The sequence below is a fragment of the Halobellus rarus genome, from assembly GCF_024494595.1.
In the GTDB taxonomy this organism is placed as follows: domain Archaea; phylum Halobacteriota; class Halobacteria; order Halobacteriales; family Haloferacaceae; genus Haloquadratum; species Haloquadratum rarum.
Window position 1 is genome coordinate 113,599 of record NZ_JANHDI010000007.1, and the last position, 57,671, is coordinate 171,269.

Below are 57,671 nucleotides of genomic sequence, written 5' to 3' on the forward strand. Positions count from 1 at the left end.
CAGAGGCCGACGACTCCGAGGGATCGAGCGAACCGGTCGAGACGCTCAAGGGCATCGGCCCCGCGTACGCCGAGCGCCTCGGTTCGATCGGCATCGAGACCGTCTCCGACCTCGCGGCGGCCGATCCCGCGGAGGTCGCCGAGGGGATCGACGTCTCCGAGAAGCGAGTCTCCGGGTGGATCGACCGTGCGCAGGACGACGCCTGAAGACGCGTCGCGGAGAGCGGGGGCCGGTCCGAATGGCTGAGTTGCTGTATCACGTCGACGGCGACCTCGTCCCCGCCGATTCGGCGGCCGTGAGCGTCCGCGATCGGGGATTTATGTACGGCGACGCGGTCTTCGAGACCCTGCGGGCCTACGGCGGCGACGTCTTCCGCTGGGACGCCCACGCCGACCGACTCGCCGGCTCCGCGGCGGCGATTTCGCTCGATCACGGCCTTTCCGACGACGACCTGAAGCGACGGGTCGACGAGACGCTGGCCGCGAACGATCTCGACGACGCGTACGTGAAGCTCTCGGTGACCCGCGGCGTCCAGCCGGGGAAGCTGACGCCGGACCCCGACGTCGACCCGACGGTCGTCGTCCAGGTGAAGCCGCTGCCGCGCGGCGGCGTCGGGAGCGATCCCCTCTGGGACGGGCCCGCCGCGCTCCAGACGGCGAAGACGAGACGCGTCCCCGACGCGGCGCTCCCCTCGCGGGCGAAGACGCACAACTACCTGAACGGGATCCTCGCCCGGGTCGAACTCCGCGTCTCCGACGCCGACGAGGCGGTGATGCTCGACGGCGACGGCCACCTCGCGGAGGGCGCGACGAGCAATCTCTTCTTCGTCGAGAACGAGGGGCTCTGCACGCCGAGCCTCGACGGCCCCGTCCTCCCCGGGATCACCCGCGCGGAGGTGCTCGACATCGCCGCCGAGGAGGGGATTCCGGTCCGGGAGGGCGCGTTCACGACCGACGACCTCCGTGAGGCGACGGAGGCGTTCGTGACGAACACCACCTGGGAGATTAGACCGGTAGGGACGGTCGACGGTATCGACGTCGGCGGCGGTCCGGTGACGACCCTATTTCAGCGCCTCTACGACGAACGCGTCGAGGCGGCGCGCTACGGCGGTGACGGGCCGAACGAGACGTGACCACGCCATCACGCGAAACCGTCACGCTTGAACCGCCCGACCGCAAACGCGCGATATGGACGAGGACCGCCGCATCGTCGCGGCCGAGGAGGTCACCGCCGGGGAGACGGTCGTCTTCACCGCGAAGGTCGGCTTCGAGAAGACCGAGGGGCTTCTCACCCGCCTCGAAGACGGCACCGTCGTCGCGTTCACGAACTACTGCCCGCACTGGCGGGACGTCCGCCTCGACAAGGGGTCGAGCGCGCTCGTCAGGAACGGCGAGATCGTCTGTCAGAAACACGGCGCGACGTTCGAGAAATCCAGCGGCCACTGCGACTTCGGGCCCTGCGAGGGCGCGGTCCTCGACACCTTCGAGGTGACCGTCGACGACGGCGCGGTGTACCTCACCGACGACGAGTTCGACGCCGCCGAACCGGGCCTCTCCGAGGAGCGGGACCTCTCTTCTGGCGGTCGAATCGACTTCTAAGAATCGTGTATCGCGACCGACGCGCAGCCGTTCGAGGCGTCTGCTTCGATTCCGAGTAGAGCGACTGAGTGGGAAAGTATCAAGCGAGCATCAGAAGGTAGATTTGAACTACGAGAATCTCGCTGGCGCTCGATTCTCTCGTTCAAATCCACTGACGCTATGACACCGAACTCGATGGACGCGCTGAGACAAGACTCAGCGCTCGGAGGTCGAGTTCGGGAAAATCATAGCGGGAGGTAGATTTGAACTACCGATCTCCGGGTTATGAGCCCGGCGGAATCTCCTGGCTATCCCATCCCGCTATCGAAACGAAGCCGTGGGTTACGGTTAAGGGTTGTGTTTCGCCCGCAGTGTGGCAATTTCACCCGCGGGAGATTCCCGCCAGCGGCCCCGCTCAGGACCGCGTCACGCGCCACGTGATCAGACTCTCGGCGACGTAGTTCAGGAACATCGACGCGCCGATCGCGATCGGGATCGGGATCAGTTGCCAGAGGTCGAACCCGAACAGGGGAACTGAGAGGTCGAGTTGTCGGAGCGCGCGAACGATCAGGAACTGGACGGCGAGGCCGCCGCTGCGGACGAGGTTCGAGCGCAGGAACCGCTTCAGCGTCGGGAGCGTCCCGGGAGCGCCGAGTTCGGAGAACGTCCAACGCTCGTTGATCGCGAACATCACGACGATGGCGACCTCCGCGCCGACGAGTTTCGCGTACTCCCCGAGGACGCCGAGGCCGACGATGAGCGCCGTCGTCGTGGTGATGTCGAAAACCGCGCCGATCGCCCCGACGGAGACGAACTTCCCGAACCGGACGCCCGAGACGAGCGCGTCGACCGTCTCGCGGACCATTCAGTCCGCCTCGGGGGGCTCGGCCGCGTCCGCCGCCGCGAGGCGGTCGACGAGCGACGGTTCGTTCGCCTTCCGGGCGGCGAGCAGTTCGTGGACGCGGTCCTCGCGGAGCAACCGAGCGCGGTGTCGAGACGTCACCAGCGCGCGGGCGAGGCGCAGCGTCGTCCCGACGGTCGAGACGGTCGACTCGGGGCGGTCCTCCCAGCGGACGGGGATCTCTCCGATCCGGTAGTCGAGCGCGCCCGCGACCGAGAGGAGTTCGATGTCCCAGGCGAACCCCGGCTCGTAGAGGTGGCCTCGGATCCGTCGCCACGCGTCGGCGGTGAGCGCCTTCGCGCCGCACTGGTAATCGTGGAGTTGGACGTCCAGAAACCGCCGCGCGAGCCAGGCGAACCCGTCGCCGAGGCGGCGACGGGCGAAGGTCTGGTGGGAGGCGATGTCGGCCTCGGGGTGACGGCGCGATCCGGTCGCGAGGTCGTACTCGCCCGAGGCGACGGCGTCGACGACGGCGGCGAAGGAGTCTGCCGGCGTGCTGCCGTCGGCGTCGGCGAAGGCCAGCACGTCGACGTCGGCGGCGAGTGCCTCGAACCCGGCGGTGATCGCCGCGCCCTTTCCGCGCCGGCCGTCGACGGCCGAGAACTCGACGCAGTCGGGGAGGCTGCCGAGTCGCTCGCGGAGGTCCGGTCTGGGCGCGTCGACCTCGACGCGGACGACGGCGGGGTCGAGGCGCTCACAGAGGGCGTGGAGGTAGCCGCCGAGACGCTCGGGGTCGGGCCGGTAGGCGGGGACGACGATCCCGACGGAACGAGTCATCACGCGGGGATACCCGCTTCTGGGTGAAAAGCGAACCGCTACGGGTCGGACGCGGGCGACACTGGGCGGGAGCACGGAGTCGCGGCCGCCGCATCACAAAACGTATGTCTCGGCGCCTCGGTCGGTGAGACACGGAGTATGGAGTACGCCCTCGTCGCCCGCTGGCTGGTCCTCTATCTCGCGCTCTTCGCGCTCGGCCTCCCGCTCGTCGCTCGGCTCCTCCCCCGGAGCGCGGGCCGCGGCGCGGGACTCGCCGTGCCCGCGGCGCTCGTCGTCCTCAGCGTCCCCGCCTACTGGGTCGGACAGGTGACCTGGGGGCCGATCGCTCTCGCCGCCGGCGTCGTGTCGCTCCTGCTCGCCAGCGCGCTCGCCGGCCTCGACCTCACCGCGCTCCGACGCCGGGAGATCCGTCTCGACGTCGAGATCGACCGCGACGCCGCCACCGACGCCGCGGCGGTCTTCCTCCTGGGGTTCGCGTTCGTCGTCGCCGTGCGCGCGTTCGACCCGGCCGTCTACCCCGTCGGCGGCGAGAAGTTCCTCGACTTCGGCCTGTTGAAGACGCTCGAACGGTCCGCGGTCCTGCCGCCGGAGGACTTCTGGTTCGCGAACGAGGCCGTGAAGTACTACTACGGCGGGCACCTGACGGCGACGCTGCTCGCGTGGTTGACCGCCACGCCGCCGGCGTTCGCCTACAACCTCGCGCTCGCGGGGTTCTACGCCGCGCTCGTCACTGCGGCCTTCGAACTCGCCGGCGCGATCGGGGCGGACCGAGTCCGGTCGGTCGCCACTGCGGGCGGCCGCCTCTCGGATCCGCGGTCGCGGCGACGGATCGCCGGCGCGTTCGCCGTCTTCTTCGTCGGGCTCGCGAGCAACCTCGTCACTGCGGGGCGGTTCGCGCTGCGCGCGCTCCCGGAACCCCTCCGGCGCGGCGCGGCCGAACTCGTCGCCGCGCGGACCGACTACACCGTCGAGCGGATCCTCGCGGGGGCGGACTCGTTCAGCTACTGGAGCGCCTCGCGGGTCGTCCCGGGGACGATCAACGAGTTCCCGCTGTTCGCGTGGCTCAACGGCGACCTCCACGCGCATATGATGGGCACGCCGACGCTGCTTCTGGCCGCGGCGGTCGGATACGCCTACTACCGCACGCCGGAGTCCGACCTTCGGCGGCGACGCGCGCTGCTGTTCGCCGTCCTTCCGATCGTCGCGGCCTGGCAGGCCGTCCAGAGCACGTGGAGTTTTCCGAGCGTGCTCGCGCTCGGGTGGCTGGCCGCGCTGTTCGCGCCCGCCGATCCGCGGACGCTGCTGCCCGGACGGGGGGCGGTGCGTCGACTCCGGGCGGCCGTCGGGGGTCCGGCCGAAACGAACGGCGGCACGGGCGCGTCCGAAACGACCTCGGCCGCGACGCGCGAAATCGGACGAATCACGGCCGCTCTGCTCGTCGCCGCCCTCGCGGCCGTCGTCGCGGTCGTCCTCGCGTCGCCGTTCCTCCTCGGCGCGGCGACCGGCGGCGGCGAGCGCTCGATCGAACTGCTCGGCCCGGAGATGCGGAGCGGACTCGGCGCGCTGCTTCTCGTCCACGGCGCGTTCGTCGTCGGCCTCGGGACGTGGCTCCGCTCCGAACTCCGCGTCGAGCGGCCGTGGACGCTCCTCGCCGCGCTCGCCGCGGTGGTCGTCGTCGGGACGCAGATCGGCTTCGCCGCGCTCGCGGTGTCGGTTCCGCTGCTCGTCGTCGCCTGGGTGGGACTCCGAACCTCGGAGTCGATCGGGTACGGTGCCGTCCTCGTCGTCGCCGGCGCGGGCCTGGCAACCATCGTCGAACTGGTGTACGTGAACGAGCAGGCCGGTCCCGGGCGGATGAACACGGTGTTCAAGACGTACTCGCAGGTGTGGGTGTTCTGGGGGACGGCGATGGGTGTCGCGCTGTCGGGGCTCCTCTCACGAGCCCTGTCCGGGTCGGCGGCCGCAGACGACCGCGCCGGCGACGACGGATCGAGCGAGAGCGGTGCTGTTCGTCGTCTCGCGGGCCTCCCCTGGCGTCGCGTCGCGACTGTCGCGCTCGTGATCGCGCTGGTGGCGTCGACGAGCGTCTACGGCGTCCTCGCGGTCGGAGCCCACTTCGAGCGCGCCGCCGCGGGCGGGACGACGCTCGACGCGACGCGGTTCGTCGAGACCGACCACCCCGAGTACGCGGCGGCGATCGACTGGGTCGACGACCGCGACGGGCGGCCGACGATGCTCGAAGCGCCCGGCACGTCGCGTTACGACGGCGGGAACGACGGTCGCCCGAACGTGATGTACAGTTGGTATGCCAACCCCGCGTCGAGTCTCACGGGCGTTCCGACCGTCGCGGGCTGGCAGCACGAGGTCGGCTACCGGGGGCAGGCGGCCTACCTCGACCGCGTCCGCGACGTCGACGCGATGTACACCGGCAACGAGTCCACGCGCGCGGATCTGCTCCGGCAGTACGAGGTCGAGTACATCTGGGTCGGGCCGGGCGAGCGCGCACGCTACGGGTCGATCTCGTTCGGAAGCGAGGCGATCGACGTCGCACATCGCTCGGGCGACGTGACGATCTACGCGGTCGATCTGGCGGCGCTCGACGGCGAGGCCTCGAACGCGTGAGAGGCGGGTGTCTGCGCGGAAACTCTTACGCGCCGCGCTTCTCGACGACCGTCACGGCCTCGGCGTCGACGGCGACGACGTCCAGGAAGTGCGGGACGAACTCCCGCTTCTCGAACGCCTCGCGCTCGTCTTCGGTGCCGACGGTACACCACAACTGCGGGCGGTCCGCACCGTGGTAGTCGCTCTGGCGGTCGATAGAGAAGCAGACGACCTCCTCGCCGTCGACTTCGATGGTCGCGCCGCGACCGATGTCGGGGTCTCCGCGGATGATGACCTTCTTCATACGTCGTCGTTGGCTCAGTCGGGGCTTAATCGCTTCGGAGACGCGTCGGTGGCCCGCGCGCTGACTCCCGTTCGTCGTACTGCCCCGCCGACGTCGCTCCGAACCAAACGGGTTTTAACTGGCGATGTCGAATTGGGCCCAAGGTCGATATCTATGGAAATGCCACGCCGATTCAACACGTACTGCCCGAACTGCGACGGGCACCACGAGCACGAGGTCGAGAAGGTCCGAACGGGCCGCTCCACGGGAATGAAGTGGAACGCGCGACAGACCCGTCGCGGCAAGGCGGTCATCGGGAACGCCGGCAAGTTCTCGAAGGTGCCCGGTGGCGACAAGCCCACGAAGAAGACGCACCTGAAGTACATCTGCTCGGACTGCGGCAAAGCACACATGCGAGAGGGATGGCGCGCCGGGCGTCTCACGTTCCAGGAGTAACGATGGCAGGAAACTTCTACCGCGTTCAGTGTGAGGACTGTGACAACGAACAGGTCGTCTTCGGCAAGGCCTCGACGACCGTCAACTGCGCCGTCTGCGGGACGACGCTCGCGACGCCGACCGGCGGCGACGCGGAGATCCACGGCGAGGTCGTCGAGACGGTCGAGCGACGCTCGACCGAGGCGTAAGTCTCCCTTCGGAGGTTCCAATACATGAAGTACAGCGGTTGGCCCGAGACGGGTGAGCTCGTCGTCGGCGAAGTCGACGAGATCACGGACTTCGGGGTCTTCGTCGACCTCGACGAGTACGAGAACAAGCGCGGCCTCTGTCACATCAGCGAGGTCGCGAGCGGCTGGATCAAGAACGTCCGCGACCACGTCAACGTGGGACAGACCGTCGTCGCGAAGGTGCTCGACGTCGACGAGGGCTCTCAGCAGATCGATCTCTCGATCAAGGACGTCAACGAACACCAGCGAAAGGACAAGATCCAGGAGTGGAAGAACGAGCGGAAGGCCGACAACTGGATGGAAGTGGCCTTCGGCGAGGACCTCGCCGACGAGCGCTACAGAGAAGTCGCGAACGCGCTGCTCGCCGAGTTCGAGTCGCTCTACGACGGCTTCGAGGCGGCCGCCATCCACGGCACGAGCGCGCTCGAAGACGTCGACCTCGACGACGAGGCGGTCGAGGCCATCGTCCAGACGGCCAGAGAGAACGTCTCCGTCCCGTACGTGAACGTCACGGGCTACGTCGACCTCCGGTGTCCGACCGGCGACGGCGTCGACCGGATCAAGGAGGCCCTCCAGGCCGCGGAGGGCGACGACGACTCGGTCCCCGAAGGGATCGAACTCGAAGTCACCTACGTCGGCGCGCCGGAGTACCGAATCCAGGTCCGCGCGCCCGATTACAAGACCGCGGAGGACGCGCTCGAAGCGGCCGCCGGTCGCGCCAGCGACTCTATCGCGACCGACGGCGGCACCGGCGAGTACCACCGCGAGCGGCACGAAGACGACGAGTGACGACCGGCGTTTCCCCGGAACCCACCTTCGATTCACCGTGAAATCCGACATCCGAGTCTGTGCGGCCTGGCGCGATGTCCACGAGCGGCCGGTGTACTCGCTGTCTCAGACCTGCCCGGAGTGCGGCGGCGAGACGGAGAACTCCGCGCCGGCCCCGTTCGACCCCGAAGACACCTACGGCGAGTACCGACGCGCTCTTAAACGCCGGGTCCGCGAGTGAGGGTATGGACGACATCGAGATCGAGACGGTCGCAGAGCCGGCGCTCCGCGATCCGGCGCTCGTCGAGGGGCTCCCCGGCGTCGGTCACGTCGGGAAGTTGGCCGCGGAGCACCTCCTCGAGGAGTTCGACTCCGAACTCGTCGCCCGCGTGTACGCCGACGAGTTCCCGCCGCAGGTGGGCATCGACGACGACGGCGTCGCCTCGCTGGCGTGTGCGGAGTTCCACGCCGTCGACGCCGGCGAGCGAGACCTCCTCGTGCTGACGGGCGACCACCAGGCGCAGTCGCACTCGGGGCACTACCACATCACCGACAGCTTCCTCGACGTCGCCGAGTCGTTCGACGTCGGCGAGGTGTACGCGCTCGGCGGCGTTCCGACGGGCGAACTCGTCGACGAGCCGGACGTGCTCGGCGCGGTCGCGGACGCCGACGAGATCGAGGCGCTCGAAGACGCCGGCGTCGAGTTCCGCGAGGGCGAACCCGCCGGCGGCATCGTCGGCGTCAGCGGCCTCCTCTTGGGACTCGGCGGCCGCCGCGGCCTCCCGGCCGCCTGTCTGATGGGCGAGACCAGCGGCTACCTCGTCGATCCCTCCAGCGCGCAGGCGGTGCTGGAGGTCTTAGAGGAGGTCGTCGGCTTCGAAGTCGGCTACGACTCCCTCGAAGAGCGCGCCGAGGAGATGAAGGAGGTCGCAGAGAAGATCCAGGAGATGCAGAGCCAACAGCAGGGGATGCCGACCGACGACGACCTGCGATACATCGGCTGAGACGGGTCGACACGGCCGGTCACGTTTTCACGCTTCGACGATTCCGTCCGCTTCTTCCGGCGGGACAGCGAGCCGTCCATCGAGCGACGTCACCGCGCGGCCGCCGACGCGGACCTCGGCACCGACGCGGACGCGAATCTCGCTGGGCCGATCGACGAAGTGCCCCTGCTCGAAGACCATCTCCTCGGGGAAGTCGTCGAACGCGCCGATCTCGCGCAGGTACGCGCCGCACGCGCCGCTCGCGGTCCCCGTCGCCGGATCCTCCGCGATACCGACCGAGGGCGCGAACGTCCGGGCGTGCAGCGTCGAATCGGCGTCGAGCGCGTCGAACGTGAACGCGTAGACCCCCGCGGCGTCGTACTCGTCGGCGAGCGCCTCGACCGCTCCGAGATCCGGATCGGCCGCGCCGAGATTCTGCAGGAAGTTCACCGGGACGATCAGGAACGGCAGGCCCGTGGAGGCGACCGCGGCCGGCGCGTCGGCGCCGACGTCCCGGAGGGCCGCGGAGTCGATACCAAGCGCGTCGCCCAGACGGTCGTAATCGACGTCGACGCGCTCAACTCGCGGATAGTCCTGCGTCATCCAGACGGTCCCGGCGCTCTCGACCTCGATGTCGAGCTCACCGACGTTGGTCTCGACGCTGTGCTCGCCGGGGTCGATCGCGCCGTCCTCCTGCAGGTGCGCGTGCGCGGCGACGGTCGCGTGGCCACAGAGGTCGACCTCCTGGGTGGGCGAGAAGAACCTGAGCTGTCGGTCGGCGGAGTCGGAGGGGCGCACGAACGCCGTCTCGCTGGCACCGAGTTCGCGTGCGATCGCCCGCATCTGTTCGTCGGCGAGGCCGCCCGCGTCGGGGACGACGCCCGCGACGTTGCCGGCGAGCGGTTCGGCCGCGAAGGCGTCGACGAGCAGCGCGCGTCGGGTGTCCATACACGGGCGGACGCGGGCGTTCGTGAAAAGTCTCCCCTCCTCGGTGCTTCCCAGGAAGCGGGTACGCACCCGCCCCGCTGGCCGCGCTACGGACCGCGGCCGGTTGGTGAGCCCGCCGGCGATCCCGTGCTCACGCCGATTGCCGACTGCCGACGTCGGCCGTTCCGCGCGGCGGGGACCGATCGGGGATCAGGAGGCGGACCCGCGTTCCGGTCTCAGACTGCTCGAACGACACCGACCCGCCGATTCGCCGGAGGCTCCATTCGACGATCCAGAGGCCGATTCCGCTCCCGTGGTCGAGTCTGCTCTCCGATCCGGACGCGAGGACGCCGATCTCGGTGTCGGGTATTCCCGGTCCCTCGTCTCGGACGTCGATCCTGAGCGTCTCGCCGCCGTCCTCGAACCCGATGTCGATCCAGACCGTCGGATTCGACACCCCGCTGTGTTCGATCGCGTTCTCGATCACGTTCTCCAGTGCGAGCCGAAGGTGGTCGGCGTCGGTGATCACCCGGACGTCGGCGTCGACGTCGACGTCGACCGTCGCCCCGGCGTACCGTTCGGTGAGATCGGTCGCGACCGAGTCGAGGACGCGTTCGACCCTGACGGGGCGGTAGTGCGGGTCGGACTGTTGCAACTGATCGAACGCCCGGGCCTTCTCTCCGATCTCGGTCAGGTCCGCGCCGTTGCGTTCGATCCGGTCGGCGAACTCCCGGATCTGCTCGTCGTCCGTCTCCGCCTCGATAGTCGTGGCGTATCCCATCACCGCGGTCAGCTTGTTCCGGAGGTTGTGACGCAAGACGCGCGTGAGCACTTCCAGGCGTTGTTCCCGCTCGCGTTCGTCGGTGACGTCCAGGAACAGGACGGTGTGGCCGACGGTGGCGCCGGCCGCGTCTCGGAGCGGCGAGGAGTGCACGGCGAACTCGCGCCGTGATTCTCCACCCGCGACGGTCAGATAGCTCGTTTCTTCGCCTCGAAGCTTTGTGGCGTCGAACGCGAACACCTCGGAGACGTGCGTTCCCGCCGCTTCCGGGGTGACGTCTTCGAAGACGACTTCGGCCTCCGTATTGAAATCGACCAGCCGTTCGGAGTCATCGATGACGACGACGGGATGCGGCAACGCGTCGATCGCCTGCTCGTCCGCGACGCGTCGGGTCGCCGGACTCGTCTCGAACATCCGCTTGCCCACGAACGCGTACGCGTCCAGCGCGGCGTGCGGCAGCGATAGCACCGTTCCCCACTGGATCACCGACGCGCTCCCGAGCCCGGCGAGCCAGACGACGATGCCGACCGCCGGTGGGAGCGTGCTGACGGCGACCGCGGCCGCTTCGCTCCGGTACAGCGGCCCGTAACTGAGGATCGTCTCGGCCAGGAGGAAGACGCCAACACCGGCGTAGAGCAGACCGGTCACGAGGACCGCGTAGCCGCCGAACTCGAAGGAGTATTCGAGCACCACGGACCCGTACGCTCGGGTGAGTCGAGCGTTCTCCCAGAAGAGCGTGTGCCAGGGGTTCGTGAGCAGGAGGGCGGTCCCGACGAGCGGAACGCCCCCGAGGAGCGCGTAGAACCGCGACTGCCGGATCGCCCCGTGACCGGTGTACTCCAGCGCGAAGCCGAGGAAGAGATACCCCACCCAGGAGATGGCGAGGACGCTCGCGACTTCGAGTGCGAAGCGTACCTGCGGGTCGACGACGAACAGCGCGACGCCGTACGCGAGACACCACGCCGCCTGCGCAGACAGCGCGGCGATGAACCATCTCGCGCCCGGTTCCTCTCGGTACTGCCAGAGGACGGAAACGAGCGCACACAGCGCGCCTCCGGCGGCGAGCGCGCCGATCGGGACCCAGGAAACCGCCCCGAACAACTGCGCGGTCACTCCCGGCCCTCCCTCCGCGGGGGCCGACTCCGGTCGTCGGTGCTCCGCTCGGCGGGCGGCCGGAAAGCGTGCGGTTCTGGATCGAGACCGTCGATCGAACGGTTCGATTCCCCGGTGGTTACGCGGTGGCTCTCTCGCTCGCCTGCCCCTCCCGTCGTCTGTCGTCTCACCTGAATGTCCCGGTTCGGTGTGATCTATCGTGTTGTTCGGCCGTCTGTGCGATCGTCAGCGGACCCGACGTCCGTCCCCGGACGAGGGCGGTGCCAGCACGGGCCCCGACGCTGTGTGATCCGCGACCTCTCGTGTCCGTCGATCGGAGGGGAGAATAAATACACTGTCGGCCGATCCCGCTCGTCGATTCGTGACCGTCCGCGCCGACGTCCGAGACAGATAGATTAAGGAGCCGGCCGACGGTTCTCCGAACGGTGACCGAAATCTATGGGCGACCTGCCCGATCAGTTCAACTGCACGATCACTAACTGGGAGTACATCTACGGGCTCTGTCGGGACGTCAGCGATCAGGTGAAAGCCGCCGAGTTCGAACCGGACGTCGTCGTGGCGCTCGCCCGGGGCGGCTGGTTCGCGGGTCGGTGCATCTGCGACTTCCTCGGACTCGACGATCTCACGAGTCTGAAGATGGAGCACTACGTCGGCACCGCTCAGAAGGCCGGCGAACCGGAGGTCCGCTACCCGATGCCGGAGGGCAGCGTCGAGGGGAAAGACGTCCTCATCATCGACGACATCGCCGATACCGGCGGCTCGATCGAGCGCGCCTACGAGTACGTGACCGACCGCGACGCCGGCGAGGTGGAGACGGCGACGCTGCAACTGCTGCAGACCAGCGAGTTCGAACCGGATTTCGTCGGCGAACGGCTGGAGGAGTGGACCTGGATCGTCTACCCGTGGAACTTCATCGAGGACATGATCGATCTCGTCTCCGGCGTGATGGAGAAGGCCGACGAGGAGACCTTCGAGGTCGAGGACGTTCGTCATTACCTCTCTGAGTTCCACTCGGTCGACCGGATCGAGATGGAGATCGCCCAGCCCGATCGGATGGCCGAGGTGATGAGCGAGATGGAGCGACGAGGGTATATCGAATCGGCCGACGGCGAGGCGTGGCGGCTGATCGACAACGAGGGTATCGGCGCGTAGCGCCGACGGGCCGAACCGACTGCGACGCGTACGTCCGAATCGGGGTCGACATCCGCCGCGTCGCACGCGCCCGAGACTGACCGCTCCGTCCGGTGATCGAAGCGTTTGAGTAGCGACTTCGTGTCTCACTCGACGTGGTCTCTCTGGTCTCCGTCTTCGCGACCGCGATCCTCCCGATCGTCGCCGTCGGCGGCGTCGGCTACCTGCTCGGGCGGTTCCGCGACGTCGAGACCGACGCGCTCAACACGGTCGTCGTCTACGTGCTCGCGCCCGCGCTGGTGTTTCACAGCCTCGCGACGACGACGCTGGCGCAGTCGACGCTCGTCCGGATCACGGTCGCGATCCTGCTCTTTCACGTCCTCACGGTCCTCGTCGCGGAGGCGGCCGGACGGCTGTTCGGCGTCTCCGAGACGGCGCTCTCGGCCATCGTGCTCGTCGCGGCGTTTCCCAACACGGGCAACTACGGCGTGCCGGTCTCGAACTTCGCGTTCGGCGACACCGGCCGCGCGACCGCGGTCGTCTACCTCTCCGTGCAGGCGGTCCTCATCTGGACTGTCGGCGTGTACATCGCCTCCAGGGGAAGCACCGAGAACCGCCTGGAGGGCGTGCGTCGGGTGTTCAGCGTCCCGCTGGTCTACGCCGTCGCCGTCGCGCTCCTCGCCCGCGCGCTCGGTCTGATCCCGCCCGTCGACTCGACGGCGATGTCGACGGTGCAGCTCGTCGGCGACTCGGCGATTCCGGTGATGCTGCTGCTCCTCGGGATTCAGCTGGCCAGAACGAACGTCGGGACGACCCTGTCGGCGGTCGCAGGCGTCGTCGGCCTGAAGATGGTAGTCGTGCCGTTCATCGGGATCGGCGTCGCGCTCCTAGCCGGCTTCTCCGACCCCGCGGTCGCGCGGACCTTCGTCTTAGAGGGCGCGATGCCCTCCGCGGTGACGCCGCTCATCCTCGTCGGCGAGTTCTCGGAGGGAGAGGTCGCCGGCGTCCCCGTCACCGAGTTCGTCTCGACGGCGATCTTCGCGACGACGGTGGTATCGGTCGTCACGCTGACGGTGCTGATCGCGATCCTGCAGAGCGGCGTCGTGGTGTGATACCGTCGGCCGCAAGTCGGTGAACGCCCGCTGCTCCGCTCATTGGCCTTGCGCCCTTCGCGATGGTGGCGAACAGCCGGCACCCGCTCGGGTCGACCGCCAGTCCCGCGCCCGACTGGCGGCCGATTCCGCTCCCCGCGCCGACGTGCCGGACAACCGCGACCCGACGCGGGGCTGCTCTCAGCGCACGGCCCCGTTGGCCCCGGCTTCGTATATAAATCTCCCCGGACTCCCCTGCACGCCCGAGACCCACGGATTTTAGCGCCCGCACCCGAACTGTCGGTTATGACTATCGGATTCATCGGCGGGAGCGGAATCTACGACGCCCTGCCGCTGGAGGACACGCGAAACGTCGACGTCGAGACGCCGTTCGGGAAGCCCTCCGCGCCGCTCACGGTCGGCGAGTTCGGCGACACGGGTCGGGAGGTCGTCTTCGTCCCGCGGCACGGCCCCGATCACGCGCGCTCGCCGACCACGCTGCCGTACCGCGCGAACGTCTTCGCGCTCAAACAGATGGGCGTCACGCACGTCCTCGCCTCGAACGCCGTCGGAAGCCTCCGAGAGGATCTGCCGCCCCAAACGCTCGTGATCCCCGATCAGATCTACGACCGCACGAAGCACCGCGACCTGACGTTCTTCGACGAGGACGTCGTCGTCCACCAGCCGTTCGCCGACCCCTACTGCGCGGAACTCAACGAGGTCCTCGCCGACGCGGCGGAGTCGGCCACCGACGCCGACGTCGTCCGCGGCGGCACCTACGTCTGCATCGAGGGGCCGCAGTACTCCACCCGCGCCGAGAGCGAGTTCTACCGCGAGCAGGGCTGGGACGTCATCGGGATGACGACGATTCCGGAGGCCAAACTCGCCCGCGAGGCGGAGATGGCCTACGCGACGGTCACCGGCGTCACCGACTACGACGTCTGGAAGGCGGACAGCGAGGTGACGCTCGACGAGGTGCTCGCGAACGCCGCGGAGAACGAGACGGCGATCAAAGAGACCGTCGAGGCGGCGATCCGCGCGCTCCCCGAGGATCACGAGTGCGCCTGCCACACCTCGCTCGCGGGGACGATCAACACGCCCGACGAGGCGATCCCGGACTCGACGAAGACGGATCTGGAGCCGCTGATCGGCGAGTACGTGGAGTAGCGGTCCGCGGCGGTTTCAGTCGTCGTCGGCGGCGGGTATCACCGCTTCCTCGGCGTCGACAGCGTCGTCCTCGGCCTCCGCCTCCGCCTCAGCTCCGTCGTCCTCGAACGTCGCGTCGGGAGCGCGGATCCAGAGGTCGCCGAAGAGATCGTCCTGCTGGAGTCGCACCTCGCTCCGGTGAGAGAGAAACAGGAGTGCGAGGTACGACGTCACCGGCGTCTCGGCTGCGTCAGCCACTTCAGCGAACAGCACCTCGTCGCGGCCGTTGTCGTAGTGGACCCCGACCGCGTCGCGGACGGCCGAGATCGAGGTCTCGATGTCTTCGGAATGCGCCGTGCCGGTGACGTCCGCCGCGGTCGGTTCGTCCGCCTCGCGGAACTCGTCGGCGGAGCGGTAATCGAGCGTCTGCGTCCCGCGACTGTGTCCGTGCGGCGAGTCGGAGGTGTCGTACTCGCGGCGGCGCTTCCACCACGACTGCCGCTCGGCCTCCCGGAGTTCCCGGACGAGCTCGTCGAGCGTCTCCGGCGACCCGCGGGCGTCCTTACGTTCGAGTCGGCGGTCCATCTCGGCTTCGAGCGTGTCGATCGGATCGAAGCCGGGGCCGGCGTCTCCCCCGTCGGCCCCGCCCTCGGCGATCGGCCCGCCGCCTTCGAGGGCGGCCTCCCACGGTTCGAGTTCCTCCTCTTCCTCCTCGTCGGGTTCGAGCAGCGCGTCGCTCTTCATCCGCAGGAGGACGGCCGCGTAGAACAGCGCCCGCCCCGACGTCCGGAGGTCCGTCTCGTCGAGCGCGTCGAGGAAGGCGTCCGTCGCCTCGACGAGGTCGACGTCCCAGGGGTCGATCTCCCCCTCCTCGGCCAACTGGACGAGGAGTTCGACGGGCTCGACCTCGCCCTCGTCGACGTCCGTTCCGTCGGCCGTCGGGGGACCGCCGCCGGATCCGCCGGGATCGCTGGATCCACCCGGTCCGCCGGAACCGCCGGATTCGTCGCTCCCACCGACCGCGACGCCGTCGGGGAACACCTCGCTCCGCGGCGGCGATCCGGCGGAGTCAGTCATCCGCGGGCACCTCCGGCTCCTCGCTCTCGTCGTCGCTCAACTGGATCCCGGTGACGGCGCTGACGTTGTCGCCCTGCATCGTCACGCCGATGGCGCGCTCGGAGCGCTCCAGGAGCGCGGAGCGGTGCGAGACGACGACGAACTGGGCGTCTCCCGAGAGGTCGTCGACCATCTCGCCGACGCGCTCGGCGTTGGCGGCGTCGAGGAACGCGTCGATCTCGTCGAGCGCGTAGAACGGCGCGGGGTTGTGCCGCTGGATGGCGAAGATGAACGCCAAAGCTGTAAGAGACTTCTCCCCGCCGGACATCGCGTTCAGCCGCTGGATCGGCTTGTCGCCGGGCTGGGCCTTCATCGTCAGCCCGTCTTCGAACGGGTCCTCGGGGTTTTCGAGGTGGAGTTCGCCCGTTCCGTCCGAGAGGCGCTCGAAGATGTCGGTGAAGTTCTCGTTGATCGCGTCGAAGGCGTCCATGAACGTCTCCTTCTTCTGGGACTCGAAGCGGTCGATCCGCTCCTCGATGGCGTCGCGCTCGGAAACGAGGACGTCGCGGCGCTCCCGGAGGTCCTCCAGGTCCGCGTTCACCTCGTCGTACTCGTCGATCGCGAGCATGTTCACCGGTTCGAGCGCCTCCATCTCCTCGGTGAGCCGATCGATTTCGGCCTCGACCTCGTCGTGATCGGGGATCTCCTCGGGGTCGTACTCGCCGACCGCGGATTCGAGTTCGTCGATCTCCCAAGAGAGCCGCTCGACGCTGTCGCGCAGCGACTCCAGTTTCGACTCGATCTTGTCCACTTCGTCGCGCTTCTCGTCGCGCTCGCTCTTTGCCTCCCGCAGCGTCGCCTGCAGGTCCGACCGCTCGGCTTTGAGCTCTTTGAGCTCCGCTTCGAGTTCCTCGACGGCCTCGCGCTTGGCTTCGAGTTCCTCCTCGCGGTCTTCGATCTCTGCCTCTTTCTCCCTGATGACGTCGCGGGCGTCGGCCTTCTTCTCCTGGGCGGTCTCGACGCTCTCCTCGAGGTCCTCGATCGTCTCCTCGGCGTACTGCCGCTGCAGTTGAAGCTCGTTGAGCCGACCGTCGAGGTCGTCCATCTGCTCTTCCTTCTCGTCGATCTCCGCCTCGATCTCCTCGGCTTCGGCCGTTAGCTCGGGGATCTTCGAGTCCGCGAGTTCGGCCTCCAGCTCGTCGATTTCCGCTTGAACCGCCGAAATCTCGGCGTCGACCTCGTCGATCTCGGCGTCGATCTCCCGCATCTCCTCGTCGACCTCCGCTCGCTCCTCGCGGAGCCGTTCGATATCGGCTTCGAGGTCGTCGATCTCGCTCTCAGCGTCCTCGACGTCCGCCTCCGCGTCCTCGACGTCGGATTCCAGCGAGCGAACGCGGTCGCGGGCGTCGGAGGCGCGGCTCCGGGCGTCCTCGATGTCCTCGTCTTTCTCTCTGATCTCCGCCTGGAGGTTCCGCCGGCGGTCTTCGAGGTCGGAAATCTCCTCGGCGAGCCGCTCGAGCCGACCGCCGCCGGACTTCGAGAAGGAGTACCGGGAGCCGCCGCCCGAGCCGCCGGTCATCGCGCCGGAGCGCTCGACCAGGTCGCCGTCGAGCGTCACCATCCGGTAGTCGCCCATCAGGTCGCGGGCGGTCTCCATGTCCTCGACGACCAGCGTCGACCCCAGCACGTACGAGAAGACGGACTCGTACTCGGCGTCGTAGTCGACGAGAGCGCGCGCGAAGTCGACGACGCCGGGGTGGTCCGGCAGTCGCGGGAGGCCGCGGTCCTCCATCTCCGTGATCGGGAGGAACGTCGCCCGACCCGCGTTCCGGGACTTCAGGTAGTCGATGCAGTCCGAGCCGACACCGTCGTCGTCGACGACGACGTGGGCGAGCCGGCCGCCGGCGGCGGTCTCGCAGGCGCTGGCGTACTCGCCGTCGACCGCGCCGAGCTCGCCGACGGTGCCGTGGACGCCGGAGAGTCCGGCGTTCTGGATCGTCGTGACCGCCCGCGGCCAGGAGTTGTCGCCGTCGTCGCCCGCGCGGGCTTCGAGGGTGGCGTACTCGGACTGCTTCGACTGGATCTCCTCGACGACCTCGTCGAGTTCCTCCTTCAGTTCGGCCTTCTCCGCCCGCAACTCCTCGACGATCCCCTCGATCTTCGACTCGTTCTTCTCGGCCTTGTCGAGCTCCGAGTGGAGGTCCGAGACCTCGGCCTTCAGGTCGGGAATCGTCTCTCGCAGCTCATCGATCTCCGCTTCGGCTTCGGAGATCTCGCTCGCCCGCCGGCGCGTCTCGTCGAGCAGCCGGTCCTTCTCGCGCTGGCGCTCGTTCTTCTCGGTTTTCAGCTCTTCGAGGCGCTCCTTCCGCTCGCTCAGGTCGGCCTTCAGCTCGTCGTACTCGGTGTCGACGTCGTCGATCTCTGCCTGCACCTCGGCGAGGTCGGTCTCCAGCGAGCCGATATCGGACTTCACGGAGGCCTTCTCGACCTTGACCGAGCGGATCTCCTCGTCGAGATCGTCGATCTCCTCCTGCTTTCGATCCAACTGGACGAACGCGTTCCGCCGCTCGCTCTCGGCGTCCTCGATCCGCTCTTCGGCGGCCTCGATCGCGTTCTCCACTCTGTCGATCTCGCCTTTCACCTCCTCGATCTCGGATTTGATCCGAAGTTGCTCGTCCTCGCCCTTCCGCTCGATCTCCTTCGTCAGCTCGTCGAGCTCGTCTTCGAGCCGGGTGACGCGACCCTCGCGGCGGTCCAGTTCCTCTCTGCGCTCGGCGAGCGTCGATTCCCGCTTTTCGACCCGGTTTTCCGTCGCTTCGAGGTCCTCCCGCTTGTCTTCGAGTTCCGCGGCCTTCTGGTAGCTCTCGTACTCCTCGCGCTCCTCGCGGAGCGACTGGTACTCCAGGGCGGTCTCGCGCTCGTCTTCGAGTTGCGCCAATCGATTCTCCTTCTCCTCGATCCGGAGGTCGGCCTCCTCGATGCGCGCCTCGACCGCGTCGAGTTCCTCGAAGGCGTCCTCCTTCTTCGCGTCGAACTCGGCGACGCCCGCGATCTCGTCGATGATGCCCCGCCGCTGGTAGGCGGTCATGTTGATGATCTCGGTGACGTCGCCCTGCATCACGACGTTGTAGCCCTCGGGGGTGATGCCCGCCTGTGCGAGGAGGTCCTGGATGTCCGAGAGGTTGCAAGCGCGACCGTTGAGGTAGTAGTAGGAGTAGTAGTTGTCCTCGGTCTCCTTGACCCGGCGCTTGACGCGGATCTCGTCGACGTCGCCGACGTTGTCGCTGCCGGCGGCGTTGACGACCTGCGCGCGGTCGAGCGTCCCGTCGCCGTTGTCCAGGACGACCGTGACGGTCGCCTCTTTGGGACCGCTCGTTCCGCTCTCGCCGTCGTCGCTCCCGTCGGCGTGACCGGGGTTGTAGATCAGATCCGTGAGTTTCTCGGCGCGGATGCCGCGCGTTCGGGCCAGCCCGAGCGCGAACAGCACGCCGTCGATGATGTTCGACTTCCCGGAGCCGTTCGGCCCCGTGACGACCGTGAAGTCCTCGTAGAACGGAATGCGCGTCGTCCGCCCGAAACTTTTGAAACCGTCGAGGACGAGCTCTTTGATGTGCATGGGTTGCTCGTGGCGGGCGGAGCGCCCGATTACGCGACGATGATGTCGTCGTCTTCGGTCGCCGCCTCGTCGTCTCCCTCACTCTCGTCCGCCTTAGTCTCGTCGCCCTGCGAGTCGACCTCGCTGGGGAGCTGTTCGTCCGCGTCGGCGTCGATGAAGTCCGCGTCGTCCGCGCCCTGTGCGGACGTCTCGCGCCGCGACTCCGCCTGTGCCGGCGACTCGCTGAGGGGATCGTTCGGGTCGACTTCGGACGCCGCCTCCGGTTCGGTCGCCTCTGACCCTTCCGCTGCTTCGGGCTCGTCTGCCGTCTTCGACCCGGCCTCCGACGGGGATTCGGACGTCGGTTCCGGCGTGTCGTACCCGACCGGACGGCTTCCGGCCGCGAGGTCGACCTCGACTTCCTCTTCGAGGAGGCGGACCCGCTCTTTCGTCTCCACGAGCTCTTCTGTCAGGCCGTTGACGGCGGCCTGTAGCTCCGCGACCTTCGACTCGAGTTCCTCCACGCGGTTGCTCATAGGGTAGATACCGCGTCTCCGGTCACATAAACGTACGTCAGACACCTACCCACAAAGTGATAGTTGAGAAAAACGTCTGCGATGCGACGGGGGCCCAACAGTCGGGCACGTCGCGTCGACGGGCGTGGGGAAGGCGTCTCGACGTCCTCACCGAAGATGCCGGTCGAGGAACCCCTCGGTCCAACGCAGCGTGAACGCCCGCTGGGTCTCGTGGACGTCGCGGCCGGCGTCCGCGGCGACGACGCACTCGGCGGGCACGTCGTGTTCCTCCAGTAGGTCGTAGAACAGTTCGGAGGCCATCGCCGGGACGACGGCGTCCTCCTCGCCGTGGAGAAGTAAGGTCGGCGGTCGGGAACCCGTACCGCCCTCTGCTTCCCCATCGAGGTATGTCGACGGCGACGCCCGAGTCCAGGCGCCGGGAGCCGACTCCCGATCCCCGCCGAGGAACGCGACGAGGTCCGCCGTCTCGGGCTGGTGTTCGAACACGTACGTTCCCGCCACGCCGACCACGGCCGAGAGCGCGTCGTTCGCGGCGGCGACGCCCCGGCCGACTGTCTCGGGGTCGGGCGAAAAGTACTCACTGTCGGCCGTCAGCGCCGCCAGGACAGCTAACTGTGCGCCGGCGCCGTGACCGAACGCACCGATTCGAGAGGGGTCGACGCCGATCTCGGCGCTCGCCGCTCGGATCCACCGGACCGCGGCCTTCAGATCGCGCACCGCCGCCGGGAACGGGGCGACGTCGCTGCCGCGATAGTCGGGAATAACGCAGACGAACCCCCGTTCCGCGAGGTCGAGCGCGTAGCGCGCCATCGAATCCCGCTCGACGCCCCGCCACCCGTTACCGGGTACGAGGGCGACGGCGGCGCGACGAGGGCCGCTTCCGGCCTCCCTGTCGACGCTCGTCGCCGGGCGATAGAGGTCGAGACGGAGGGGGCCACTCGCGGGCGTCGCGAACTGCACCCCCCGGCGGACGTCGATCCCGGCGGCGTCGGCGAGCGCGTTGCTCATCGGACGTTGAGTCGACGAGGGCGATGGAATAGGTTACGATGCCACTCGCGGAGCGAGGACGAACAGCCCAGCCGAGAGAACGCTGATCAGCGCCATCCCGAGGAAGACGGGGACGTATGTCCCGAACGCGTCGAACCAGAGGTTCGCGACGTACGGCCCGAGAGCGCCCGCGAAGGCACTCGAAATAGAGACGACGCCGAACAGCCCGTTCAGATTCCGCGCTCCGAAGAGCTCTGCCATCATCGGCGTCGTCAGTGCACCGAGCCCCGCGTAGCCGAACCCGAACAGCGCGGACGCGGCGAGCACGACTCCCGCGTCGTGGATCAGCGCGATCGGCAGCGTCAGCACCCCGATAGCGACCGCGTTGCCCGCCAGAACGAGTGTCGTCTCCAGCCGGTCGGCGAGATAGCCGGTGACGAACTTCCCGAGTGTGTTCGTCGCGCCGATGACGCTGATGGCGAACACGCCGACCTGGGGGCTGATCCCCACCGACCGGGCAAACTCGACGAAGTTGACCGTCAGCGACAGGGGGACGAGATACACGCCGAGCATCGCCACGAAGAACGCGACGAAGGCCCAGGAGGCGACCGTCGATCGGATCCCGCGCAACTGCTCTCGGGTCGAGGGAGACGTGTAGCCCGCGTTGGACGTTCGGAACTCCGCAGACCTGTCGATATCCAACCGCTCGGGCCGTCCCGCGATCACGGCCGTCGCGGCGAGGAGTGCGACGCCCACCAGCGCCGCGAGCGCGGTGTACGCCAGCTCCCAGCCCAGCGACGCGATCAAGACGCGGGCGAACGGCGGCATCGCCATCATCCCGATGCCCGAACCGGCGGTCGCGATGCCCGTCGCGAGACCGCGTCGGCGCTCGAACCAGAGCACAGGCGTCACGTACGAAATGACCAGTACGATACCGAATCCGGCTCCAACGGCGAGCCCGTAGCACACGAGTACGCCCAGGTAACTGGAGAAGACGCTCGTTCCGAACAGTCCGCCGACGATCAGCACGGACGCCAACGCGAACAGGCGTCGGACGTCGTATCGGTCGAGCGTGAACCCGAACACCGCTGCGCCGACGTACATCGTCACCGACTGGAGGGAGAAAATCAGCGAGGTGTTGGCGTGGGACATCCCGAACGCGTCGACCAGATGACCGAAGAAGACGCTGAAGGTGTACAGGAGTCCGTAGATCAGCAGTCCGCCCAGAAAGCACGAAGCGACGACAAACCACCCGTAGTAGAGGTCCAGTCCGACCAATCGCCGCCGGACGTCGAGAGATTGCTCGAGTCGCGTCGGTCGGGGTCGCGGTTTCGAGTCCACAGTTCCTACGCGAGCGAAAACTCAACTACGTAAAAAATCCCCGGTCCGCGCATCGACCGGGACCAACCGCCCGGGAACGCCGATCGCGTCGCCCGGGTCGTCGTCCCGTTAGCCTTTAGCCGCGCTACGTCGAACCACGCGGTAATGACCGCGCAAGCGCTCTCCCAGCGCGATCTCGCCACCGTCATCGGGCTGGAGGTCCACGTCCAACTCGAGACGGACACGAAGATCTTCTGTGGGTGTTCGACCGAACCGGCCGACGACGAGGAGCCGAACAGCCGGACCTGTCCGGTCTGTCTCGGCCTGCCGGGAGCACTCCCCGTCCTGAACGAGGGGGCCGTCGAGGCGGCCGTGAAAGTGGGGAAAGCGCTCGACGCCGACGTCGCAGAGCACACCCGGTTCCACCGGAAGAACTACTACTACCCCGACCTGCCGAAGAACTTCCAGATCACGCAGTACGACGCGCCGATCTGTGCCGACGGCTCGCTGGAGCTCTCCGTCGAGGGCGAACGCCGCGAGATCGACATCGAGCGCGCGCACCTCGAGGAGGACCCCGGGAGCCTCCAGCACGCCGGCGGCGGCATCGACACCGCCGACTACACGCTCGTCGACTACAACCGAGCCGGCACGCCGCTGATGGAGATCGTCACCGAACCGGACTTCAGAAGCCCCCAGGAGACCCGCGCGTTCCTCGCGAAACTCGAGGAGGTGCTGGAGTACCTCGGCGTCTTCGATTCCACCCGCGACGGCTCGCTCCGCGTCGACGCCAACATCTCGCTCGTCCCGGCCGACGAGGTCGGCGAGGACGGCTCGATCGGTCTCGACGCGCTCGAAGCGGCCAACCGGACGGAAGTGAAGAACATCTCCAGTCACAAGGGCGCAGAGCAGGCGCTGGCGTACGAGGTGACGCGGCAGAAGAACGCCGTCCAGCGGGGTCGCGCGGTCGAACAGGAGACGCGCCACTGGGACGAGTCGCGGGGGATCACCGTCTCGATGCGCTCGAAGGAGGAGGAGAAGGACTATCGCTACTTCCGCGAGGCGGATCTGCCGCCGCTGGAGGTCGCCGACTGGAAGGAGCGCATCGCCATTCCGGAACTCCCCGATGCCCGACGGGAGCGCTTCCGCGAGGAGTACGGCCTCGACGCCGAGTCGGCGTCGAAGCTCACCTCGACGAAGGAGGTCGCGGACTTCTTCGAGGACGTCGCCGAGGCGTTCGACCCCGATCTGGCGGCGACCTGGGTCGCGGACAACCTGCTCGGCGAACTCAACTACCGCGATATGGCCGTCACGGACGTCGACGACCGCCTCGACGAGTTCACGCGCCTGATCGAACTCGTCGCGGAAGGCGAAATCACCACGAAGAACGCCGAGGAGGTCGTTCTCAGGCAGATGCTCGACGAGGGCGACGATCCCGACTCGATCATCGAGGCGGCGGGCCTCGGCACGGCCGACGACGACGAGGTCGCCGTCGCCGTCGAGGAGGCCATCGGGGAGAATCCCGACGCCGTCGAGGACTACCACGCCGGCGAGGGCGGCGCGATCAACTTCCTGGTCGGACAGGTGATGCAGAAGACCGGGGGCAGCGCCGACCCCGGCGACGTGAACGGGATGCTCCGCGAGCGACTCGACGAGTAGGCGGCGACCGCGAGCGGCGCTGCGGCGGCACCGGCGCTTCCAACCCCCTTCTGTCGGTTACCATAATTTTGGAATTACTGCACAATACTAATAGGGAGGAGATCGGATATTCAGACACAGCTATGAGCGAATCACAGATCGAAGCGGACGAGACCGTCGATGCCCGCGGCGCGGCCTGCCCCGGACCGCTGATGGACCTCATCGGTAAGATCCGCGACGTCGACGCCGGCACCGTGGTGCTGCTTCTGAGCGACAACGAGCAGTCGCGCACGGACGTCCCGGAGTGGGCCGAGGAGGCCGGCAACGAACTGCTGGCGGTCGAAGAGCGCGAGGACCACTACGAGTTCTACGTGGAGAAATCATGACCGAGGACATCGTCATCGTCGGCGGCGGCACGGGCGGGACGGTGCTCGCGAACGACCTGGCCGACAGGCTCGAACCGGAACTGGACGCCGGGGACGTCCGGATCACGCTCGTCAACGACGACCCGGACCACGTCTACAAGCCCGTCTGGCTGTACGTCCCGTTCGGCCAGCGCGAGCCCGAGGACGGCCGGCGTCGGCTCCAGAGCCTCGTCGACGACGCCGTCGACGTGCGGATCGACCGCGTCACCGACATCGACACCGACGCCCAGCAACTCCGGTACCACGAGGCCGACGAACCGATCGACTACGACTACCTCGTGCTCGCGACGGGGTCGACGCTCGCGCCCGAAGAGATACCGGGACTTGCGGAGGCGGGGCACGACTACTACAGCGAGGAGGGATCGGAGGCCCTCCGCGAGGAACTCCTCTCGTTCACCGAGGGCGACCTCGTGTTGAGCGTCGTCGGGACGCCGCACATGTGCCCGGCGGCCCCGCTCGAATTCGTCTTTATGGCCGACGACTGGTTCCGCGAGCGCGGCCTCCGCGAGGACGTGGACATCACCTACACCTACCCGATTCAGCGCGTCCACGGCAACCCCCACATCGCCGAGTGGGCCCGGCCGATTATGGAGGAGCGCGACATCGAGATCGAGACGTTCTTCAACGCCGAATCGGTCGATCCCGCCTCGGAGACGATCACGTCGATGGAGGGGACCGACCTCGACTACGACCTCCTCGTGACGATCCCGCCGCACCGCGGCATCGACCTGATCGCGGAGGCCGGCCTCGGCGACAAGGGATGGGTCGAGGTCGACAAACACACCCTGGAGGCCGAGGCCGCCGAGAACGTCTACGCGCTCGGCGACACGGCGGACACCGGCGTCCCGAACGCCGGCAGCGTCGCCCACTACCAGGCCGGCGTCGTCGGACAGCGCCTCGCGAGCGAGATCCGCGGCCGCCCCGCGACGGCGACGTACGACGGGAAGACGCTCTGCTTCATCGAGACCGGGATGGACGCGGCATCGTTCGTCGAGTTCGACTACGAGAACCCGCCGTCGCCGGCGCCGCCGTCCCAGAAGCTCCACTGGTCGAAACTGGCGTACAACGAGTCCTACTGGCTCACCGCACGGGGGTTGCTCTGACGATGTCCGAGGAAGAGCACGCCGACGAGTCGCCGGCGGGAGACGAGACCGGGCACGACCGGTCCGACGGGGCTGACGATGGAGACCCCCCGGCCGACGGCGGCGACGCCCCAGTCGACGGCGGCGACGGCCCGACCGAACTCGCCGGCGACGACCTCGAAGCGGCCATCGCCGAGAACCCCGAGGCCGTCGCGTCGTTCGTCCGCCGCCTCGACGCGGTCAACGAACTCCTCGACGTTCTCGCGCTCGGCGAGAGCGCGCTGGACGACGAGATGGTCCGCTCGCTCGCCGGGACGGGGTCGACGCTCGTGGAGTCCGCAGACGGACTCGCCACCGAGGAGACCGTCGAACTGGCCGCGGCGGTCGGCGACAACGGCGAGGAACTCCAGGGAGCGCTCGAATCCCTGCTCGTCCTCCAGCGGACGGGGACGCTCAAAGAACTGGTCGAGGTCGCCGACGTCCTCTCGCTGCTCACGAGCGCGCTGGACGACGAGATGGTCCGCTCGCTCGCGGGCACGGGATCGGCGCTCGGCGAGGTCGCCCAGACCGCCGGCGACGACGACGTCCGCGACGGGCTCGAAACGCTGCTCTCGGGCGTCGGCGAGGCGGCGAACGAGGAGCCCGAGCGCGTCGGCGCGGTCGGACTGCTCAAGCGGTCGCGGGATCCCGACGTCCAGTACGGGCTCGGGTTCCTGCTCGCGCTGGCGGGCGCGATCGGACAGTCCAGCGCGGACGATCGCTCCTGACCGCCGTCATCCGTAGACCGCCGCTTCGAGATCGAATTTCGTCTCACATTCGCCGCAGTATTTCTCGATGTCGCCCGCTATCACGTCCAAGTCGTTCGAGTAGCAGTAGATGTCCGTGTTCCCGCAGTTCGGACACTCTTCGAGTTCTGGCACCACCATTCGGACCGACACAGACGGTGGTCCGCTATTAGTAATTACGCTCGTCCCGATTGAACGCGTCCCCATCGTAGCATACGAGTTCCGCGCGCACGGGCGCGCTGTCCATCGATTTGTCGGGATCCAGCGCGAAAGGTTTAGGCCCGCCCCCGGCGTATCGCCGCCCAATGAGCCAGGGCCCCGAACTCATCATCACCGAGAAGGACAACGCCGCTCGGCGGATCGCCGACATCCTGAGCGGCGGGTCCGCCGAGGCCGACCGAAAGAACGGCGTGAACGTCTACAAGTGGGGCGGCAAGCGCTGCATCGGCCTCTCCGGGCACGTCGTCGGCGTCGACTTCCCGCCGGAGTACAACGACTGGCGCGACGTCGAACCGGTCGAACTCATCGACGCGCCGATCGACAAGCACCCGACGCAGGAGAACATCGTCTCGGCGCTCCGCCTGCTCGCCCGCCGCGCCGGTCGGGTCGTGATCGCGACCGACTACGACCGCGAGGGCGAACTCATCGGCAAGGAGGCGTACGAACTCGTCCGCGAGGTCAACGAGGACGTCCCGGTCGACCGCGTGCGGTTCTCCTCGATCACCGAAAACGAGGTGACCGAGGCGTTCGCGAACCCCGACGAACTCGACTTCAATCTCGCCGCGGCCGGGGAGACCAGACAGATCATCGACCTCGTGTGGGGCGCGGCGCTGACGCGGTACCTCTCGCTTTCGGCCCGACAGCTCGGCGACGATTTCATCTCCGTGGGACGGGTCCAGGGACCGACGCTGAAACTGATCGTCGACCGCGAGCGCGAGATCGAGGCGTTCGACCCCGAGGACTACTGGGAGCTGTTCGCGGACCTCGAAAAAGCCGCTTCCGAGGACGCGGACGCCGCCTCCTTCGAGGCGCAGTACTTCTACCTCGACGAGGACGGCAACGAGGCCGAGCGCGTCTGGGACGAGGACGACGCCGAACGCGCCTACGAGACGCTCGAATCGTCGTCGACGGCAGATGTCGAATCCGTCCGCCGGCGGACCCGGACGGACGACCCGCCCGCGCCGTTCAACACGACGCAGTTCATCCGCGCCGCGGGATCGCTCGGCTACTCCGCCCAGCGGGCGATGAGCATCGCCGAGGACCTCTACACCGCCGGGTACGTCACCTACCCGCGGACGGACAACACCGTTTACCCCGACGATCTGGAGCCCCGTGACCTGCTGGACGCCTTTTCGGGCACGCGGACGTTCGGCGACGACGCCGACTCGCTGCTCGACCAGGAGGACATCGAGCCGACCGCGGGCGACGAGGAGACGACCGATCACCCGCCGATCCACCCGACGGGGGAACTCCCGAGCCACTCGGACCTCTCCGAGGACGAGTGGGAGGTGTACGAACTCGTCGTCCGGCGGTTCTTCGCGACCGTCGCCGAATCGGCCACCTGGGAACACCTCCGCGTGGTCGCGAGCGTCGCCGGCGACGACGAGGACCTTTCCCTGAAGGCGAACGGCAAACGGCTCGTCGAACCGGGATACCACGCGGTGTACCCCTACTCCAACGCCAGTGAGTCGTTCGTCCCCGACGTCACCGAGGGCGAGGAACTGGCCGTCACCGACACCAGCCTGGACGCCAAGCAGACCCAGCCCCCGCGACGTTACGGACAGTCGCGGCTCATCGAGACGATGGAGTCGATGGGTATCGGCACGAAGGCCACCCGCCACGACGTCATCCAGAAGCTCTACGACCGCGGGTACATCGAGAGCGACCCGCCGCGACCGACCCGCCTCGCCCGCGCGGTCGTCGAGGCCTCCGAGGAGTTCGCCGAGCGCATCGTGAGCGAGGAGATGACGGCGCAGTTAGAACAGGACATGCAGGCGATCACTCGCGGAGACGCCACCCTGGAGGAGGTGACAGACGAGTCCCGGGAGATCCTCGAGGAGGTCTTCGAGGGGCTGATGGAATCGGGAGAAGACGTGGGTGAACACCTCCAGAAGTCGCTGAAGGCCGACAAGACCGTGGGCGAGTGCCCCGAGTGCGGGGGCGATCTCGTGATCAGGAAGAGCCGTCGCGGCTCGTACTTCATCGGCTGTGACGCCTATCCGGACTGCACGTACACGCTGCCGCTGCCGTCGACCGGCAAGCCGCTCCTCTTAGAGGAGACCTGCGAGGAGCACGGCCTCGCGCACGTCAAGATGCTCGCGGGCCGGAAGACGTTCGTCCACGGTTGCCCGCTCTGCAAGGCCGAGGAGGCCGACGAGCAGGAGGACCTCGTGATCGGGCCGTGTCCCGACTGTCACGAGGAACACGGCGGGGAACTCGCCATCAAGCGCCTCCGGTCCGGCTCGCGGCTCGTCGGCTGTACCCGCTACCCCGACTGCGAGTACTCGCTGCCGCTGCCGCGCCGCGGCGACATCGAGGTGACAGAGGAGACCTGCGAGGAACACGACCTCCCGGAGCTGCGGATCGTCTACGACGACGAGGATCGCGAGCCGTGGGACCTGGGCTGCCCGATCTGCAACTACCGCGAGTACCAGGCCGAGCAGAGCGAGAGCGGCTCTGATTTAGAGAGCGTCAGCGGCATCGGCGAGAAGACCGCGGAGAAACTGAAGGACGCCGGCGTCGAGAACGTCGAGTCACTGAAGGAGGCCGAGCCCGACGCCGTCGCCGATCAGGTCGACGGCGTCGGTCCCGACACCGTCCGCGAGTGGCAGGCGAAGGCCGACTGACGTCGACCCCGTCTTCGGGCTCAGTTACAGGTGACCGAACGCTCGAAAGTCACGGCCACGCCGTCGCCGGACGCTTCGATCCTGATCGAGGCTCCGCAGGGGGCGGACGAAAACGTGTGTGTCGCGCGCTCGCCGGGAGCCAGCGGCGCGAGATCGGCCGACGCGGTGCCGACGGTGATCTCGACCGTCGCGAGTTCTGTCCCCGCCGGGAACTGATTGACCACCGTCACGTCCACGGACGCCGTCTCGTCTCCGTCGTCCCCCTGCGTCTCGTTCGCCGTCGCGTTTCCGTTATTCTCCGGGGTCTCGTTCGCCGTCGCGTTTCCGTCGTCCCCCTGCGTCTCGTTCACGGTCTCGTTTCCGCCGTCGCGCCGTGTCACGCTCACGTTCACCGTCGCGTTTCCGTCGCTCTGCACCGTCTTCTCGAAGCCGACGTACGCGTCGCGGTCGTCGGCGACTCCGATGTCGACGCCTCGTTCGGCCGCCGTCGCACTGAACGCGCCGCTGCTCGTCACGAGCGCTGTCGCGGTGAGGAGGGCGACGACGAGCAATACGTGTCGTCGCCGAATCATCACTCCTCGACCTCCGGCGGCCGGTTTCTCGCGCCGAGTCGCATCCGGCAGTAGTTGTCGTAGACGTGCCCCGCCGAAGACACCGACAGCGCCGTCACGACGAAGACGCCGTAGTGCAGCGGCGACACCAGCGAAAAGGGGTACAGGCCGGCCCAGATCCCGAGCAGGCAGACGACGCTCACCGCGGAGAGCCCGAGGTAGTAGACGCCCCACGGGATGTCCCGGCCGGTGAGCGAGTCGACGTAGAAGTTGGCGTCCGAGGCCGCCTCCGTGAGTTCGATGACGCCGCGCTGGGAGTCGTACTCGACGAACCCGTACTCGTCCATCTTCGGCAGGTGGAACTGCCGGAGGGCGTTCCGCACCCGCTTTCGCTCCCGGTGGGTGAGCGCGTCGATCTCCTTTCCGTTCTCCCAACTCGCGACCCAGTCGCTGAGTTCTGAGACCGCGACGGGCTCCCCGTTCCGTCGCTTGAGGTAGTGAATCGCGTAGCGACGACGCTGATTGCTGAGCACCTCTAGGACGTCGTCTCTGGTGAAGTTCGGTTCCCGTTTCGACGACAGCTCGGCGTCGCTGTCGACTGTGTTACTGATCTCCGTCTGTGCCTCAGCCATACACCGTCACCCCCACACACATTCCGTCAGTAGAGTCAATTGTATATCACTTTAGTATGGAGACTAGAAACCACGGCAAAGGGACTCTACCACCGGTCGATAGATCAGTAACTCATCTGACTTATTATTCGAATGTTTCCGCGGCCATCGTCGAAAAGCGGCCTCTCCCCCGGATTAATTGTGTAGTAAATACTGTATTCTGCATTTCACTAACCCGCGCGTTCGGTACACGAGCGTTAAGCCGACGAAAAGTGACTCGGATCTTCGATAAAGGTCCTTTTCTCGTATCCCATAGAGCCTATTCCGACTCTACAGACACTCTCTCCCGGTTTCGCTGGCGGTATATTCCAAAGAGGGTCCCGCCTTTCTAGTGGAATACGCGCCGCGGACGGCGACGACGGATCGGTGCCGGAAGTCGTCGACGCCCGTGAACGGGCGCGTGACAACGAGGTAGCAAACCAATGCAACGACGCAAACTCTTGGTCGGAATGGGATCGCTCGTCGCCGGTGGGGCGGCTGCAATGGGTACTGGTGCGTTTGCGAGTGTTGAGGCAACCCGATCTGTTAATGTTAGTGTGGTTGGCGACGAGAGCGCGTATCTGGGCTTAGAGGATACGTCACCGTACGCGAAATTAAGTGGTAAGCAACTAGTGTTGGACTTCGGTGAGAACAACGATGGCGGTGATGGTATTAATGCAGATTCCGTGACGACGTTCGACGGTGTGTTCCGAATGGAAAATAATGGCCCCAATGACTTGGATATAACTATCGACAAATCAGGGTTAGACAACCCGGACAGGTGGCATTTTGTTCCCAAAGAAGTCTACGAGGAGTACAGCGGGAGCTACCCCGAGGACAGCTTCTATCCTAGTTGGGATGACTTCGGAGGATATGACACTACCAACGCAAGTGGAGGGGGTCTTGATTCGGGAGACTCCACACTAGTTGGTGTGGCCATTGATGCACGAGACAGGACTAATTTGCCGGGTGGGGAAATCAGGTTTGCCGTCACTGACGAGGATGGCCCCTACGGGAGCCAATCTTAAACTAGAAAATTAATTAGATATCCTGAGACACGTCCCGATTCGACGTGACGGAACTACTGATCTACCGGCGGAAGTTCTCACACCACCGCCGCTCTTTACCCATTTTCGTTTGAGAACCTGGCCACCCCCCAACGTGGAGAGGGACGAGATTAACGTGAACCGGGATTGACTGGGAAGGCCAGACAGGTGGTCTCGGGACTGATCTCATAACAAAACTGCATACAATCGGATGCTACGCGTCCTCGTGTACTGACTGTCGCAATCGTGAACTACTCCATCGATTTAGATGGCAATCTCCGTCTCGTGCGCCGCCGTGGCCAGCGCCTCCCTCACCCGCTCGACACCCGACAGTTCCGCGGACTCCGCAATATTCTCCATCAGCACCGTCTCCGAGGGGAAGAGGTGATCTCCGAGGATCAGGCCGTGCTCGCGCGCGGTCGACCCCGTCATCGTCAGATAGACGCCGAGGCCGACGTCGGCGATGGCGGCCTCCTCCTCGCGGTCGTCGTCGGGGTAGGCGAAGGTGACGCCCTCCAGCGGCCGCGTGCCGAGGACGGCCTCGACGAGGCGCTCGTACCGCGGCGAGATGCACAGTTCGCCCTCGTAGCCGGCAACGAACTCCCGATCGAGGTCCGTGCCGGGCGGCAGGATCTCCGGTCGGGCCATCAGCGTGTGATACACCGTATCGCCGAGGCCGGAGACGACGCGGACGTCGGTGTTCATCGGATCGATCCGCGCGTTGACGTCCGCGAGGGATCCGACGCCCTCCGGTTCGAGTTCGACGACCTCCTCTAAGACGAGGTCCGCGCTGTCGAAGCCAAGAGCGAACTCGTGGGTGCGGAGCGCGCGGAAGGGCTCCTCGCGGCCGACGAACTGCACCGGCACGCCGTCGATGTCGACCGTGAGGCTGTCGAAGACGATCCGGCGGGGCATCCCCTGTCGGTCGTCGCGCAGCAGGGTGTACTCCGGTTCGTAGTCGTCGTCGAGGTCCGAATAGGTCGCGAGCCGCTGGTAGACGTCCGCCGCGGGGTCGATCTTCCCCTTCGTGATCGCCTTCTCGTGGCGGAGCGTCGAGATGACCTCGTCGGCGACGGCTGCGATATCGTCGGCTTCGTCCGCTTCGTCGGCGTGCGGCCGGGAGCCTGCCGGATGCGAATCGGCGACGTCGGCGACGCGTTCGAGAACGGCTTCGAGCGGTCGGCCCTTGCGCGGGACGGCGACGCGAATCGCCTCCGTCTCAGTCATTGTCGAATCCACGCGGCGGCAGGCTAAACCGGTTCCGCTTCGGTACCGACTCCGGTTCCGAGCGGCCCGGGGGTGGTCGATCGATTCTCGCTGCCGGACCGGGGCGGTTTCACCTGCAACGACGGGTTCCTACTCGCCCGGACCGAACGCGCTGTTGAGGCGGTCGCGGAACTGCTGGAGTTCCTCGATCTCGCGCTCGATCGAACCGATCCGATCGAGTTCGCTCGACAGCGCCGACACCTCCGCGCGGAGGTCGTCGAGTTCGGCTTCGAGCGACTCGCGGGTCTCGACGACGTCGCCGTCGATCGCCGCGATGTCCTCGCGGACGTCGCCCATCTCCTCGTCGAGTCGGGAGACGTGCGCGCCCGTCTCGTCGATGTCGGAGGCGACGTTCTCGACCTCCCCGGCCACGTCGTCGACGTCGGCCGCGACGTCGTCCACGTCGGCGGAGACGTCCCGGACCGCGGAGTCGACACCGTCGACGCGGTCGGTCGTCCGATCGAGCCGCTCTTCGATCCCGTCGGCCCGGTCGTGAAGTTCGTCGACGCCGGCCGCGGCGTCCTCGGCGTCCTCGGCGACGTCCGCCAGCTGCCCGGCGACCTCGCCGAGGCGCTCGTCGAGGGCGTCGACGTCCGCGTCGACCCCCTCGACCGACCCGCGGATCGCCGCGCGCTCGTCGTCGGCCGCGGCGACCGACGCCCGCAGGTCGTCGAGTTCCTCGTTGATCTCGGTCAGTTCGGCGTCGAGCCGTTCGACGAGTTCCGCGCCGGTCCCCTCCTCGTCGATGAACTCCGCGATGGCATCGGCGTAGGCATTGAGATCCTCCATCTGCGCCTGTACGCGCCGGATCCGGACGTCCGCGCTCCGGGGGAGCCCCGCGTCGAGTTCCCCACGGAGGGTTTCGAGGTCGGATTCGGAGACCTCACCGGCGCGAATCTCCGACGCGAGCGTCGCCGCGAGTCCGCCCTCGGCGGGGGTTGTCGTCCCGTGGGCGGTTTCGGTCTCCTCCTCAGCGGGCTCGGCTTCCCCTTGGACGGCCTCGGTCACCTCCTCAGCGGCCTGATCGGCAGATGCTCCGGGCGCGTCGACGTGCTCTTCGACCGCTCCGTCGTCGACGGCTTCCCCTTCCTCCGCTGCGTCCTCCTCGGCCGCTTCGGCCTCCACTGCGTCTGTCTCCGGCTCCGTGTCGTCGTCGCTCACCTCCCCAGCGGAAGGGCCCTCTTCGACGCCGCCTTCGGTTGTGGGGTCGTCTTCGGGACTCACGGCCGTGATTCTGTCGTCGTCGCGCTTCCGCGCCGCGGGTGGCAGGTCCGTGCCGACTGCTCGCGGACCGGAATCGGCGCTGGCGACGGATGCTTCCGGGTCGTCGGCGACGGGCGTCGGTTCGTCTGCGGATTCGTCTTCGTCAGTCGGCGGCTCGTCCTCGACGGGTACCGTCCCGTCGGCCGGCGGCTCGTCTTCGACGTGCCCTCCCTCGCTCCCCGGCGATTCGCTCTCTACGACGCCCGGTCCGTCGTCCGAAACCGGTGGTTCCGGTTCCGGTTCCGGTTCCGGTTCGACCTCGGACTCGACCGCGAGGCGGCCGTTCCCCTGGAGCGCGTCTCGGACGAGTTGGCTTCGGTCCGTGCCCAGGATGTCTTCGACGTCCCGAGGCGGCTCCTCGCTCTGTCTCTCTTCGGGCGCGGGCGGTCGTTCGAGGATCGGTTCGCCGAGGAACCCTTCCACGTCGGACGCCTGTTCGAGCCGGATCCCGTACACCGTCGTCGTCTCCTCGCCGGGGTCGAGCGTCCGCTCGTACTCGACGCGGTGGTCCTTGTACGCCGTCCAGTTGTCGCTCTCGTAGTCCGGGTGGAACCCGACGCCCTCCATCGGGAAGTCCTCGGGGATCTGATCCACGAGGCGGATGTGCACCGGGTCGTCGCTCTCGGCGGAGAGCCGGAACTTGATCGCGGGGACGGGAAACTCGTCCTCGGCGAACGACTTCTCGACGCTCACCTCGTCGTCTGATACGGATGTCGTCCGGTCGGCGTCGGATTCGTGGCTCATAGACCACCTTACCGAAACTGTTCACATAAATCACCCGGGCAAAATACCGCTCCTGATAGCGATGTCGACGCGTCGGTTCGGATCTCCGGCGGCGAAAGGTTGAATCGGTTGACAAACGAACCGCCGTGACGATGCCCCGAGACGACGAGCGACCCAACAATCCGCTCTCTCCGTACTATCCGTCGGAGGTCCCCGACGTCCCGGGGAACGGTCGAACCTGGTTCGCCGTCTTCCTCGCCGCGATGCTCCTCCTCGGAGCGGTATACGGGTTCGTCGCGACGGTACTCTGAGGCGGACCGTTCTACCCCCGTCGCGACCCGGTCTCACCGGGAGCGAAAGTCACAGTCAGAACACATTTTTTCAGGTTATTCCCGGAATAATTTCTCTGATAATCGGGGAGAAGTCTTTTTCCGTGAGGCCACCGACCCGACAACGATGGCAACCGACGACGACGCGTCGGACGCCGACCCCGACCGGGGCGGCGACGACGCGTTGGAGGGCGAGGGGGAGGGATCCTCGTCGACTCCCGAGGGGGACACCGTCGATCGGGCCACCGGAGATTCGGGCGAGACGTCGGACGACGGGGCTGGGGGGCTCCGCCCGACCGACGACGCGGATCGACCGGCGGCGGGATCGACCGAACTGTCCGTAGTCGAGGACGGAGCCGACGCTCCGGGGAGTCCCGACGGAGCGACTCCAGACGGCACCGACGAGGCCGATTCGCCGAGTCCCGACGGGACCGCTTCGACGGATGCCGACGAGGCCGGGAGCGCAGCGGCCGACGGGCCGCGCGCCGCCGTCGGCGAGTACACCTGGGCCGACTTCTTGGACGAATACGGCGACGACGGCGACGTCGAGACGCTCTACGGCGGTCTGGATCCCCGTGAATACGACGCGGACGAGGAGAACGAACGCTGGGACGACGGCGTCGAGATCCCGACGCCCACTCGCGACGACTGGGACGCGGTGAGTATCGACCCCGAGGAGTACCTCGGCTTTCACCCGGTCGACGTCGACGACGAAGTGCAGGATGCCGCCGCGGAGGCCGTCCGGATCTCGGCGGCGTTCGAGGCGTTCTGCGACCCCGAGACCACGCCTGTCGTCAAGGACGTCTGGCTCTGGGAGCACTACAAGCGGGAGTACTACTACGAGGAGGACGGGTCGCGACCGCGCGGCGAGGAGGGTGAGATCGACCGCTTCGACCCCACGGAGGCGCTGGGATTCGACCCCGACGTCGTCGAGAACGCGTTGGCACGCGGCGGTCAGCGGGCCGGGGAACTCGACGAGATCGTCGACGAGCGAACGGTCGACGTCGACCCCGAGTTCGACGAGGACGCCTTCTTCAGCGACGAGCGCGGGGCGACGACGGTCGTCAACCGCTACGACCTCGAGAAGGCGGTCCCGATGGAGAAGAAGACCCACTTCCGGGAGGTCGAGCGCTACTGGGTCAACGAACCCCACTCGTTCGTGATAATCTTCCACTCCACGAAGGAGAACGAGAAGAAGTACTACGTGATCGAACCGCACCAGAATCGGATCGAAGCGGATCTCGCGGAGTTCCTGACCGGGAAGCTCCGGACGGCGATCAAGTACGACGACGAGACCATCGTCGGCGACGCCCCGGACACGCGCCGACGGGTGATCGAGGGGCAGTCGCTGGAGCTGCTCGAACGGTACAACCTCTATCGAGCGCCGGAGCATCCGCGAGAAGCCGGGCTCTCGATCCTCGCCACGCAGAACGGCCACGCCGACGAGGAGGGGGGCCTCCTCTCGCAGTTCGATCTGGATCTGGACTTCGATTTCGGTGGCGACAGCGACGACGGAGACGCCGCAGGCGCATCCCGCGATCCCACGTCCGCGTCCTCGAAGCGCTCGCTGGCCTCTCTGGCCCGCTCGCTGGGGCTGAAAGAGGGTTCGCTCGGCGGCCGCCTCGACGGGCTCTTCGAACCGCCGACGGTCACGGAGGCGGACCCCTCCCTCGACGGCATCGCCGCGCGACCGGAGTCGGCGGTGCTGGCGGAGGACCCGACGGAACTGAACGACTACCAGGTGGAGAAACTGCTGTACGTCCTCCGCCGGGACTTCATCGGCTACGAGCGGATCGACGGGATCAAACACGACGTCAACGTCGAGGACATCTCCTGCGACGGCTACAACTCGCCGGTGTTCGTCTACCACTCCGACTACGAGCAGATCATCTCCAACGTCTACCACGGCGAGGAGGAACTCGACGACTTCGTCGTCAAACTCGCCCAGCGGTCGGGGAAGGGCATCTCCAAGCGTCGGCCGCAGGTCGACGCCACCCTCCCGGACGGGTCGCGGGCGCAGTTGACGCTCGGTCGGGAGGTCTCCGATCACGGGACGAACTACACGATCCGACAGTTCAAGGACGTTCCGTTTACCCCGATCGACCTCGTGAACTGGAAGACCTTCTCCCTCGAAGAGATGGCCTTTCTCTGGCTCTGCATCGAGAACGACAAGAGCCTCATCTTCGCCGGCGGGACCGCCTCGGGGAAGACGACCTCGCTGAACGCGGTGTCGCTCTTCATCCCCTCGAACTCGAAGATCGTCTCGATCGAGGACACCCGCGAGGTCGAACTCCCCCAGCGCAACTGGGTCGCCTCGGTCACCCGGCCGTCGTTCAGCGACGACGACCGCGGCGACGTCGACGAGTTCGACCTGCTGGAGGCCGCGCTGCGGCAACGGCCGGACTACATCGTGATGGGCGAGATCCGCGGCGAGGAGGGGCGGACGCTCTTTCAGGTGATGTCGACGGGACACACCACGTACACGACCTTCCACGCCGACAGCGTCGGCGAGGTGCTCAAGCGGTTCACAACCGACCCGATAAACGTCTCGAAGACGATGTTCACCGCCTTGGATCTCGTCTCGGTGCAGACCTCAACGCGGGTGCAGGGCGACAAGGTCCGGCGGAACAAGTCGTTGACAGAGATCAACCACTACGACGCCGAGAACGACGAGATCAACGTCCAGGACGTCTACCAGTGGCAGGCCGAGGGCGACGAGTTCCTCAAGATGGGCTCGTCGAACACGCTCGAAGACGTCCGGTTCGACCGCGGGTGGTCCAGAGAGCAACTCGACGAGGAGCTGTTCAAGCGGCGCGTCGTGCTCGCGTACCTGATCGACCGCGGGCTCAACACGTACTCGCAGGTCGCGGCGACGCTACAGGCGTTCATCAACGACCAGGAGACGATCCTCGCGCTGATGGCCCGAGACGACCTCGAACGCAGCCTCGAGGACCTCCGGGAGATGGAGTCCGTCCAGATCAACGTCGACCCCGAGAAGGAGGAGATGGTCCCGCGTCCCAGCGCCGGCGAGGAAGTCAGAGACCTCTGCGCGGAGATCCTCGGCCGCGCCGAGGAGGAACTGTGGCCCGACTACCGCGACCTCGACGACGTCGACGTCGCGGACGCGCTGATCGACGTCGATACCGCCCCCGACGTCACCGCCGCCGGCGGCGATCACCCCGAACTCGACGCCCTCGAGGAGCGGGCGGGGGACCCGGAACTCGAAGCGGAGTCGGAGACGCCGGCGCTCGGCGACGATGCCGATATGCCTGCGTTCGACGACGACACCGACACGCCGGCGCTCGGCGACGGATCGGAGCCCGCGGACGCGGCTCCCGACGGCGATACCGACGTCTCTCTCGGCGACCCTACGGATTCCGGTGACGGGGGTGACCTCGGAATCGAGGACTTACTGGAGGGTCCGGCTGACGACGGTGAACCGATCGCAGACGAGAGCGAACCCCCCGGCGACGACACCGCCGTCGAGAACGGCGGGGAACCGGACAGTTCCGACAGCGAGGGGCACGCCGGGGACGGAGCGGACGTGTTCGACGGCGATGCGGGCGCTTCGGTCGAGGGCCGTGCCGGTGATTCCCCCGCCGACGGCACGGGAGACCGCTCTGGCGGTGACGGGGACGATCCGTCGGAAGAGGCCGTCGACGACGCGGATGGTTCGACCGGCACGGACACCGAGGTGGCCGGCGAGGAGATCGAAACGCACGGCGAAGACACGGAACTGTCCGACAGCGAAGACACGGAAGCGCCCGACGGCGACGAGCGATCGGGCGACTCGGATGCCGGTGCGGACACCGACACCGGAACAGACGCCGAAGCAACCGACGAGGCCTGGGACTTCGGGGCCGTCGAGGAGAGCGACACCGAGGACGGTGACGATGGGGATGACACAGCGGACGACGGGAGCGCCGCCGAGGACGGTGACGATGGGGCCGACACCGAGGACGGCGACGCCGACGAACCGACGGGGACCGAGCGATGAGTCTGGACGTCGGTGAGGCCGACGGCGAGGGCCTCGACCGGAGCACGGACGCCCTCGGCGACGCGTTCTACCCCGTCTTTCAGTTCCTCTTCGACGAGGACGGCGACTTCGTCGCCGACGTCGGGACGAAACTCGAACAGGCGCGGATGCCGGCGACGGTGGAACTGTACCTCTCTCGGGCGATCGCGATCGGCGTCATCGCCGGCGGCGTCCTCTGGCTCCTGGGCACCCTTCTCGCCTGGGGGATCTTCGAACTCGGCCTCGTCTCGCCCGACGCGGTCAGCATCGGGCTGCCGGCCCCGGACGCCGCGACGGCCGCGGCGCTGAAGTCACTCACTGTCCCGGCGGTCACGCTCGTTTCCGGCGTCGTTTTCGGCGCGATCGGGTTCGGCATCGGGTTCGGCAGCCTCGTCGCCGTCCCGTACTCGAAGGCCTCGGGCCGGAAGCGCGAGATCAACATGCTGCTGCCCGACGCCATCTCGTTCATGTACGCGCTCTCGGTGGGGGGGCTGAACCAACTCGAAATTTTAGAGGCGATGGGGCGGGCCGACGACACCTACGGCGAGGTGGCCAAGGAGTTCCAGAGCATCGTCCGCGAGACGGAGTACTTCGGGATCGACTACCGGAACGCGATCCGGAATCAGGCGATGGCGACGCCCTCGGACGAGCTCTCGCAGTTCCTGACGGATATGCTTTCGATCGTCAACTCCGGTGGCGATATGGAGCAGTTCCTCGACGACAAGAAGGAGAAACACCTCCGGACGGCGAAACAGGAGCAGGAGACCGTCCTCGAGACGCTCGAACTGTTCGGCGAGATGTATATGACGCTCTCGCTGTTTCCGCTGCTTCTCATCATCATCCTCGTCATCATGAGTATGCTCGGGCAGGCCCAGCAGGAACTCCTTTACGGGACGGTCTACGGGCTGGTGCCGCTGACCGGCGTGGCCTTCCTCGTCCTCGTCTCGACGGTCAAGCAGGACGAACCCGGCGACGGGTACCTTCAACCCTCGAACAGCTCCGATCGGCTCCAGCAGGTCAACCGAGAGGGGCTGATCCACATGGGCCTGATCGAGAGCTTCGTCGGCGAGTTCCGCATCTTCGAGCGGATCCGCTCGCGGGAGGGGACCTACAAGACGGGGCAACTGCTCCGAAACCCACACCACTTCTTCCGAGACCACCCGCTGTACTCGCTCCTGCTGACGGTGCCGGCTGCGGGCGCGCTGCTCGCCGTCGCCGTCGCCAACGGCGCTGCCCCGCTGGAGTGGCAGGGGATGCTCGACAACCCCGTCTGGGGGACCTTCGTCTGGTGGTACGTTCCCGTGTACGTCATCGGCGTCCCGCTCGCGGCGTTTCACACCTGGAACGTCCGCTCGCGGAACGCGGTGGTCGGGAAGCTCTCCGACAACCTCCGGAAGCTCTCCAGCGCGAACGACACGGGGCAGACGCTGCTGGAATCGGTCGAGACCGTGGCGTCGACGTCCTCGGGCAAACTCTCCGAGGAGTTCGAGGTGATGCACGCGAAGGTGAACTACGGGATGAGCCTCCGCAGCGCGCTCGTGGAGTTCAACAACAAGTACCACATCCCACGACTCGCGCGGACGGTGAAGCTCATCTCGAAGGCGCAGGAGGCCTCCAGCCAGATCACGGAGGTGCTGACGACCGCGGCGCAGGCCTCCGAGAACCAGGACGACATCGAGCGCGAGCGCAAGTCCCGAACGCGGATGCAGGTGGCGATCATCCTGATGACGTACCTGACGCTTCTGGGCGTGATGGCGATCCTCAAGACCCAGTTCCTCGACGTGATGTCCGGGCTGTCGGCGCAGGCCGGATCGTCCGGCGGCAGCGAACTCTCCGGGCAGGGGCTCAGCTTCGGCGGCGGCGTCGACACCGACGTGCTGTCGGTGCTGTTCTTCCACGCCGTCACGCTGCAGGCGGCGCTGTCGGGCTTCATCAGCGGGTACATCCGCGACGCCGACATCGTCTCGGGGGTCAAGTTCGTCGTCGTCCTGCAGACGATCGCGCTGTTCGTCTGGATGGTGGTGGGATGACCCGGGCGACGCCGGTGGACCCGTCGTCGTCCGTCGCAGACGTCTCGTCGCTCGAAGCGGACGTATCGCCGCCCGCCGCGGACGCGTCACCGTCCGGAGCGCCGCTCGACAACGGTCGGCACGCCGACCGCGACGGCGACGATCGCGCGCAGACGACGATCGACTTCGCCATCGGGGTCGGACTGTTCCTGCTCGTCGTCGCGTTCGTCGTCGCGTTCGTTCCGACGGTGTTCGCGCCGTTCGAGAGCGCGGAGGGGCCGCAGACGGCCGATCGGATCGGAACGTCGCTGGCGGCGGACCGCCTCGGCGACCCCGCGGACCCGTACGTCCTGAACCGGACGTGTACGACCGAGTTCTTCGCGCAACTGGACGGCGACGGTCCCGCGCCGTCGGGCTGTCAGTTCAACACGAGCGCGGAGACGACCAGAGAGATGTTCACGCTCGACGGCACGCGAAACGCCAACGTCTCCATCTGGACGCTCGGCGCCGGCGGTGACGTTCAAACGATCGACGGGACGCGACTCACGGCGGGACCGTCGCTGCCGGAGACGCGCTCTGTCACCTCGGCGCGCCGGATCGTCTCGATCGACGGCGAGACGTATCGCCTGCTCGTGAGGGTGTGGTGATGGACCGCGGCCAAGCCCACACGCTGGAGGCGATCACCGCCGCGATGATCCTCGTCTCCAGTCTCGTCTTCGCGCTGCAGGTGACGGCCGTGACGCCGCTGACCGGCAGCACGTCCAGCCAGCACATCGAGAACCAGCAGGGAGCCGTCGCCGAGGGCGTCCTCGCGACCGCCGAGGAGAACGGGACGCTCGTACCGACGCTGTTGTACTGGAACGACTCTGCGGGCAACTGGCACGGCGCTACCAACGACGGCTACGTCCGCGGGCCGCCACCGACGAGGTTCGGGAACGTCCTCGAGCAGGCGTTCCTCGAGCGCGGGATCGCCTTCGACCTCACGCTGTACTACGTCGACGACGACGGCGACCGCCAGCGGGAACCGATCGTCGACCTCGGCGAGCCCAGCGACCACGCGTCGACGGCACGGCGTCTCGTCACGCTCTCCGAGGGCGACCAACTGCGCGAGCCGGACGAGTCGCGGTCGGGGACGACACTGGAAAACGCGTCCTACGTCGTCGACGACAGCGATCCCGAACAGTCGCTGTACTCGGTCGTGGAGGTGGAGCTCGTCGTATGGCGGATGTGAGTCGACATCCGGATTCGGACACTCGGCGCGAACACCGTGAGAGCGGCAGCGGGGGCGGAGACCGCGGCCAACTCCTCCTGGTCGGCGCGCTCGCGCTCGCGGTGCTGTTCGTCGCCCTGGCGCTGCTCCTGAACACCGCCATCTACACCGGGAACCTGGCGACCCGAGACGCCGGCGTCGACGCCGCGCCGGCGATCGAGTACGCCGCCGACTCCCGTACAGCCGGCGTCGACGCGATCCGGTCGGTGAACTACCGCAACGACACCACCGAGACGGACCTGAACGCGGCGTTCCGGGACACTGTCGACCGCTGGGACGACCTCGCGACCCACCACAGGGCCGTCGCCGGCGACGTCGCGGCCGTGGAGGTGGCGGATACCACGAACGGGACGCGGATCGGACAGAACAGCGCCTCACGGAATTTCACGAACGAGAGCGGAGTCGCAAACTGGACCGTCGCCTCCGGGTCGGACCTCTCGGGCGTTCGCTCGATGCGCTTTACGGTCGACGAGTCCGAACTCGCTGACAGCCCGTCCGACGCCTTCCGTATGAACGTCACCTCCGGGGGAGTGACTCGGAGCCTCCACGTCTACGAGAACGGCGGGGACGTGGCGGTTCGCGTCGACGACGACGGCACCGAACTCTCGTCTCGGTCGTTCGACCCCGCCGACGGCACGCTCGTGATCGACGTGTCGAACGGTTCCGTCGAGGGGACGGCGTATCCGGAACTCCGAACGGTGATCGACGCCGAGGACGGCACCGAGATCGAGTACCGGTACGGGGATATGGCCGGCGGCACGTACACGATGGTGATCGACGACGACGCCGCGAACGACGCGTCGCTCTCGACGCCGGGGTCGGGCGAACCGTACGCGACGCCGGCGATCTACGGCGCGACGTTCGACGTCACCTACCGGACCTCGGATCTCGACTACGCGGCGCAAATCGAGGTGAAGCCCGAATGAGCCGGCGTCGGGGGTTCGGGGCGATCGAACGGGTCGATCCCGGTGGATCCGACCGCGCCGTCTCGATCACCGTCAACTACGTCATCGCGTTGAGCATCACGGCCGTCCTGATCTCCGGGCTCCTCATCGGTGCGGGGACGTACGTCGAGAACGAGCGCGACCAGGTGGTTCGCGAGGAACTGACCGTCGTCGCCGAACAGCTCGCCGCCGGCATCGACGACGCCGACCGCCTCGCCCGGACGGCCGAGGATCCGACCGTCCGCGTCGGCGTCGACCTCCCGCGGCGGGTCGCCGGCGAGTCCTACCGAATCGAAATCGCCAATCTGTCCGCACCCGAACCGCAACCGGAGCGCTACGAACTCACGCTCCGATCCTCGGGGTCCGGCGTGAGCGTCACACTTACCGTCTCGACGCTCGAAGCGATGAGCGAAACGTCCGTGAACGGCGGCTGGGTCGTCGTCGAACTCGATACGGGGGGGACGGATACGCTCGTGGTTTCCGACGGCGACCCCTCGGCGACGCTGTCGCTGTCGCGGCCGAGTGGGGGGATACGAGAATGACGCACCGCGCGCAGTCGTCGAACATCGGGCTGGTATTACTCCTGGCGCTGACGATCACCGGCGCGGGCGTCGTCGTCGCCTTCGGGTCGTCCGCGCTGGCCGACGTCCAGGACCAGACGTCGATCGACCGTGCGGAGCACGCGATGACGATGCTCGACGCCCGAACCGCCGTCGTGGGACTGGGCGAGGGCTCGGTCCAGACTGTCCGACTCGGTCGGGGCGGCGACTACGCCGTCGAGTCCGAGAGCGGGTGGCTCCGGATCGACCACGCGAACTACACCGACGGCGAGACCCAGACGATCTACAACGCGTCGCTCGGCTCTGTCTCCTACCGCAGCAGCGGGACGACCGTCGCCTACCAGGGCGGCGGCGTCTGGCGGCAGCAGGCCGGCGGGACGACGATGGTGTCGCCGCCGGAGTTCCACTACCGCGGGACGACACTCACGCTTCCCGTTCTCCGCGTCCGATCGACTGACGCCGCGAGCGGCGACACGACGGCGACGATCCGCCAGTCCGACGAGTTGGTTCGAGTGTTCCCGAACGAATCCGACACGTACGACGCGACGTCGGAACCGTACGAGAATCCCGTCCGGAACGGAACCGCCTCCGTCACGGTCCACAGTCGGTACTACGAGGGCTGGGCCGACTACTTCCGAACCCGGACGACCGGCAACGTCTCGGTCGACGACGACAACCGGACTGCGACGGTCGTCCTCGAGACGACGAGCCTGGTCGGCTCGTTCCCGTATCCCGAGAAGGACGGGAGCGTCCCCGTCCGCGGCATCGCCGAGGGTCACTCGGTGACCGACTTCGAGACGTCGATTCGCGTCGGGAGCGGAAACGGGAACGGGAACGGGGGCGGCACGGCCAACAACCTCTACGTTTCGTTCTACATCGACGAGGGGCCGAGAGCGTACGAGGCGGCCGTCGCGCTTCCGACCGGAATCGGGAACTACTGCAAGAACGGCCCCGACGACGAGGACCTGCGGCTGGACGTCTACTACCACGACGAATCGACGACGGAGGGTGTCCACCGGTGGACGAACGACGACATCTCCTCGATTTCCGGGCCGGTCCAACTCGCTTGTGAGGACGGTGATCCGGTGGTTCAAATCGAGTTCACCAGTTCCGCACAGAACCTCACCTACGGGTCCAGCAGCGTCGACGAGGAGACGGCGATCGACTGGGAGTCGCTGGACGACGGCGCACCGGATCCGGACCCGACCACATTCGCTCACGACGGGGACGACGGCGAAAACACCACGTACCACTACGGCGACGAACAGACCCTCCAGATCCTCACGCGGCACTACTTCGCGATGTTCGGTACCGAGTTCAAGCTCCGCGTTCACCACGGCCCCGGCGATAGCGGGACCGCCCGAATCGACGTGTCCGACTCCGGCGGCGTGCTCCGCTACGACACGATCGATGACGGTTCGTACATCACCTACCTGCACGTCACCGAGAACAACGTGACCGTCGAACTCGATTGACGCAAACCGGAGTCGGGCTCATCAAGCCCGAAGTCCCTCGGTGAGGCTGAGGATGCCGTTGCCGACCTCGACGACGACCGTCTCCTCGGGGTCCGAACCGATCCGACAGCGGCGGTCCGTCTCTCGATCGCCGTCCAGGACCGCGCGGACCTCGTACTCGCCGTCCGGGACAGCGTCCACCTCGCCTTCGGTCTCTCCCGGCTGGAGGTAATACCGATCTCGGAACGCAACCGAGCCGTCGGAATCGACGAGTTCGATCTCCAGATCGTACCCCATCTGGTGGGCGTAGCTTCGGACGTGGACGTCTTCGCTGCGGGCCGACGCCTCGCTGTCGCGGGTGGCTGTGGGATCGTTCGCGCGTGGAGGACGCGCTCGGGCCGCTCGTTCGGAGACCATACCGGACACGTGATCCTGAGGCGAGATATACCCACGTAAGGCTCAAATCGGCGTTTGAGCGTGATCCGGGTGACATCCGGAGTCGATACGTGTCGACGCCGCTCACTCGAAGGACGTCGTCACGCGGATCCAGACCACCGTCACTCGATCGACGTCGGAGACGGTGCAGGATATCTGTCCGGGAGCGCCCGGACTCGGATCGGTGACCGTGGTACACTCGTCGAACCCGGCGGATTCGTACTGTCGGGCCCACGCGTCGGTGTAGGGGGTCGTGACGTTCACGCTGACGTCGTGGGCGACGCCGTCGTCGTCGTAGAAGCGCCGCGCCCTGCTTCCGGCGGTCCGGATGCGGACGGTCTGTGAGCCGCCGACCGCCGCAGTCCCCACGTGTTCCTGTCTGATCAGCGTGAGGTGCACGCGGTCGTCGTCGACGACGAGCGGCGGCCCGCGGACGACCGACGCGCCGCCTCGGTCGCTGTCGCGGAGCACCGCGCCGTGGCTGAGTCGGATCTCCCCGCCGGTGGCGGCTTCGTAGACGAGCGGCGACGAGGAGAACTCCCAGAACTGCGGCGGGCCGTCGACCGGGTCGACCGTCACGTTCATCGCGGCGTCGTCGGCCGACCGGACCGTCGCGTCGGCGAGTTTCACTTCGGTACCCCGGCTGGGCGCGCCCTCGATCACGTCCCGGAGGTTGTCGGCGAGGACGTCGAAGGCGCGCTGGGCGTTCTCGACGCGCTCCGCGTCGCGCGTCTCCTCCAACTCCGCGACGCCGACCGCGTAGACCGTCCCGACGGAGGCGACAACGAGCGAGAAGACGAGGACGAAACTGATCGTCTCGCTCACCCCGCGGTCGCGATTCCGTCGCGACCCGCTCTGCTCCCCCCCGATTCGCATATCCGGGGCTTTCACGCTCGCGGAGTTAAGTGTGCTGTCGTGCGCCCCGGTCAGACGCGCCGCCGGCGCGAGGGTTCATAAGTGATGACGGGCCCACACCCGCCGTGACGTAACGACGGCCTCGCGTCGAACTGCGGGTGTTCGGCACGCCGGCGCGAGAGGTGGCGCGAGCGTGCCGACTGTCCGCCACGTTGGATCCGTTCGCCGCGGAACCGCGACGACGGTACCCGGAAAAGCGCGTCAGTCGTCGCTGGTCTGTGCGACCGCGTCGCTGTCGCCGGCAGCCGTCGCCGCCGCCGCCGGCGGCAGTTCCTTGCGGACGTCGTCGCGGGCGCGCTCCTCGATGACTTCGGCGTAGGCGTCGGGCATCACTTTCACGAAGTCCGCGAGGACCTCGCCCCAGTCGTCGAGCATCCGCGCCGCGCGGTCGCTGTCGGTGTACGCCGCGTGATTCTCGACGAGTCGACGGAGCATCTGCCGGTCGGAATCGTCGAGCGTGTCTTCCAGCGACACCATTCCCTTGTTGGTCTTCGCGGCGATCTCGTCGTCGGGGTCGTAGACGTACGCGACCCCTCCGGACATCCCCGCGGCGAAGTTGCGACCGGTGTCACCCAGCACCGCGACGACGCCGCCGGTCATGTACTCGCAGCCGTGGTCGCCGACGCCCTCGACGACGGCCTTCACGCCGGAGTTTCGGACGGCGAAGCGCTCGCCGGCGACCCCGTTGACGTACAGTTCGCCCTGCGTCGCGCCGTAGAGGGCGACGTTGCCGATGAGGACGTTCTCGTCGGGCTCGTAGGCGGCGTTCTCGGGCGTCTCGACGATCACCTTCCCGCCGGAGAGGCCCTTGCCGACGTAGTCGTTCGCCGCGCCGGTGAGCTCCATCGTCACGCCGTTCGCGAGGAACGCGCCGAAGGACTGCCCGGCGACGCCGTCGAAGTCACAGCGGATCGTGTCGTCCGGGAGCCCCTCGCCGCCGTGAGCGCTCGAAATGCGGTTCGACAGCATCGCGCCGACCGCGCGGTCGACGTTCGAGATGGGCGAGTCGATAGCGACGGGTTCGCCGCCTTCGAGCGCCGGCGCTGCACGCTCGATCAGCTGGTGATCGAGCTGTGCGTCCACGCCCGCGTGGGTCTGCGATTCGGTATTGTAGCGAGCGCCGCCGGCAGGCTCGGCGATGACGTCCGAGAGGTCCAAGTGCCTGGCCTTCTCGTGGTCGGTCTCGCGCTGCGCGAGCAGCGACGGGCGTCCGATCATCTCGTCCAGCGAGGTGAAACCGAGGTCCGCCATAATCTCGCGGAGCTCCTGGGCGATGAACGTCATGTAGTTGATGACGTGCTCCGGCTGGCCGGGGAAGCGGTTCCGGAGCTTCTCGCGCTGGGTGGCGACGCCGACCGGACAGGTGTTCTCGTGGCACTGCCGCGCCATCACGCAGCCGGAGGTGACGAGCGACGCCGTGCCGAAGACGTACTCTTCGCCGCCGAGCAGCGCCGCGACGGCGACGTCGCGGCCGGTCTTCATCCCGCCGTCGACGGTGACGCGGATCCGCGAGCGCAGGTCCGTCGCCCGGAGCATCTGGTTCGCCTCCGCGAGTCCGAGTTCCCACGGGAGTCCGGCGTTCTTGATCGACGTCTTCGGCGACGCCCCGGTCCCGCCGTCGTGTCCGGAGATGTGGACCACGTCGGCGTTGGCCTTCGCGACGCCGGCGGCGATCGTCCCGATACCGGCCTCGGAGACGAGCTTCACGTTGATGTCCGCCTCCGGATTGGCCGCTTTCAGGTCGTGGATGAGCTGCTTCAGGTCCTCGATGGAGTAGATGTCGTGCAGCGGCGGCGGCGAGATGAGACCGACGCCCGGCGTCGCGAAGCGGACGTGCGCGATCATCTCGTTGACCTTCTTGCCGGGGAGGTGACCGCCCTCGCCGGGCTTCGAGCCCTGCGCCATCTTGATCTGGAGCTCGTCGGCGTTCGTGAGGTACTCGGAGGTGACGCCGAAGCGGCCGGAGGCGACCTGCTTGACGTTGCACTCCTTCTCGGTACCGAACCGCTCGGGCGGTTCGCCGCCCTCGCCGGTGTTGGACTTCGCGCCGAGGCGGTTCATCGCGATCGAGTTGTTCTCGTGGGCCTCCGGCGAGAGGCTCCCGAGCGACATCGCCGCCGTCGAGAACCGCTCGACGATCTCCTCGACGGGTTCGACCTCCTCGATCGACACCGGATCCCGGCCGGAATCGAACTCGAGCAGCCCGCGGAGCGTCTGGAGCTCCTCGGCCTGATCGTTGATGAGGTCGGCGAACTCCTGATACTTCTCGTAGTCGCCCGAGCGGACCGCCTGCTGGAGCGTGCCGACCGTCTGGGGGTTCCACTGGTGGTGAATCCCGTCGGAGCGGTGTTCGTACTCGCCCTGGCGGTCGAGTTGGGGATCGTCGCCGAAGGCGACGGTGTGTCGCGTCCGGACGTCTTCTTCGATCACGTCGATGCCGATTCCCTCCGTGCGGATCTCCGTGCCCTCGAAGTACTCGGCGACGAAGGCGGAGTCGAGGCCGACCGCCTCGAAGATCTGCGCGCCCTGGTAGGACTCGACCGTCGAGATGCCCATCTTGGCCATCGTCTTCAACAGGCCGTCTTCGAGCGCCTTCTTGTAGGCCGCGATCGACTCGCTCTCGTCTGCGCCGTCGGGGCCGGCGACGACGTCCGAAATCGTCTGGTAGGCGAGGTAGGGGTTCACCGCGTCCGCGCCGTAGCCGACGAGGGTCGCGAGGTGATGGACCTCGCGGGGGTCGCCAGACTCGACGACGAGGCCCGCGTGGTTCCGGAGGCCGTTCCGGACGAGGCTGTGGTGGACCGCGCCGGTGACGAGCAGGCTCGGGATGGCGATCCGATCGGGGTTCAGGTTCCGATCGGAGAGGACGACGACGTCCGACCCCGACTCGATGGCTGCTGCGGCGTCCTCGCGGACGCGCTCGACGGCGTCCTTCAGCGATCGCTCTCGCTCGTACGTGATATCGACGATCGTCGACTCCATCGCGTCCCCTGCGTCTGCTCCGAGCGACTTGATGCCCGCCGTCTGGGCGTCGGTCAGGACGGGCGAGTCGAGGACGAGCTGTCTGGCGTGCTCGGGCGTCTCGTCGAGCAGGTTGCGCTGCGCGCCGAGCCGGGACTCGAGCGAGGTGACCAGTTCCTCGCGGATGTAGTCCAGCGGCGGGTTCGTGACCTGGGCGAACAGCTGTTTGAAGTAGGTGAAGAGCGGCCGGTTGAAATCGGAGAGCACCGACAGCGGCGTGTCGTCGCCCATCGAACCGACGGGGTCCTTGCCGTCCTTGGCCATCGGTTCGATGAGGTGGCTCAGTTGGTCGTGGGTGTAGCCGAACGCCGCCTGCGAGGCGCGGAGGTGGTCGACGTCGCCTCGCGGCTCGTAGTCGTCGGTGTCGGCGAGCTCGTCGAGTTGGCGCTGCTCCTCGTCGACCCACTCGCCGTATTTCTCCTCAGTGAGCGACCCGAAGACCTCCTCGTCGGGGATGACGCGGCCCTCCTCGGGGTCAGCGACGAACAGCTGTCCGGGCTGAAGACGACCGCGCTCTTTGATCTCGCTGGGGTCGGTGTCGAGCGCGCCGACCTCGCTGGCCATCACGAGCGTGTCGTCGGTGGTGACGTCGTAGCGGCAGGGCCGCAGCCCGTTCCGGTCGAGGACGGCCGCGACGCGGTCGCCGTCGGTCGCGGCGACGAGCGCGGGGCCGTCCCACGGCTCGATCAGCGAGGCGTGGTAGTCGTACCACTCGCGCCGTCCCTCGCTCATCCGGTCGTCCCCGCGGTAGGCCTCGGGGATCAGCATCCGGAGGACGTGCGGGAGGTCGCGACCGCCCTGCAGGAGGAGTTCGACCGCGTTGTCGACGGAGGCCGTATCGGACTGATCGGGGTCGTTGATGACGGGCTTCAGCGTCTCGAGGTCGTCGCCGAACCCGGGGTGTTCGAGGTCCGTCTCCCGACTCCGCATCCAGTTGATGTTGCCCTGGATCGTGTTGATCTCGCCGTTGTGGACGATGTGTCGGTACGGGTGCGCGAGGTGCCACGCGCCCAGCGTGTTCGTCGAGAACCGCGCGTGCACCAGCGTCAGCGTCGTCTCTAGCCGCTCGTCGTCGAGATCCAGGTAGTAATCGGCGAGCTGTTCGCCCTTCAGCAGGCCCTTGTAGACGAGCGTCCGCCGAGAGAGCGAGCAGATGTAGAAGCGCGCTGCGCCCTCGGAATCGAGCTTCTCGACCTCGTTTTCGACGGCGCGGCGGGCGACGTAGAGCGCCCGGTCGAAGGCGTCTACGTCGCGGTCGTCCTCCGGAACGACGAACGCCTGCCAGACGTCGGGTTCGGATTCGAGCGCGGTCGCGCCCAGGTCGGCGTTGTCGGTCGGGACGTCGCGCCAGTGAACGACGTCGAGGTCGTACTCGGCGAGCACGCGCTCGAAGATGGCGATGAGACCCTCGCGCGCGGCGTCGTCCTGCGGCATAAAGATCGAACCGACCGCGTACTCCGCCGGGAGATCGACGTCGACGACGGCGTCGAAGAACTCGTCCGGCCGCTGGATCATAATCCCCGCCCCGTCGCCGGTGTTCTCCTCGGCGCCGGTGGTGCCACGATGTTCGAGGTTCTCCAGTAACTCGATCCCGTCGGCGACGGTTTCGTGCGATCGGCCGCCGTCGAGGTCGATGACGGCACCGACGCCGCAGTTCGACCGCTCGTCCGTCGGATCCGCGAGTCCGACGGACTCGCCAGTCGTGTGTTCGTGTGGCTTGGTCATACGTCCCCCTAGACCTACCCCCTAAAGGACTTTCTCCTGTAAGAATAAGGGTTCACTAACCACATATAAGGTAATATGTATTATACAAATTCGAGTGAATACTCATTCGACGTTCGACGAATGAAAAGAACGACGATGATGGACCGAAGCAGCCGGGGGACCGGCCGTCGTGGGTCGTGCCGACCCTGTTGATCCGGTAGCCGTTTGCTCCTCGATTCAATTCCAATCGTAGCGATTTCCCTGCTCACTTCGCTCGCAGAAGAAATGCGCCGGCCGGGATTTGAACCCGGGCCATGAGCTTGGAAGGCTCAGGTCCTACCACTAGACCACCGGCGCTCGTTCGTCTCGGTCGCCACCGCAGTCACGCGGCACCGACCTCACTCGCCTGTTCCCGGTCCCCGAATAAGGGTGTTACCCTTTCGACTCGGGAGCACGCTCTCCTTCGTGTCCCATCGGGAAACGCGACGTCGCTGCCGTGGCACCTGTGGGCGCGGATCGTGCTCAGTCGTCGCTCGCAGTTTCCGCTTGGGACGCGTCGAGCGGCGGCGCGCGCGCCTCCTCGAACTCCGCGGCGGCGGCGCGGACGCGCTCGCCCATTCCCGGTAGTTCGTCGGGAGAGACGGGGCCGTTCTCGCGAATCGATTCGAGGTCACGCGGGAACTCTCGGAGGTCGTAGTGGATGTCGAGGCCGGCCTGCGCGCCCTTCCCCATCGCGACCGGAATCTGGTTGTGTCCCGGCGTGATGTCACCGACCGCGTAGACGCCATCCACGGTCGTCTCCATGCTCTCGTCGACGACGACCGTGTCGTCGTCGTTCAACTCACAGCCCAACTGCTCGGCGAGCGCGGTGTTGTAGTTCGAGCCGTACATCGGGAACCCGCCGCGGTACTGCCGGACGGTCCCGTCGTCGAACTCGAACGCCTCCAGCCACCCGTCCTCGCCCTTCTGCATCCCGGTGATCTCCGCCTCGACGATATCGATGGGATGGCCGCGGAGCTGTTCGTCCGTCTCGTCGCTCCACTCGGGCGTCTCACCGCGGAGCAGCAGATCCACGTCGTCGGTGAAGTTGAGCATGATCATCGCGACGTGAGCGGCGGCCTCGCCGGTCCCCATCACGTACACCGGTCGGTCGACGAACATGTAGGCGTCGCAGTGCAGACAGTAGTGCAGTCCCCGCCCCGTCCGCGGGACGGGCGGATCCGGTCGTTCGTCGTTGAAACCGACGCCGAGGACGACCCGGTCCGCGCGGAACTCCCCGTCGTTGCCGACGAGCCGGAACCGGCCGTCGTCGGTCCGCTCGACTTCGACGATGAAGTCGCGGACGACGTCCGCGCCGTAGGCTTCGACCTGCCCCTGCGCGGTCTGCAGGAACTCGTTGCCCGAGGTGTCCTCCGGCACGCCGATCACGTTGTGCGTCTCCAGCATCATCGCCGCGCGGCCGCCGCCGCGGTCGACGACGGCGGTGTCGTGCCCCAGTCGCGTCGTGTACAGCGCGGTCTGGAGCCCCGCCGGACCGCCGCCCACGACGACCACTTCGTAGTCGCGTACGTCCGCTGTTTCGCTCATTCGCGTCAGTATACCAGTCCCGACGACTTAAACGCAGAGTTCGCGTGCGTCGCGATCGATCACCCGCGAGAGGCTCGGGGCTGACCGGCCGGGACTCGGGCGTGCGGTTACCGTTCGGCATCGCTTCCACTCCGAAACCGGGTTGCTGCTCCGTATCCGGCCGCGCCGGCGACTGTCCCGAGCGCCCCCGCCCCAACGAGGTGGATCGGCCGGATGCCGGACCGGACGCGGTCGAGGGTGCCGTCACCGTCCTCGGGAACCCCCAGGACGTACTCGTGAACCTCGCCCGGGCGGATTGTGGCCGTGCGCGTCTCGTCGACGATCGCCCCCTCGACGTCGGTGACCCTCGCCGCCAGTTCGTAGTCGGTGCGTCCGGCGCCGAACACACTGACGCGATAGCTTCCGGGGTCGACGCCGTACCGACTGCACACCTGCGGATACTCGCCGCGCGACTCGTCGGTATGCGTTCCGCGAAGCCGTCTCACCCGCTCGCCGCCGGGATCGACGACGGCGAGTTCGACGTCCTCGCTCGAGGCGGCGACCAGCGCGAGCGGGAACAGCGACTCTCTGATCCGATCTCCGTCGACGGTGACGTGGTCCAACGGGCCCGGTCGCGTTCGGTCCGTGGAGGCTTCGATTCGGTCGTATCTGCTGTACACCATCCCCGTGTACGCCCCGTACGGTCGCATCGAGAGGGTCTCGTCGTCCCGATCGAAGCGCAGCTCCGGTCTGTTACGTCGGTACGTCGCGGCCGGACGGTTGGGATCGTAGATCGGAACCGTCACCCCGCCGGCGCGTTCCTCGAAACCGTACGCGAGGACCTGATGAGAGAGCCGCGTCTCGTTGAAGAGGATGACCGCAGCGGTGCCGAACCTCTCGATGACGTCTCGAACGTCGCGCAGGACCGCCGCCGTATCCAGCCAGTGGCGATACAGGAACACACGCCGTCCGAGGAAGGCGCGAAACCTGAGGAACTGATCGGCCTGTCTGTCCACGATCTCCTCGTACACAGGGGCCTCGGGGCGCTCGGTCGGGACCGTCGGGGCCTCGATTTCGCTCGCGAGACGGCGGTCCACGGGAATCGTCTCAGGGTTCTCGAAGTACCGCTGGGCGGTCAGGACCATCCCGTAGCAGTGCCCGTTCGTCCCCGCCCGCTGGACGACCGCCAGCCGGAGCTGTGCGGCTATCGAATCCAGGACCGTGCGCGGGAGTTCCGCGACGTCGAGTCCGAGCGCCGTGCGGGCCCGGTCTTCCCACGTCGTCCGGATCCGCGTTCGGATCTCCGATCGCGAGGGGCTCGGCGGCGTCTCGAAGTACTGGTCCTCCGACGACCAGTTCCGGAATCCGTAGGCGTGCGCTGTGGGGTCGAAACCGCGGGAATCGGGTGCGCGCTGTGCCCTCGCGACGCCGGCGGCGCTCCCGGAAACCCCGGCCGCGGCGGCGAACGTGGACAACAGCCGACGCCGGGAGATTCCGCGATCCATATCCGGCCATCCATCGGAGCGAGTATCACTGTTACGCAGGACGGGACCTCTCGGAGTGGCGGCTGTCGAGACGCCTCTCGGGACGACGGATCGGGCCGGGTCTCTCGTCTACCCGGCGGACACCTCGATCAGTCGAGTCCCGACTCGACGACGGCGTAGCAGTTGCCGCTGGAGACGGTGTTCGCCACCACGGTGAGGTCGCTCGCCGCCAGGTCGGATTCGAACTCTGCGGGGTCGTAGATGTGGTAGAACCGCGGCACGCGCTCGCCGCCCGGCAGCGTCCACGCGACGGTCGTATCGAACCCCGACGCCCGGTCGAAGCGGTCGTGGGCGGTCGACCAGGCGCTCACGAGCGCGCGACCGCCGGGGGCGAGCACGCGAGCCAGCTCGGAGAGGCTGGCGATCCGCTGTTCCCGCGAGCGGAGGTGATGCAGCGTCGCGACGTAGACCGCGACGTCGACCGTGTCAGCCCGAAGCGGTAGCGACGCGGCGTCGCCCTGTACGAGTTCGAGCGAACCGGCGAAGTCCCGCTTTCTCGATCGCTCCTGTGCCGTTCGGAGGAGCCCGGCGCTGACGTCGACACCGACGACGCGACCGACGACCGCCGAGAGCGACTCGGCGTGGCGGCCGTTGCCGCACCCGAGGTCGAGGCCGACCCGTTCGGCCTCGCTGTCTGCGTTTTCTGGCGGACCGCCGAGTGCCGATTCCGCCCCACCGACGAGCGCCGAGGGGACGTCCGCGGCCGCGTCGCCGTCCGCATCGCTCGCTGCACCGCCGCCGAGAAACGCCGTCACTTCGGGCCACGGGTACTCCCGCGTCGTCGCGAAGTGCTCTGCGATCCGGTCGTACGTCTCCCTGACCGGGCTCGCCCGCTCGTCGTCCATAGTCTGGACTCGCGCTCGCGACACAAAGCCCCGGTGGTCCGGCCGGAAGCCGCCTCTGGAGGTTCGGGCCCGTCCGGAGGGCACCGGATCGCGTTTGGCGAGTCGCCCCCGTTCGAATCCCCAGTTCACAGCAGCGCGAAGACCACGTACGTCGCGACCAGCAGGACCGTCGCGTGCTTCAGTCCGTCCGCGACGCTTCCCTCTCCTAACTGCCCGGCGACGAGCCCCGAACAGACGCCCTGGATCGCGGCGGTGTGGAAGAACAGCAGTTCGTAGGCGTCGGTGTTGACCGACTGCAGCCCCCCGAGCACGCCGGCGTCGACGCCGCCGACGTCGCCGACCGCGCCGCCGGTCGACTGCCCCGCCGCCTCGATCGCCGGGATGAACGACACCGTCAGCGCGACGATGATCCCGAGGAAGACGAAGAAGGAGACGTAGATGACGACGAGGTAGGTGAGCATCTCCTGTCGCCGCTCGCGCTGGAGCCGCCGGGTCTCCTGGGCCTCGTCGGCCGCGATGTGGAGCACCGGACTGATGTCGCCGCTGGCGGCCATCGCGTTCCGAATGAGCGTCACCGCTCGGGACACTGTCGGCGCGTTCGTCCGCCGCTCCATCCTCGTGAGCGCGTCGCCGACGCTCGCGCCCCACTGGATGTCCCGCCACACGCGGGCGATCTCGTCTCCGAGCCGTCCGAGCTCGGCGTCGGAGAGCCGACCCAGCGAGCCGACGACGGTGACGCCGGCTTCGTTGATGCTCGCCATCCGGCTGAGGAAGTCGGGCATGTCCGCCTCGATCGAGCGGATCCGCTTCTTTTGTACCTCGTGTGCGGCGGCGACGCCGGCGAGGGCGAGTACCGTCGCGAGCACGATCGGACCGTCGACGACCGCGACCACGTCCGCGACCGCGGTGGCGGTTTCGGTCGACCCCTCGGTCAGTCGTCCGACCGCGTCCCGAGCGGCCCCGTCGATCGACAGCCAGATCAGGAGTAGTCCGACCGGTCCGGTAAGGAACAGCGAGTACGCTGGCGTCCGCAGGACCGTTTCGATCGGGTGCGAAAGTATCTCACGGAACGTGCCGATCCGGTCGTAGACCGCGAGTCGGGCCCGGTTTTCCACGTGGCTGTCCCGCTCGGGAGCCGCGCCGTACACGACTCCGCCGTCAGTCATCCCCGCCGCCTCACCGCCGTTGACGACCGACTGTGCGCCGCTCGCGTCGCTCTCGCTCCCCCTGTCCGACGCCAACCGCGGCTGCTCGCCGCCGTCCTGATTCGGGAGGTTCAGGCTCTCGGTCATGCTGTCGACGTAGACCACGAACCCGAACGTCGCCAGCGGAATCGCGACGTAGCTCACGAGGCGGACCAGGGTGAGCGTGCTCTGGATCACGAGCCCGATCACGACGAGGACGGTGATGAAAAACAGCGGCCCGGCGACGAGGACGGTCACGTACACCTCCGCGAACGTCGAGAGCAGGTCCAGATACTGCCGCTGCTGTGCCTGTGCCTCCTCCTGGAACCGCTCGTACTGATCCCGCAGGAACGCCGAGACGTTCTGCCCGGAGGAGAGGACGCTCGCGAGGTTCTCGGTGAACTCCTCGAGGTTCTCGCTCGGCGTGCTGCTCGCGGTCTCCTGAAGGGCGGTCAGGATGTCGGTGCCGAACGCGTCCATGTCACGGACGGCGATGCCGAGTTCGCGCGCCGCCTCGCCGTAGACGCCCTGGTTGCGAGAGAGCGTCCGCAGCACCTCCTGAAACGGGATCCCCGAGCGCGAGAGCGCGTAGACGAACGCCACCGTCCGCGGCAGCGTCGTGTCGATTTCGATCCCGCGCGTTCGCGCGCGCTGATCGAGATACTTCCAGCGAGCCCAGTAGGTCCCGAGGGCGAGTCCCGTTCCGACCGTCGCGCTGGCGACGAGCAGCAGGCCGAACAGTTGCAGCAGAGAGAGGTCAGGGACGTGGACGATCGCGGCGAGGAACTCCAGCGGCGTCGGGAGGAACGCGCGGATCTCACCGACGTCGACGGCGAGCGAGCGGAGGATCACCGCTCCCGCGTAGACGCCGTAGACGCTCCCGGCGATCCCGGCAACGCCGGCGATGAAGAGCGTCTGGGAGGCGAACACCCGGTGGCTCTCGCCGACGAACGCCGCGCGCATCCGCTCGCGCTGTCGGCGGCGGGTCGGACTGACCTCGGCGACGTACCGCCCGAAGATCGGTAGCGCGAGTCGGGAGACGAGCAACCGCGCGCGGCCGCTGACGGGGACGAGCGCGATCGGCAGTGCCAGGATCGTCACGAGTAGCAGCGGCACGTAGCCGAGCAGTTCAACGGCTGCCATCGCCTCTGTCCCCCTCGACGTCGTCGGTCTTCGCCCTCGGACGTTCCTCGCCACTGTGGGTCCGGTCGGGTCCGTCGCCGCTGCTGCTGTCGTCGCTGGCGACGCTCTCGTCGCCCGACGCCTCGTCCTGCGCGGCTTCGAGCCGCTTCATCACGCGCTCGGGGTCGGCGTAGTACTCGTTGACGAGCGCGGTGAACCGTCGATA

General features: G+C 67.4%; 49 protein-coding genes and 2 tRNA genes (2 of these 51 only partly in view). 26 read left to right on the forward strand and 25 right to left on the reverse strand.

Annotation, left to right across the window (positions count from 1 at the left end):
- The 3 genes in view from NO876_RS08815 to NO876_RS08825 are tightly spaced (at most 55 nt apart) and all read left to right on the forward strand, a layout consistent with a single transcriptional unit that may run on beyond the window.
- Positions 1-206, forward strand: partial view of a helix-hairpin-helix domain-containing protein gene (locus NO876_RS08815; protein WP_256421315.1) — the 3' end only. 718 nt of this gene lie to the left of the window's left edge; 206 of the gene's 924 nt are visible here — the last part of the coding sequence; the start codon falls outside the window, past its left edge; the stop codon is at positions 204-206.
- A 32-nt stretch (positions 207-238) separates the two neighbouring features.
- Entirely contained in the window at positions 239-1,132 is an 894-nt protein-coding gene (locus NO876_RS08820) for an aminotransferase class IV (protein WP_256421316.1), read from the forward strand.
- A gap of 55 nt (positions 1,133-1,187) precedes the next feature.
- Positions 1,188-1,598 carry a Rieske (2Fe-2S) protein gene (locus NO876_RS08825; protein ID WP_256421317.1) on the forward strand — a complete coding sequence of 137 codons (411 nt, stop codon included), beginning with the start codon at positions 1,188-1,190 and terminating at the stop codon, positions 1,596-1,598.
- Between the two features lie 227 nt (positions 1,599-1,825).
- On the opposite strand, the gene NO876_RS08830 is transcribed toward NO876_RS08825, so the two are convergent.
- From NO876_RS08830 to NO876_RS08840, 3 genes are all read right to left on the reverse strand, one after another.
- A tRNA-Met gene (locus tag NO876_RS08830) sits at positions 1,826-1,900 on the reverse strand.
- A gap of 92 nt (positions 1,901-1,992) precedes the next feature.
- Positions 1,993-2,442 carry a GtrA family protein gene (locus NO876_RS08835; protein WP_256421318.1) on the reverse strand — a complete coding sequence of 150 codons (450 nt, stop codon included), beginning with the start codon at positions 2,440-2,442 and terminating at the stop codon, positions 1,993-1,995.
- Positions 2,443-3,255 carry a glycosyltransferase gene (locus NO876_RS08840; RefSeq protein ID WP_256421319.1) on the reverse strand — a complete coding sequence of 271 codons (813 nt, stop codon included), beginning with the start codon at positions 3,253-3,255 and terminating at the stop codon, positions 2,443-2,445. It abuts the gene before it with no gap.
- A 138-nt stretch (positions 3,256-3,393) separates the two neighbouring features.
- Here NO876_RS08840 and NO876_RS08845 point away from each other — a divergent pair, with 138 nt between their 5' ends.
- A complete protein-coding gene (locus tag NO876_RS08845; protein WP_256421320.1) occupies positions 3,394-5,877 on the forward strand; it encodes a DUF2298 domain-containing protein in 2,484 nt (827 codons plus the stop codon).
- Positions 5,878-5,902: 25 nt separating this feature from the next.
- Here the strand turns inward: NO876_RS08845 and NO876_RS08850 are convergent, their stop codons facing one another.
- On the reverse strand, positions 5,903-6,160 hold the full coding sequence (locus NO876_RS08850) for an HAH_0734 family protein (RefSeq protein ID WP_256421321.1): 258 nt from the start codon (positions 6,158-6,160) through the stop codon (positions 5,903-5,905).
- Between the two features lie 153 nt (positions 6,161-6,313).
- On the opposite strand from NO876_RS08850, the gene NO876_RS08855 reads away from it, so the two are divergent.
- The 5 genes from NO876_RS08855 to NO876_RS08875 are packed head-to-tail and all read left to right on the forward strand — an operon-like array spanning position 6,314 to position 8,594.
- Positions 6,314-6,595, forward strand: coding sequence for a 50S ribosomal protein L44e (locus tag NO876_RS08855; RefSeq protein ID WP_103992813.1), 282 nt, complete (start codon positions 6,314-6,316; stop codon positions 6,593-6,595).
- Positions 6,596-6,597: 2 nt separating this feature from the next.
- Positions 6,598-6,783, forward strand: a complete 186-nt coding sequence (locus NO876_RS08860) for a 30S ribosomal protein S27e (RefSeq protein WP_256421322.1) — start codon at positions 6,598-6,600, stop codon at positions 6,781-6,783.
- A gap of 24 nt (positions 6,784-6,807) precedes the next feature.
- Positions 6,808-7,611, forward strand: a complete 804-nt coding sequence (locus NO876_RS08865) for a translation initiation factor IF-2 subunit alpha (protein ID WP_256421323.1) — start codon at positions 6,808-6,810, stop codon at positions 7,609-7,611.
- Between the two features lie 37 nt (positions 7,612-7,648).
- A complete protein-coding gene (locus NO876_RS08870) occupies positions 7,649-7,831 on the forward strand; it encodes an RNA-protein complex protein Nop10 (protein WP_256421324.1) in 183 nt (60 codons plus the stop codon).
- Positions 7,832-7,835: 4 nt separating this feature from the next.
- The gene (locus NO876_RS08875; RefSeq protein WP_256421325.1) at positions 7,836-8,594 is read left to right on the forward strand and encodes a proteasome assembly chaperone family protein; all 759 of its coding nucleotides are present in this window, start codon (positions 7,836-7,838) and stop codon (positions 8,592-8,594) included.
- Positions 8,595-8,621: 27 nt separating this feature from the next.
- On the opposite strand, the gene NO876_RS08880 is transcribed toward NO876_RS08875, so the two are convergent.
- Together NO876_RS08880 and NO876_RS08885 are read right to left on the reverse strand one after the other, a co-directional pair.
- Positions 8,622-9,521 carry a PhzF family phenazine biosynthesis protein gene (locus NO876_RS08880; RefSeq protein WP_256421326.1) on the reverse strand — a complete coding sequence of 300 codons (900 nt, stop codon included), beginning with the start codon at positions 9,519-9,521 and terminating at the stop codon, positions 8,622-8,624.
- 130 nt (positions 9,522-9,651) lie between these two features.
- Complete coding sequence (locus NO876_RS08885) at positions 9,652-11,394, reverse strand: histidine kinase N-terminal 7TM domain-containing protein (protein WP_256421327.1); 1,743 nt, start codon at positions 11,392-11,394, stop codon at positions 9,652-9,654.
- Positions 11,395-11,832: 438 nt separating this feature from the next.
- Between NO876_RS08885 and NO876_RS08890 the strand changes: the two genes are divergently transcribed.
- The 3 genes from NO876_RS08890 (at position 11,833) to mtnP (ending at position 14,783) form a co-directional block, all read left to right on the forward strand.
- Entirely contained in the window at positions 11,833-12,546 is a 714-nt protein-coding gene (locus NO876_RS08890) for a phosphoribosyltransferase (protein ID WP_256421328.1), read from the forward strand.
- A gap of 134 nt (positions 12,547-12,680) precedes the next feature.
- A complete protein-coding gene (locus tag NO876_RS08895) occupies positions 12,681-13,637 on the forward strand; it encodes an AEC family transporter (RefSeq protein ID WP_256421329.1) in 957 nt (318 codons plus the stop codon).
- 285 nt (positions 13,638-13,922) lie between these two features.
- Positions 13,923-14,783: an S-methyl-5'-thioadenosine phosphorylase gene (gene mtnP / locus NO876_RS08900; RefSeq protein ID WP_256421330.1), complete on the forward strand. Its 861-nt coding sequence runs from the start codon at positions 13,923-13,925 to the stop codon at positions 14,781-14,783.
- Between the two features lie 15 nt (positions 14,784-14,798).
- Here the strand turns inward: mtnP and NO876_RS08905 are convergent, their stop codons facing one another.
- From NO876_RS08905 to NO876_RS08925, 5 genes are all read right to left on the reverse strand, one after another.
- Positions 14,799-15,839, reverse strand: a complete 1,041-nt coding sequence (locus NO876_RS08905; protein WP_256421331.1) for a segregation/condensation protein A — start codon at positions 15,837-15,839, stop codon at positions 14,799-14,801.
- Positions 15,832-19,434 carry a chromosome segregation protein SMC gene (gene smc / locus NO876_RS08910; protein WP_256421332.1) on the reverse strand — a complete coding sequence of 1,201 codons (3,603 nt, stop codon included), beginning with the start codon at positions 19,432-19,434 and terminating at the stop codon, positions 15,832-15,834. Before smc ends, NO876_RS08905 begins: the two co-directional genes overlap by 8 nt.
- Positions 19,435-19,463: 29 nt before the next feature.
- Positions 19,464-19,949: a DUF7518 family protein gene (locus NO876_RS08915; RefSeq protein ID WP_256421333.1), complete on the reverse strand. Its 486-nt coding sequence runs from the start codon at positions 19,947-19,949 to the stop codon at positions 19,464-19,466.
- A 147-nt stretch (positions 19,950-20,096) separates the two neighbouring features.
- On the reverse strand, positions 20,097-20,957 hold the full coding sequence (locus NO876_RS08920; RefSeq protein WP_256421334.1) for an alpha/beta hydrolase: 861 nt from the start codon (positions 20,955-20,957) through the stop codon (positions 20,097-20,099).
- A gap of 33 nt (positions 20,958-20,990) precedes the next feature.
- Positions 20,991-22,277 carry an MFS transporter gene (locus NO876_RS08925; RefSeq protein WP_256421335.1) on the reverse strand — a complete coding sequence of 429 codons (1,287 nt, stop codon included), beginning with the start codon at positions 22,275-22,277 and terminating at the stop codon, positions 20,991-20,993.
- 144 nt (positions 22,278-22,421) lie between these two features.
- Between NO876_RS08925 and gatB the strand changes: the two genes are divergently transcribed.
- From gatB to NO876_RS08945, 4 genes are all read left to right on the forward strand, one after another.
- A complete protein-coding gene (gene gatB, locus NO876_RS08930) occupies positions 22,422-23,912 on the forward strand; it encodes an Asp-tRNA(Asn)/Glu-tRNA(Gln) amidotransferase subunit GatB (protein ID WP_256421336.1) in 1,491 nt (496 codons plus the stop codon).
- A 122-nt stretch (positions 23,913-24,034) separates the two neighbouring features.
- A complete protein-coding gene (locus NO876_RS08935) occupies positions 24,035-24,277 on the forward strand; it encodes a sulfurtransferase TusA family protein (RefSeq protein WP_256421337.1) in 243 nt (80 codons plus the stop codon).
- Positions 24,274-25,419, forward strand: coding sequence for an NAD(P)/FAD-dependent oxidoreductase (locus NO876_RS08940; protein ID WP_256421338.1), 1,146 nt, complete (start codon positions 24,274-24,276; stop codon positions 25,417-25,419). The genes NO876_RS08935 and NO876_RS08940 overlap by 4 nt, the downstream gene beginning before the upstream one ends.
- 2 nt (positions 25,420-25,421) lie before the next feature.
- On the forward strand, positions 25,422-26,165 hold the full coding sequence (locus NO876_RS08945; protein ID WP_256421339.1) for a helical membrane plugin domain-containing protein: 744 nt from the start codon (positions 25,422-25,424) through the stop codon (positions 26,163-26,165).
- A 6-nt stretch (positions 26,166-26,171) separates the two neighbouring features.
- Here NO876_RS08945 and NO876_RS08950 read toward each other — a convergent pair whose 3' ends face one another.
- Complete coding sequence (locus tag NO876_RS08950) at positions 26,172-26,324, reverse strand: hypothetical protein (protein ID WP_256421340.1); 153 nt, start codon at positions 26,322-26,324, stop codon at positions 26,172-26,174.
- Positions 26,325-26,488: 164 nt separating this feature from the next.
- Between NO876_RS08950 and NO876_RS08955 the strand changes: the two genes are divergently transcribed.
- The gene (locus NO876_RS08955) at positions 26,489-29,029 is read left to right on the forward strand and encodes a DNA topoisomerase I (protein WP_256421341.1); all 2,541 of its coding nucleotides are present in this window, start codon (positions 26,489-26,491) and stop codon (positions 29,027-29,029) included.
- Positions 29,030-29,049: 20 nt separating this feature from the next.
- Here NO876_RS08955 and NO876_RS08960 read toward each other — a convergent pair whose 3' ends face one another.
- Positions 29,050-29,601: a hypothetical protein gene (locus NO876_RS08960; protein ID WP_256421342.1), complete on the reverse strand. Its 552-nt coding sequence runs from the start codon at positions 29,599-29,601 to the stop codon at positions 29,050-29,052.
- Positions 29,601-30,212 (reverse strand): DUF7344 domain-containing protein, encoded by a 612-nt coding sequence (locus tag NO876_RS08965; protein ID WP_256421343.1) that lies wholly within the window; start codon positions 30,210-30,212, stop codon positions 29,601-29,603. The genes NO876_RS08960 and NO876_RS08965 overlap by 1 nt, the downstream gene beginning before the upstream one ends.
- 461 nt (positions 30,213-30,673) lie before the next feature.
- On the opposite strand from NO876_RS08965, the gene NO876_RS08970 reads away from it, so the two are divergent.
- On the forward strand, positions 30,674-31,258 hold the full coding sequence (locus NO876_RS08970) for a DUF1102 domain-containing protein (protein ID WP_256421344.1): 585 nt from the start codon (positions 30,674-30,676) through the stop codon (positions 31,256-31,258).
- 282 nt (positions 31,259-31,540) lie between these two features.
- Here the strand turns inward: NO876_RS08970 and NO876_RS08975 are convergent, their stop codons facing one another.
- Together NO876_RS08975 and NO876_RS08980 are read right to left on the reverse strand one after the other, a co-directional pair.
- Positions 31,541-32,503, reverse strand: a complete 963-nt coding sequence (locus NO876_RS08975; protein WP_256421345.1) for a phosphoribosyltransferase HisG-related protein — start codon at positions 32,501-32,503, stop codon at positions 31,541-31,543.
- Between the two features lie 129 nt (positions 32,504-32,632).
- Positions 32,633-34,549: a coiled-coil domain-containing protein gene (locus NO876_RS08980; protein WP_256421346.1), complete on the reverse strand. Its 1,917-nt coding sequence runs from the start codon at positions 34,547-34,549 to the stop codon at positions 32,633-32,635.
- A gap of 131 nt (positions 34,550-34,680) precedes the next feature.
- Between NO876_RS08980 and NO876_RS08985 the strand changes: the two genes are divergently transcribed.
- The 8 genes from NO876_RS08985 to NO876_RS09020 all read left to right on the forward strand — a co-directional run bounded on the left by NO876_RS08985 (position 34,681) and on the right by NO876_RS09020 (position 45,130).
- Entirely contained in the window at positions 34,681-34,839 is a 159-nt protein-coding gene (locus tag NO876_RS08985; protein ID WP_256421347.1) for a hypothetical protein, read from the forward strand.
- Between the two features lie 145 nt (positions 34,840-34,984).
- Positions 34,985-38,854 (forward strand): ATPase, T2SS/T4P/T4SS family, encoded by a 3,870-nt coding sequence (locus tag NO876_RS08990; protein WP_256421348.1) that lies wholly within the window; start codon positions 34,985-34,987, stop codon positions 38,852-38,854.
- Positions 38,851-40,902, forward strand: coding sequence for a type II secretion system F family protein (locus tag NO876_RS08995; protein ID WP_256421349.1), 2,052 nt, complete (start codon positions 38,851-38,853; stop codon positions 40,900-40,902). The genes NO876_RS08990 and NO876_RS08995 overlap by 4 nt, the downstream gene beginning before the upstream one ends.
- Positions 40,899-41,528 carry a DUF7287 family protein gene (locus NO876_RS09000; protein WP_256421350.1) on the forward strand — a complete coding sequence of 210 codons (630 nt, stop codon included), beginning with the start codon at positions 40,899-40,901 and terminating at the stop codon, positions 41,526-41,528. The genes NO876_RS08995 and NO876_RS09000 overlap by 4 nt, the downstream gene beginning before the upstream one ends.
- The gene (locus NO876_RS09005) at positions 41,528-42,112 is read left to right on the forward strand and encodes a DUF7288 family protein (RefSeq protein ID WP_256421351.1); all 585 of its coding nucleotides are present in this window, start codon (positions 41,528-41,530) and stop codon (positions 42,110-42,112) included. The genes NO876_RS09000 and NO876_RS09005 overlap by 1 nt, the downstream gene beginning before the upstream one ends.
- A complete protein-coding gene (locus tag NO876_RS09010) occupies positions 42,100-43,077 on the forward strand; it encodes a DUF7261 family protein (RefSeq protein ID WP_256421352.1) in 978 nt (325 codons plus the stop codon). Before NO876_RS09005 ends, NO876_RS09010 begins: the two co-directional genes overlap by 13 nt.
- Positions 43,074-43,637, forward strand: a complete 564-nt coding sequence (locus tag NO876_RS09015; protein WP_256421353.1) for a DUF7266 family protein — start codon at positions 43,074-43,076, stop codon at positions 43,635-43,637. Before NO876_RS09010 ends, NO876_RS09015 begins: the two co-directional genes overlap by 4 nt.
- On the forward strand, positions 43,634-45,130 hold the full coding sequence (locus tag NO876_RS09020) for a DUF7289 family protein (protein WP_256421355.1): 1,497 nt from the start codon (positions 43,634-43,636) through the stop codon (positions 45,128-45,130). Before NO876_RS09015 ends, NO876_RS09020 begins: the two co-directional genes overlap by 4 nt.
- Before the next feature lie 21 nt (positions 45,131-45,151).
- On the opposite strand, the gene NO876_RS09025 is transcribed toward NO876_RS09020, so the two are convergent.
- From NO876_RS09025 to NO876_RS09065, 9 genes are all read right to left on the reverse strand, one after another.
- Positions 45,152-45,526: an Ig-like domain-containing protein gene (locus tag NO876_RS09025; RefSeq protein WP_256421356.1), complete on the reverse strand. Its 375-nt coding sequence runs from the start codon at positions 45,524-45,526 to the stop codon at positions 45,152-45,154.
- A gap of 102 nt (positions 45,527-45,628) precedes the next feature.
- Positions 45,629-46,420, reverse strand: coding sequence for a DUF7289 family protein (locus tag NO876_RS09030; RefSeq protein ID WP_256421357.1), 792 nt, complete (start codon positions 46,418-46,420; stop codon positions 45,629-45,631).
- 240 nt (positions 46,421-46,660) lie between these two features.
- Positions 46,661-51,205, reverse strand: coding sequence for a glutamate synthase large subunit (gene gltB, locus NO876_RS09035; RefSeq protein ID WP_256421358.1), 4,545 nt, complete (start codon positions 51,203-51,205; stop codon positions 46,661-46,663).
- 265 nt (positions 51,206-51,470) lie between these two features.
- Positions 51,471-51,541 (reverse strand) — tRNA-Gly (locus NO876_RS09040).
- Positions 51,542-51,706: 165 nt separating this feature from the next.
- On the reverse strand, positions 51,707-52,771 hold the full coding sequence (locus NO876_RS09045; protein WP_256421359.1) for an NAD(P)/FAD-dependent oxidoreductase: 1,065 nt from the start codon (positions 52,769-52,771) through the stop codon (positions 51,707-51,709).
- A gap of 107 nt (positions 52,772-52,878) precedes the next feature.
- Positions 52,879-54,255 (reverse strand): hypothetical protein, encoded by a 1,377-nt coding sequence (locus NO876_RS09050; RefSeq protein WP_256421360.1) that lies wholly within the window; start codon positions 54,253-54,255, stop codon positions 52,879-52,881.
- Positions 54,256-54,383: 128 nt separating this feature from the next.
- Complete coding sequence (locus NO876_RS09055; RefSeq protein WP_256421361.1) at positions 54,384-55,139, reverse strand: class I SAM-dependent methyltransferase; 756 nt, start codon at positions 55,137-55,139, stop codon at positions 54,384-54,386.
- Positions 55,140-55,264: 125 nt separating this feature from the next.
- Positions 55,265-57,466 carry a type II secretion system F family protein gene (locus tag NO876_RS09060; protein WP_256421362.1) on the reverse strand — a complete coding sequence of 734 codons (2,202 nt, stop codon included), beginning with the start codon at positions 57,464-57,466 and terminating at the stop codon, positions 55,265-55,267.
- A protein-coding gene (locus tag NO876_RS09065) for a type II/IV secretion system ATPase subunit (RefSeq protein WP_256421500.1) crosses the window boundary here: on the reverse strand, positions 57,453-57,671 show its final stretch. The gene runs 1,509 nt beyond the window's last position; the window shows 219 of its 1,728 coding nt (coding positions 1,510-1,728); its start codon lies beyond the right edge, outside the window; it ends in the stop codon at positions 57,453-57,455. Before NO876_RS09065 ends, NO876_RS09060 begins: the two co-directional genes overlap by 14 nt.

Bases quoted from the DNA above. Each gene is read 5' to 3' on its own strand.
- NO876_RS08820 (WP_256421316.1), top strand. From the start codon at position 239: ATGGCTGAGTTGCTGTATCACGTCGACGGCGACCTCGTCCCCGCCGAT.
- NO876_RS08825 (WP_256421317.1), top strand. From the start codon at position 1,188: ATGGACGAGGACCGCCGCATCGTCGCGGCCGAGGAGGTCACCGCCGGG.
- NO876_RS08835 (WP_256421318.1), bottom strand. From the start codon at position 2,442: ATGGTCCGCGAGACGGTCGACGCGCTCGTCTCGGGCGTCCGGTTCGGG.
- NO876_RS08840 (WP_256421319.1), bottom strand. From the start codon at position 3,255: ATGACTCGTTCCGTCGGGATCGTCGTCCCCGCCTACCGGCCCGACCCC.
- NO876_RS08845 (WP_256421320.1), top strand. From the start codon at position 3,394: ATGGAGTACGCCCTCGTCGCCCGCTGGCTGGTCCTCTATCTCGCGCTC.
- NO876_RS08850 (WP_256421321.1), bottom strand. From the start codon at position 6,160: ATGAAGAAGGTCATCATCCGCGGAGACCCCGACATCGGTCGCGGCGCG.
- NO876_RS08855 (WP_103992813.1), top strand. From the start codon at position 6,314: ATGGAAATGCCACGCCGATTCAACACGTACTGCCCGAACTGCGACGGG.
- NO876_RS08860 (WP_256421322.1), top strand. From the start codon at position 6,598: ATGGCAGGAAACTTCTACCGCGTTCAGTGTGAGGACTGTGACAACGAA.
- NO876_RS08865 (WP_256421323.1), top strand. From the start codon at position 6,808: ATGAAGTACAGCGGTTGGCCCGAGACGGGTGAGCTCGTCGTCGGCGAA.
- NO876_RS08875 (WP_256421325.1), top strand. From the start codon at position 7,836: ATGGACGACATCGAGATCGAGACGGTCGCAGAGCCGGCGCTCCGCGAT.
- NO876_RS08880 (WP_256421326.1), bottom strand. From the start codon at position 9,521: ATGGACACCCGACGCGCGCTGCTCGTCGACGCCTTCGCGGCCGAACCG.
- NO876_RS08890 (WP_256421328.1), top strand. From the start codon at position 11,833: ATGGGCGACCTGCCCGATCAGTTCAACTGCACGATCACTAACTGGGAG.
- mtnP (WP_256421330.1), top strand. From the start codon at position 13,923: ATGACTATCGGATTCATCGGCGGGAGCGGAATCTACGACGCCCTGCCG.
- NO876_RS08905 (WP_256421331.1), bottom strand. From the start codon at position 15,839: ATGACTGACTCCGCCGGATCGCCGCCGCGGAGCGAGGTGTTCCCCGAC.
- smc (WP_256421332.1), bottom strand. From the start codon at position 19,434: ATGCACATCAAAGAGCTCGTCCTCGACGGTTTCAAAAGTTTCGGGCGG.
- NO876_RS08915 (WP_256421333.1), bottom strand. From the start codon at position 19,949: ATGAGCAACCGCGTGGAGGAACTCGAGTCGAAGGTCGCGGAGCTACAG.
- NO876_RS08920 (WP_256421334.1), bottom strand. From the start codon at position 20,957: ATGAGCAACGCGCTCGCCGACGCCGCCGGGATCGACGTCCGCCGGGGG.
- gatB (WP_256421336.1), top strand. From the start codon at position 22,422: ATGACCGCGCAAGCGCTCTCCCAGCGCGATCTCGCCACCGTCATCGGG.
- NO876_RS08935 (WP_256421337.1), top strand. From the start codon at position 24,035: ATGAGCGAATCACAGATCGAAGCGGACGAGACCGTCGATGCCCGCGGC.
- NO876_RS08940 (WP_256421338.1), top strand. From the start codon at position 24,274: ATGACCGAGGACATCGTCATCGTCGGCGGCGGCACGGGCGGGACGGTG.
- NO876_RS08945 (WP_256421339.1), top strand. From the start codon at position 25,422: ATGTCCGAGGAAGAGCACGCCGACGAGTCGCCGGCGGGAGACGAGACC.
- NO876_RS08950 (WP_256421340.1), bottom strand. From the start codon at position 26,324: ATGGTGGTGCCAGAACTCGAAGAGTGTCCGAACTGCGGGAACACGGAC.
- NO876_RS08955 (WP_256421341.1), top strand. From the start codon at position 26,489: ATGAGCCAGGGCCCCGAACTCATCATCACCGAGAAGGACAACGCCGCT.
- NO876_RS08960 (WP_256421342.1), bottom strand. From the start codon at position 29,601: ATGATTCGGCGACGACACGTATTGCTCGTCGTCGCCCTCCTCACCGCG.
- NO876_RS08965 (WP_256421343.1), bottom strand. From the start codon at position 30,212: ATGGCTGAGGCACAGACGGAGATCAGTAACACAGTCGACAGCGACGCC.
- NO876_RS08970 (WP_256421344.1), top strand. From the start codon at position 30,674: ATGCAACGACGCAAACTCTTGGTCGGAATGGGATCGCTCGTCGCCGGT.
- NO876_RS08975 (WP_256421345.1), bottom strand. From the start codon at position 32,503: ATGACTGAGACGGAGGCGATTCGCGTCGCCGTCCCGCGCAAGGGCCGA.
- NO876_RS08980 (WP_256421346.1), bottom strand. From the start codon at position 34,549: ATGAGCCACGAATCCGACGCCGACCGGACGACATCCGTATCAGACGAC.
- NO876_RS08985 (WP_256421347.1), top strand. From the start codon at position 34,681: ATGCCCCGAGACGACGAGCGACCCAACAATCCGCTCTCTCCGTACTAT.
- NO876_RS08990 (WP_256421348.1), top strand. From the start codon at position 34,985: ATGGCAACCGACGACGACGCGTCGGACGCCGACCCCGACCGGGGCGGC.
- NO876_RS08995 (WP_256421349.1), top strand. From the start codon at position 38,851: ATGAGTCTGGACGTCGGTGAGGCCGACGGCGAGGGCCTCGACCGGAGC.
- NO876_RS09000 (WP_256421350.1), top strand. From the start codon at position 40,899: ATGACCCGGGCGACGCCGGTGGACCCGTCGTCGTCCGTCGCAGACGTC.
- NO876_RS09005 (WP_256421351.1), top strand. From the start codon at position 41,528: ATGGACCGCGGCCAAGCCCACACGCTGGAGGCGATCACCGCCGCGATG.
- NO876_RS09010 (WP_256421352.1), top strand. From the start codon at position 42,100: ATGGCGGATGTGAGTCGACATCCGGATTCGGACACTCGGCGCGAACAC.
- NO876_RS09015 (WP_256421353.1), top strand. From the start codon at position 43,074: ATGAGCCGGCGTCGGGGGTTCGGGGCGATCGAACGGGTCGATCCCGGT.
- NO876_RS09020 (WP_256421355.1), top strand. From the start codon at position 43,634: ATGACGCACCGCGCGCAGTCGTCGAACATCGGGCTGGTATTACTCCTG.
- NO876_RS09025 (WP_256421356.1), bottom strand. From the start codon at position 45,526: ATGGTCTCCGAACGAGCGGCCCGAGCGCGTCCTCCACGCGCGAACGAT.
- NO876_RS09030 (WP_256421357.1), bottom strand. From the start codon at position 46,420: ATGCGAATCGGGGGGGAGCAGAGCGGGTCGCGACGGAATCGCGACCGC.
- gltB (WP_256421358.1), bottom strand. From the start codon at position 51,205: ATGACCAAGCCACACGAACACACGACTGGCGAGTCCGTCGGACTCGCG.
- NO876_RS09045 (WP_256421359.1), bottom strand. From the start codon at position 52,771: ATGAGCGAAACAGCGGACGTACGCGACTACGAAGTGGTCGTCGTGGGC.
- NO876_RS09050 (WP_256421360.1), bottom strand. From the start codon at position 54,255: ATGGATCGCGGAATCTCCCGGCGTCGGCTGTTGTCCACGTTCGCCGCC.
- NO876_RS09055 (WP_256421361.1), bottom strand. From the start codon at position 55,139: ATGGACGACGAGCGGGCGAGCCCGGTCAGGGAGACGTACGACCGGATC.
- NO876_RS09060 (WP_256421362.1), bottom strand. From the start codon at position 57,466: ATGGCAGCCGTTGAACTGCTCGGCTACGTGCCGCTGCTACTCGTGACG.